This window comes from Pseudomonas sp. SWRI99 (genome assembly GCF_014270125.1).
Taxonomy (GTDB): domain Bacteria; phylum Pseudomonadota; class Gammaproteobacteria; order Pseudomonadales; family Pseudomonadaceae; genus Aquipseudomonas; species Aquipseudomonas hamedanensis.
On record NZ_JABWQR010000003.1, the window covers coordinates 1 to 54,540 of the forward strand.

General features: G+C 60.5%; 63 protein-coding genes and 1 pseudogene. 12 read left to right on the plus strand and 52 right to left on the minus strand.

Translation table 11 applies throughout. The features are described 5' to 3' along the window. The first annotated feature begins 316 nt into the window (after positions 1-316). Positions 317-2,956 (plus strand): bifunctional lysylphosphatidylglycerol flippase/synthetase MprF, encoded by a 2,640-nt coding sequence (gene mprF / locus HU743_RS02960; RefSeq protein ID WP_186646829.1) that lies wholly within the window; start codon positions 317-319, stop codon positions 2,954-2,956. Further along, on the plus strand, positions 2,956-4,251 hold the full coding sequence (locus tag HU743_RS02965) for a virulence factor family protein (RefSeq protein ID WP_186646831.1): 1,296 nt from the start codon (positions 2,956-2,958) through the stop codon (positions 4,249-4,251). The genes mprF and HU743_RS02965 overlap by 1 nt, the downstream gene beginning before the upstream one ends. A gap of 168 nt (positions 4,252-4,419) precedes the next feature. Here the strand turns inward: HU743_RS02965 and HU743_RS02970 are convergent. Both HU743_RS02970 and HU743_RS02975 read right to left on the minus strand, forming a co-directional pair. Next, positions 4,420-4,605, minus strand: a pseudogene (locus HU743_RS02970) (hypothetical protein); the annotation flags it as partial. Position 4,606: 1 nt separating this feature from the next. Further along, positions 4,607-5,374 (minus strand): MarR family transcriptional regulator, encoded by a 768-nt coding sequence (locus HU743_RS02975; protein ID WP_186646833.1) that lies wholly within the window; start codon positions 5,372-5,374, stop codon positions 4,607-4,609. Positions 5,375-5,496: 122 nt separating this feature from the next. Between HU743_RS02975 and HU743_RS02980 the strand changes: the two genes are divergently transcribed. After that, positions 5,497-5,832 carry a DUF3077 domain-containing protein gene (locus HU743_RS02980; protein ID WP_186646835.1) on the plus strand — a complete coding sequence of 112 codons (336 nt, stop codon included), beginning with the start codon at positions 5,497-5,499 and terminating at the stop codon, positions 5,830-5,832. Positions 5,833-5,953: 121 nt separating this feature from the next. On the opposite strand, the gene HU743_RS02985 is transcribed toward HU743_RS02980, so the two are convergent. After that, the gene (locus HU743_RS02985; protein ID WP_186646837.1) at positions 5,954-7,855 is read right to left on the minus strand and encodes a potassium transporter Kup; all 1,902 of its coding nucleotides are present in this window, start codon (positions 7,853-7,855) and stop codon (positions 5,954-5,956) included. A 289-nt stretch (positions 7,856-8,144) separates the two neighbouring features. On the opposite strand from HU743_RS02985, the gene rimO reads away from it, so the two are divergent. From rimO to tsaA, 6 genes are all read left to right on the plus strand, one after another. Further along, positions 8,145-9,482, plus strand: a complete 1,338-nt coding sequence (rimO, locus tag HU743_RS02990; protein ID WP_186635397.1) for a 30S ribosomal protein S12 methylthiotransferase RimO — start codon at positions 8,145-8,147, stop codon at positions 9,480-9,482. 218 nt (positions 9,483-9,700) lie between these two features. Beyond that, the gene (locus HU743_RS02995; RefSeq protein WP_186646839.1) at positions 9,701-10,174 is read left to right on the plus strand and encodes a GNAT family N-acetyltransferase; all 474 of its coding nucleotides are present in this window, start codon (positions 9,701-9,703) and stop codon (positions 10,172-10,174) included. A gap of 191 nt (positions 10,175-10,365) precedes the next feature. Beyond that, the gene (locus HU743_RS03000; RefSeq protein WP_186646841.1) at positions 10,366-11,076 is read left to right on the plus strand and encodes an rRNA pseudouridine synthase; all 711 of its coding nucleotides are present in this window, start codon (positions 10,366-10,368) and stop codon (positions 11,074-11,076) included. Positions 11,077-11,147: 71 nt separating this feature from the next. Beyond that, entirely contained in the window at positions 11,148-11,615 is a 468-nt protein-coding gene (locus HU743_RS03005) for a DUF1456 family protein (RefSeq protein ID WP_186646843.1), read from the plus strand. 136 nt (positions 11,616-11,751) lie between these two features. Beyond that, positions 11,752-12,522 (plus strand): SDR family oxidoreductase, encoded by a 771-nt coding sequence (locus HU743_RS03010; protein ID WP_186646845.1) that lies wholly within the window; start codon positions 11,752-11,754, stop codon positions 12,520-12,522. 182 nt (positions 12,523-12,704) lie between these two features. Then, the gene (gene tsaA / locus HU743_RS03015; RefSeq protein WP_186646849.1) at positions 12,705-13,403 is read left to right on the plus strand and encodes a tRNA (N6-threonylcarbamoyladenosine(37)-N6)-methyltransferase TrmO; all 699 of its coding nucleotides are present in this window, start codon (positions 12,705-12,707) and stop codon (positions 13,401-13,403) included. Positions 13,404-13,504: 101 nt separating this feature from the next. On the opposite strand, the gene fpr is transcribed toward tsaA, so the two are convergent. After that, positions 13,505-14,284, minus strand: coding sequence for a ferredoxin-NADP reductase (gene fpr, locus HU743_RS03020; protein ID WP_007908723.1), 780 nt, complete (start codon positions 14,282-14,284; stop codon positions 13,505-13,507). A 132-nt stretch (positions 14,285-14,416) separates the two neighbouring features. Here fpr and HU743_RS03025 point away from each other — a divergent pair, with 132 nt between their 5' ends. Further along, on the plus strand, positions 14,417-15,343 hold the full coding sequence (locus HU743_RS03025) for a LysR family transcriptional regulator (protein ID WP_186646850.1): 927 nt from the start codon (positions 14,417-14,419) through the stop codon (positions 15,341-15,343). Here the strand turns inward: HU743_RS03025 and HU743_RS03030 are convergent. The 3 genes from HU743_RS03030 to HU743_RS03040 form a co-directional block, all read right to left on the minus strand. Next, positions 15,340-15,702, minus strand: coding sequence for a diacylglycerol kinase (locus HU743_RS03030; protein ID WP_003222276.1), 363 nt, complete (start codon positions 15,700-15,702; stop codon positions 15,340-15,342). The genes HU743_RS03025 and HU743_RS03030 overlap by 4 nt on opposite strands. A 74-nt stretch (positions 15,703-15,776) precedes the next feature. Then, the gene (erdR, locus tag HU743_RS03035) at positions 15,777-16,427 is read right to left on the minus strand and encodes a response regulator transcription factor ErdR (protein ID WP_186646861.1); all 651 of its coding nucleotides are present in this window, start codon (positions 16,425-16,427) and stop codon (positions 15,777-15,779) included. Between the two features lie 223 nt (positions 16,428-16,650). Then, positions 16,651-17,397 (minus strand): tRNA-uridine aminocarboxypropyltransferase, encoded by a 747-nt coding sequence (locus HU743_RS03040; protein WP_186646863.1) that lies wholly within the window; start codon positions 17,395-17,397, stop codon positions 16,651-16,653. 190 nt (positions 17,398-17,587) lie between these two features. On the opposite strand from HU743_RS03040, the gene HU743_RS03045 reads away from it, so the two are divergent. Beyond that, positions 17,588-18,016 carry a PA3611 family quorum-sensing-regulated virulence factor gene (locus HU743_RS03045; protein WP_186646865.1) on the plus strand — a complete coding sequence of 143 codons (429 nt, stop codon included), beginning with the start codon at positions 17,588-17,590 and terminating at the stop codon, positions 18,014-18,016. Here HU743_RS03045 and HU743_RS03050 read toward each other — a convergent pair whose 3' ends face one another. Then, positions 18,017-18,211 carry a hypothetical protein gene (locus HU743_RS03050; protein ID WP_186550304.1) on the minus strand — a complete coding sequence of 65 codons (195 nt, stop codon included), beginning with the start codon at positions 18,209-18,211 and terminating at the stop codon, positions 18,017-18,019. A 317-nt stretch (positions 18,212-18,528) separates the two neighbouring features. Between HU743_RS03050 and HU743_RS03055 the strand changes: the two genes are divergently transcribed. Then, on the plus strand, positions 18,529-19,647 hold the full coding sequence (locus tag HU743_RS03055) for a TIGR00730 family Rossman fold protein (protein ID WP_186646866.1): 1,119 nt from the start codon (positions 18,529-18,531) through the stop codon (positions 19,645-19,647). 57 nt (positions 19,648-19,704) lie between these two features. On the opposite strand, the gene recX is transcribed toward HU743_RS03055, so the two are convergent. The 44 genes from recX to HU743_RS03275 form a co-directional block, all read right to left on the minus strand. After that, positions 19,705-20,172, minus strand: coding sequence for a recombination regulator RecX (gene recX, locus HU743_RS03060; protein ID WP_186646867.1), 468 nt, complete (start codon positions 20,170-20,172; stop codon positions 19,705-19,707). A gap of 8 nt (positions 20,173-20,180) precedes the next feature. Beyond that, positions 20,181-21,239, minus strand: coding sequence for a recombinase RecA (gene recA, locus HU743_RS03065; RefSeq protein WP_186550298.1), 1,059 nt, complete (start codon positions 21,237-21,239; stop codon positions 20,181-20,183). Positions 21,240-21,322: 83 nt separating this feature from the next. Then, complete coding sequence (locus HU743_RS03070; RefSeq protein ID WP_186646868.1) at positions 21,323-21,823, minus strand: nicotinamide-nucleotide amidohydrolase family protein; 501 nt, start codon at positions 21,821-21,823, stop codon at positions 21,323-21,325. Positions 21,824-21,891: 68 nt separating this feature from the next. After that, positions 21,892-22,410, minus strand: coding sequence for a lysis system i-spanin subunit Rz (locus HU743_RS03075; protein WP_186646870.1), 519 nt, complete (start codon positions 22,408-22,410; stop codon positions 21,892-21,894). Beyond that, positions 22,389-22,955: a glycoside hydrolase family 19 protein gene (locus tag HU743_RS03080; protein ID WP_186550292.1), complete on the minus strand. Its 567-nt coding sequence runs from the start codon at positions 22,953-22,955 to the stop codon at positions 22,389-22,391. The genes HU743_RS03075 and HU743_RS03080 overlap by 22 nt, the downstream gene beginning before the upstream one ends. Before the next feature lie 36 nt (positions 22,956-22,991). Next, a complete protein-coding gene (locus HU743_RS03085) occupies positions 22,992-23,246 on the minus strand; it encodes a hypothetical protein (protein ID WP_186620856.1) in 255 nt (84 codons plus the stop codon). Next, complete coding sequence (locus tag HU743_RS03090; protein ID WP_186646873.1) at positions 23,246-24,406, minus strand: hypothetical protein; 1,161 nt, start codon at positions 24,404-24,406, stop codon at positions 23,246-23,248. The genes HU743_RS03085 and HU743_RS03090 overlap by 1 nt, the downstream gene beginning before the upstream one ends. A gap of 10 nt (positions 24,407-24,416) precedes the next feature. Further along, on the minus strand, positions 24,417-24,848 hold the full coding sequence (locus tag HU743_RS03095) for a phage tail assembly chaperone (protein ID WP_186646875.1): 432 nt from the start codon (positions 24,846-24,848) through the stop codon (positions 24,417-24,419). A gap of 2 nt (positions 24,849-24,850) precedes the next feature. Further along, positions 24,851-25,777 (minus strand): phage tail protein, encoded by a 927-nt coding sequence (locus HU743_RS03100; protein ID WP_186646877.1) that lies wholly within the window; start codon positions 25,775-25,777, stop codon positions 24,851-24,853. A 41-nt stretch (positions 25,778-25,818) separates the two neighbouring features. Next, positions 25,819-26,286: a phage tail assembly chaperone gene (locus HU743_RS03105; protein WP_186646878.1), complete on the minus strand. Its 468-nt coding sequence runs from the start codon at positions 26,284-26,286 to the stop codon at positions 25,819-25,821. Then, positions 26,286-27,209 (minus strand): hypothetical protein, encoded by a 924-nt coding sequence (locus HU743_RS03110; RefSeq protein WP_186646880.1) that lies wholly within the window; start codon positions 27,207-27,209, stop codon positions 26,286-26,288. The genes HU743_RS03105 and HU743_RS03110 overlap by 1 nt, the downstream gene beginning before the upstream one ends. A gap of 23 nt (positions 27,210-27,232) precedes the next feature. Next, positions 27,233-27,799, minus strand: a complete 567-nt coding sequence (locus HU743_RS03115) for a tail fiber assembly protein (protein ID WP_186646881.1) — start codon at positions 27,797-27,799, stop codon at positions 27,233-27,235. A 7-nt stretch (positions 27,800-27,806) separates the two neighbouring features. Continuing rightward, on the minus strand, positions 27,807-28,886 hold the full coding sequence (locus tag HU743_RS03120; RefSeq protein ID WP_186646883.1) for a tail fiber protein: 1,080 nt from the start codon (positions 28,884-28,886) through the stop codon (positions 27,807-27,809). 123 nt (positions 28,887-29,009) lie between these two features. Next, positions 29,010-29,525 (minus strand): phage tail protein, encoded by a 516-nt coding sequence (locus tag HU743_RS03125; protein ID WP_186646885.1) that lies wholly within the window; start codon positions 29,523-29,525, stop codon positions 29,010-29,012. Continuing rightward, on the minus strand, positions 29,522-30,679 hold the full coding sequence (locus tag HU743_RS03130; RefSeq protein ID WP_186646887.1) for a phage tail protein: 1,158 nt from the start codon (positions 30,677-30,679) through the stop codon (positions 29,522-29,524). The genes HU743_RS03125 and HU743_RS03130 overlap by 4 nt, the downstream gene beginning before the upstream one ends. A gap of 14 nt (positions 30,680-30,693) precedes the next feature. Beyond that, the gene (locus HU743_RS03135) at positions 30,694-31,293 is read right to left on the minus strand and encodes a putative phage tail protein (protein ID WP_186550269.1); all 600 of its coding nucleotides are present in this window, start codon (positions 31,291-31,293) and stop codon (positions 30,694-30,696) included. Continuing rightward, on the minus strand, positions 31,281-32,327 hold the full coding sequence (locus HU743_RS03140) for a baseplate J/gp47 family protein (protein ID WP_186635339.1): 1,047 nt from the start codon (positions 32,325-32,327) through the stop codon (positions 31,281-31,283). The genes HU743_RS03135 and HU743_RS03140 overlap by 13 nt, the downstream gene beginning before the upstream one ends. After that, on the minus strand, positions 32,317-32,715 hold the full coding sequence (locus HU743_RS03145; protein ID WP_102355692.1) for a phage GP46 family protein: 399 nt from the start codon (positions 32,713-32,715) through the stop codon (positions 32,317-32,319). Before HU743_RS03145 ends, HU743_RS03140 begins: the two co-directional genes overlap by 11 nt. Further along, positions 32,715-33,224, minus strand: coding sequence for a phage baseplate assembly protein (locus HU743_RS03150; protein ID WP_041478093.1), 510 nt, complete (start codon positions 33,222-33,224; stop codon positions 32,715-32,717). Before HU743_RS03150 ends, HU743_RS03145 begins: the two co-directional genes overlap by 1 nt. 142 nt (positions 33,225-33,366) lie before the next feature. Beyond that, positions 33,367-34,410, minus strand: a complete 1,044-nt coding sequence (locus tag HU743_RS03155; RefSeq protein ID WP_186646889.1) for a phage baseplate assembly protein — start codon at positions 34,408-34,410, stop codon at positions 33,367-33,369. A 3-nt stretch (positions 34,411-34,413) separates the two neighbouring features. Next, a complete protein-coding gene (locus HU743_RS03160) occupies positions 34,414-35,652 on the minus strand; it encodes a DNA circularization N-terminal domain-containing protein (RefSeq protein ID WP_186646891.1) in 1,239 nt (412 codons plus the stop codon). Next, entirely contained in the window at positions 35,639-37,414 is a 1,776-nt protein-coding gene (locus HU743_RS03165) for a phage tail protein (protein WP_186646893.1), read from the minus strand. Before HU743_RS03165 ends, HU743_RS03160 begins: the two co-directional genes overlap by 14 nt. A 130-nt stretch (positions 37,415-37,544) precedes the next feature. Beyond that, entirely contained in the window at positions 37,545-37,841 is a 297-nt protein-coding gene (locus HU743_RS03170) for a phage tail assembly protein (protein ID WP_007908778.1), read from the minus strand. Beyond that, positions 37,838-38,185 (minus strand): phage tail tube protein, encoded by a 348-nt coding sequence (locus tag HU743_RS03175; protein WP_007908779.1) that lies wholly within the window; start codon positions 38,183-38,185, stop codon positions 37,838-37,840. The genes HU743_RS03170 and HU743_RS03175 overlap by 4 nt, the downstream gene beginning before the upstream one ends. 68 nt (positions 38,186-38,253) lie before the next feature. Continuing rightward, entirely contained in the window at positions 38,254-39,750 is a 1,497-nt protein-coding gene (locus HU743_RS03180) for a phage tail sheath subtilisin-like domain-containing protein (RefSeq protein WP_186646895.1), read from the minus strand. Then, positions 39,750-39,932, minus strand: a complete 183-nt coding sequence (locus HU743_RS03185; RefSeq protein ID WP_186646897.1) for a DUF2635 domain-containing protein — start codon at positions 39,930-39,932, stop codon at positions 39,750-39,752. The genes HU743_RS03180 and HU743_RS03185 overlap by 1 nt, the downstream gene beginning before the upstream one ends. Continuing rightward, complete coding sequence (locus HU743_RS03190) at positions 39,929-40,513, minus strand: hypothetical protein (RefSeq protein ID WP_186646899.1); 585 nt, start codon at positions 40,511-40,513, stop codon at positions 39,929-39,931. Before HU743_RS03190 ends, HU743_RS03185 begins: the two co-directional genes overlap by 4 nt. A 166-nt stretch (positions 40,514-40,679) precedes the next feature. Further along, positions 40,680-41,708 (minus strand): phage late control D family protein, encoded by a 1,029-nt coding sequence (locus HU743_RS03195; protein ID WP_186646901.1) that lies wholly within the window; start codon positions 41,706-41,708, stop codon positions 40,680-40,682. A 9-nt stretch (positions 41,709-41,717) separates the two neighbouring features. Beyond that, positions 41,718-41,930 (minus strand): tail protein X, encoded by a 213-nt coding sequence (locus HU743_RS03200; RefSeq protein ID WP_186646903.1) that lies wholly within the window; start codon positions 41,928-41,930, stop codon positions 41,718-41,720. Continuing rightward, a complete protein-coding gene (locus HU743_RS03205; protein WP_186646905.1) occupies positions 41,923-42,306 on the minus strand; it encodes a phage tail protein in 384 nt (127 codons plus the stop codon). The genes HU743_RS03200 and HU743_RS03205 overlap by 8 nt, the downstream gene beginning before the upstream one ends. Continuing rightward, positions 42,303-44,576: a phage tail tape measure protein gene (locus HU743_RS03210; protein WP_238351681.1), complete on the minus strand. Its 2,274-nt coding sequence runs from the start codon at positions 44,574-44,576 to the stop codon at positions 42,303-42,305. Before HU743_RS03210 ends, HU743_RS03205 begins: the two co-directional genes overlap by 4 nt. A gap of 248 nt (positions 44,577-44,824) precedes the next feature. Continuing rightward, entirely contained in the window at positions 44,825-45,406 is a 582-nt protein-coding gene (locus HU743_RS03215; RefSeq protein ID WP_186646909.1) for a phage tail assembly protein, read from the minus strand. A 151-nt stretch (positions 45,407-45,557) separates the two neighbouring features. Further along, positions 45,558-46,064, minus strand: a complete 507-nt coding sequence (locus HU743_RS03220) for a phage major tail tube protein (protein WP_186550242.1) — start codon at positions 46,062-46,064, stop codon at positions 45,558-45,560. Next, positions 46,064-47,230: a phage tail protein gene (locus HU743_RS03225; protein ID WP_090282035.1), complete on the minus strand. Its 1,167-nt coding sequence runs from the start codon at positions 47,228-47,230 to the stop codon at positions 46,064-46,066. The genes HU743_RS03220 and HU743_RS03225 overlap by 1 nt, the downstream gene beginning before the upstream one ends. Positions 47,231-47,232: 2 nt before the next feature. Beyond that, positions 47,233-47,418, minus strand: coding sequence for a hypothetical protein (locus HU743_RS03230; RefSeq protein WP_186646911.1), 186 nt, complete (start codon positions 47,416-47,418; stop codon positions 47,233-47,235). Positions 47,419-47,512: 94 nt separating this feature from the next. Continuing rightward, positions 47,513-47,935, minus strand: coding sequence for a phage tail protein (locus HU743_RS03235; protein ID WP_186620900.1), 423 nt, complete (start codon positions 47,933-47,935; stop codon positions 47,513-47,515). A 131-nt stretch (positions 47,936-48,066) separates the two neighbouring features. Continuing rightward, positions 48,067-48,612 (minus strand): DUF4376 domain-containing protein, encoded by a 546-nt coding sequence (locus HU743_RS03240; protein WP_238351682.1) that lies wholly within the window; start codon positions 48,610-48,612, stop codon positions 48,067-48,069. Positions 48,613-48,623: 11 nt separating this feature from the next. Further along, on the minus strand, positions 48,624-51,008 hold the full coding sequence (locus HU743_RS03245; RefSeq protein ID WP_186646913.1) for a phage tail protein: 2,385 nt from the start codon (positions 51,006-51,008) through the stop codon (positions 48,624-48,626). Beyond that, on the minus strand, positions 51,009-51,644 hold the full coding sequence (locus tag HU743_RS03250) for a phage tail protein I (RefSeq protein ID WP_186646915.1): 636 nt from the start codon (positions 51,642-51,644) through the stop codon (positions 51,009-51,011). Next, positions 51,641-52,636: a baseplate J/gp47 family protein gene (locus HU743_RS03255; protein ID WP_186646917.1), complete on the minus strand. Its 996-nt coding sequence runs from the start codon at positions 52,634-52,636 to the stop codon at positions 51,641-51,643. Before HU743_RS03255 ends, HU743_RS03250 begins: the two co-directional genes overlap by 4 nt. Further along, positions 52,633-52,965 carry a phage baseplate protein gene (locus tag HU743_RS03260; RefSeq protein WP_186620908.1) on the minus strand — a complete coding sequence of 111 codons (333 nt, stop codon included), beginning with the start codon at positions 52,963-52,965 and terminating at the stop codon, positions 52,633-52,635. The genes HU743_RS03255 and HU743_RS03260 overlap by 4 nt, the downstream gene beginning before the upstream one ends. A 14-nt stretch (positions 52,966-52,979) precedes the next feature. Next, entirely contained in the window at positions 52,980-53,588 is a 609-nt protein-coding gene (locus tag HU743_RS03265; protein WP_186635294.1) for a phage baseplate assembly protein V, read from the minus strand. A gap of 3 nt (positions 53,589-53,591) precedes the next feature. After that, the gene (locus HU743_RS03270) at positions 53,592-54,113 is read right to left on the minus strand and encodes a hypothetical protein (RefSeq protein WP_186646919.1); all 522 of its coding nucleotides are present in this window, start codon (positions 54,111-54,113) and stop codon (positions 53,592-53,594) included. A gap of 74 nt (positions 54,114-54,187) precedes the next feature. Further along, complete coding sequence (locus tag HU743_RS03275) at positions 54,188-54,526, minus strand: phage holin family protein (protein ID WP_186646921.1); 339 nt, start codon at positions 54,524-54,526, stop codon at positions 54,188-54,190. Positions 54,527-54,540: the final 14 nt, after the last annotated feature.

Here is a 54,540-nt window from a genome sequence, read left to right on the forward strand (position 1 = left end):
CCGAAGGTCGTCGGTTCAAATCCGGCTCCCGCAACCAAACATCAAAAAAGGCTACTCGAAAGAGTGGCCTTTTTTGTATCTGTCGAAAAAGTCCTTTCGCAACAATGATCTGTCACTGTGCAGTGAAACCGCTGGGGATCATCGGAGCCGCCATCTGCGACCTGACTCAAGACGCAGAAAGGCCCTTCGCAATCCGGGAACTGCCCTCGCCGATGCCCGACGAGAGGCGTAGTATTTTGTGATTATTTTTTTCTACAGGGATTGGTAACTTGGCTGGATACCTCCATCCTGTCGCGCACAATCCAAGAGGTGATTGATGCGCGCCAACTCGTCTGATCCACAAGACACCGTCACAGCAGAGCAACCGATCAAACCCCAGCGTTTGCGCTGGCTGGATCGGTTAAGCAAATACCGTCAACCGATCGGCCTGGCCGTCACGTTGCTGCTGTTTGCCGTTGCCCTGATTGCCTGCCGCCATCTGCTCGCCGAACTCGATCTCGACGCGCTGCATGACTCGATTCTCGACGTCCCGAAACCGGCCCTGCTCGGTGCTCTCGGGGCGACCGTGGTCGGCTTCGTCATCCTGCTCGGCTATGAATGGTCGGCCAGCCGCTACGCCGGTGTAACGTTGCCACCGCGCATGCTCGCCCTCGGCGGCTTTACCGCATTTGCGATTGGCAATGCGATTGGCCTGTCGCTGCTCTCCGGCGGCTCGGTTCGCTATCGTTTATATGCGCGATTGGGCGTCGGTGCGTCGGAAGTCGCACACATGACCCTGTTCGCCAGCCTCTCGCTGGGCTGCGCCTTGCCGCCGCTGGCTGCGCTGGCCACCTTGAGCAACCTGCCGGCCGCCTCGCAAGCGCTGGGTTTGTCCCAGGTTTTGTTGGGCTCCGTCGCCGCCGCTGTGCTGATCCTTGGTGCGGTGCTGGCGATCGGCATCTATCGCCGTCGCCTGCCGGAACAACCCTACCCCGACAATCTGCTGGTCAAGGCCGGGCGCCGCACGCTGCGCCTGCCGGGCCGGCGCCTGACCCTCCTGCAACTGGTGATCACCGCCCTCGACGTCGCGGCTGCCGCCACGGTGCTCTACCTGTTGCTGCCGGAAGCGCCGCCCTTTGCACCGTTCCTGCTGGTGTACCTGTTGGCTTTGGCCGCCGGTGTACTCAGTCACGTGCCGGGCGGCGTTGGTGTGTTCGAAGCGATTCTGCTCGCCGCATTTGCCGACAAGCTCGGTGCCGCACCACTGGCCGCCGCCCTGCTGCTGTATCGCCTGATTTATGTGGTGCTGCCGCTGCTGGTCGCCTGCGTATTGCTGCTGATCAACGAAGGCCAGCGTCTGTTTCAGAGCCAGACCCTGCGTGCGGCGTCCGGACTGGCCGCGCCGATTCTGGCGGTGCTGGTGTTCCTGTCGGGCGTGGTGCTGCTGTTTTCCGGCGCCACCCCGGAGATCGACACGCGTCTGGAGCACATCGGCTTTCTGATCCCGCATCGTCTGGTTGACGCGTCGCACTTCGGCGCCAGCCTGATTGGCGTGCTCTGTCTGTTGCTCGCCCAGGGTCTGCGTCGTCGTCTATCGGCGGCGTGGATGTTGACCACCATTTTGCTGCTGGTCGGCGCCCTGCTCTCGCTACTCAAAGGCTTTGACTGGGAAGAAGCCACGCTGATGACCCTGACGGCCGCCCTGCTCGGTGTGTTCCGCCGCTCCTTCTATCGCCCGAGCCGTCTGACCGAACTGCCGTTTTCGCCGCTGTATCTGGTCGCTAGCCTGTGTGTGCTGGGTGCTTCGGCGTGGTTGCTGCTGTTTGCCTATCAGGACGTACCTTACAGCCACCAGCTCTGGTGGCAGTTCACTCTGGATGCTGACGCCCCGCGTGGTCTGCGCTCGCTGCTCGGCGCTGCGGTGCTGCTGGTGGTGATTTCTCTGACCTGGCTGCTGCGCACCGCACGCCCAGTGATTCATCTGCCGACACCCGAAGAACTCGAGCGCGCGGCGAAGATCCTCATGGCGTCGGCGCAACCCGACGGCGGCCTCGCCCTGACCGGTGACAAGGCGTTGCTGTTCCACCCCAACGATGAGGCGTTTCTGATGTATGCCCGCCGTGGCCGCAGCCTGGTGGCGCTGTACGACCCGATCGGGCCGAGCCAGCAACGCGCGGAAATGATCTGGCAGTTCCGTGACCTGTGCGACATCCATCACGCCCGCCCGGTGTTCTATCAGGTGCGCGCCGAGAACCTGCCCTACTACATGGACATCGGCCTGACCGCAATCAAGCTCGGCGAAGAAGCGCGGGTCGATCTGCAGCGTTTCGACCTGGAAGCCAAGGGCAAGGAGATGAAGGACCTGCGCTACACCTGGAACCGTGGCACCCGCGACGGCCTGTCGCTGGAAATCCATGAGCCGGGTCAGGCGCCGATGGCTGAACTCAAGGTGATTTCCGATGCCTGGCTGACCGGCAAGAACGTGCGCGAGAAAGGCTTCTCCCTCGGCCGCTTCAGTGACGAATACCTGAAGCATTTCCGCATCGCCGTGATTCGCTTCGAAGGCCGCCCGGTAGCGTTCGCCAACCTGCTCGAGACCTACAGCCACGATCTGGCCAGTCTCGACCTAATGCGCGCGCACCCGGAGGCGCCGAAGCTGACCATGGAATTCATGATGGTCGGCCTGATTCAACACTATAAGAGTCACGGATACGCGCGCTTCAGCCTGGGCATGGTGCCGTTGTCGGGGTTGCAACCCCGGCGTGGTGCGCCGCTGACCCAACGACTGGGCTCGATGGTCTTCCGCCGTGGTGAGCAGTTGTACAACTTCCAAGGCTTGCGCCGCTTCAAAGACAAGTTCCAGCCTGACTGGGAACCCCGTTATATGGCCGTGCCCGCCGGACTCGATCCGCTCGTGGCGCTGGCCGACACTGCTGCCCTGATCGCGGGCGGCTTGACTGGATTGGTGAAACGCTGATGATTCAACGCTCCCTGAAGTACATCCTGGCCGCCCTGCTGGTGCTGGCCGTGATTGCCGGCGGTTGTTTCTGGTACCTCAAACGCCCGGCACCGGAACCGACCGTCGAACAGCTCAAACCCGCCGATGGCGCGGCCATGACCCGGGTGATCCCGGGCACCAAAGCCAAGGCCCAGGTGCTGGTGGCGGTCACCGACGAGCAGAAGCTCTCCGAGAAACAACTGACTACCCTCAGCCGCAGCGCTTCGGCGCAGATCGTTCAGGTGATCCTGCCCAAGGACTGCCTGCTGCAAAGCCGCGCCCTGCAAGCGGGCCTGCGCGAACTGAACGGCCCGGCGACACTGGTCAGCGGCATCGGCCCGGGCGCCGTGCTGGCGTGGCGCTGGCTGGCGGAACAGAAAGACGACAAGGCGCAGGCCATCTCCGTCGATCTGGCCCTGGAAAAACCCGGCTGCACCCACCTGCTGCCGAAATCCGCCGCCCACGGCCACTGGCTGGTCGCGTGGAACGACAACCCGGACGACACCAGCGCCGGTTTCGTGCGTGATCAACCGAACGCCGAGACCAGCATCAGCGACTACGACATCAACCTGCCGCAAGTGCTGAACAACGAACTGCGCAAAATCCTCGTCGGCGGCGACAAGGCCAACGGCGGCCTGGCGATCCCGGTGGTGGAAGTGCCGGCCGGCCAGGCCAACGACACCGTGACCCTGTTCCTCTCCGGCGACGGCGGCTGGCGCGACCTCGACCGCGATGTGGCGGGGGAAATGGCCAAGATCGGCTACCCGGTGGTCGGCATCGACACCCTGCGCTACTACTGGCAGCACAAGAGCCCGGAACAAAGCGCCCTCGACCTCACCGAATTGATGCAGCACTACCGGCAGAAATGGGGCACCAAGCGCTTCATCCTCACCGGTTACTCGTTCGGCGCCGACGTCCTCCCGGCGATCTACAACCGCCTGCCAGAGAACGAACAGCAGCGCGTCGACGCCATCATCCTGCTCGCCTTCGCCCGCACCGGCAGCTTCGAAATCGAAGTCGAAGGCTGGCTCGGCAACGCCGGCAAAGAAGCCGCCACCGGCCCGGAAATGGCCAAGCTGCCAGCGGCGAAGGTTGTGTGCATCTATGGCGAGGAAGAGACCGACGAGAGTGGCTGCACCGACAAGACTGCCGTTGGCGAAGCGGTGAAACTACCCGGCGGTCATCACTTCGACGAGAACTACCCGGCGCTGGCCAAGCGTCTGGTGGATCTGATTCAGAAGCGCCAGAGCAAGGATTCGGTGGCGCAAGAGTGATCTGAAGCACCGACCACAAAAAGCCCCTGCAACTTCACGGTTGCGGGGCTTTTTACATTCCAGCCGCGACCAAAATCTCCTGGTGGGAGCGGGCTGGATTCAGACAGCTCATCAGCCTTGCGGGCCAAGCTGAACATCTATCCACGTGACATCATCGTCGCCAACGCTACCGGCCAGCTCGATCACTAGATCAACGTCATCAGTGAAACGAATGTCGTCCAGCACGGCTGTATCTGTAACCAGCATGGCGGTTGTGCAACCGCCAACAAAGGCAACTTCGGCGAGAAACGCCTCGCCCAAGCCTTCAGCCACGAACTCAATGAGTTCGTAGTTGTGATCCGCGTTTGACGACATGTTATTTCAGCCCCATTCCTGCCTTCAGAATACTGATTGCCACACCACACTCACGCGGACCGCCCAGACGGATTGCATCAGCGAGCGCCAGATAGTGGTAAAGGATCCGGTCTTTTTTCAACGCTTCCGGCACTGTTTTGTAAAGCGGCTCTATCGCTTGGCCTCGCTCGGTTCCATGCGCATCCGGCCAGACCGGAATCAAACCACCCGCACTCTTGATGCTTTTGGACAGCGCAGGCGCCGCAAAGCCTGTGGGTATGCCACGAACGATCGCGCCAGGCTTGACTGGGAAGAAGTACTTCAGCGCGTGCTCGGTAATTTTCAGCAGTTCCCGGCGGTGCACTCTGGCAAGCCCGGTGTCGTAGTCATGAATGAGCAATCCGGATTCCCGGCATCGTGCGAGAGCATTTGAGACTTCGCTTTTGCTCAGTCCAAGAGAGGCAGACAGTGCACGCAGAGAGTACCGATCGCTCCAACTTGTCAGCGGTGGATCAGATGCTGGTTCCGCCCATCCCTCCCAGCCTGGCCCATCAGCAAAAGGTGAATCGAATTCGCGGCGGTGAAAGATTGTGTCTTCTCCATCAGTGGAATAGGTGACCAATGGCTTCCCCACACTCTCCCCTGCGGTCATTCGGCTGACGACATAAGGCCTGAGCAGCTCTTCGACCCTGTCCGAATTCGATTCGGCCTCCATCTCCCCCAAAAGGTTCTCTTCCTGAGCGTGGAGACTGGCCATTTTGAACAAAAGTAAAATGTCTTGACTCTTCATTTAGCTCAAAACCTCAAGTGTCCACATTCCATAAAACGTGGACACTTGTCTCACTGACGAGGCCGAGTCGTCAAGCCCTTGGGTTGATCACTAACCGCTACATACCTTGCCCGCATATCGTCATGGCTGATTACGTGGGCCAAATCAAAGATGAGCAATCGTTCACTGGCCTTCTTTTCGATCCGAAGGGCCCTTGGTTCATCTTGTACTTGTTGTTCAAATCCTTCGCAGAAGACGCAGCCTTCAACAGATACACCGACCGTCATTCCAGGGCTGCGCATTACCTGACGGCGATGGGCAAAGCCTTGATTGATGACATGATTCAGGCGCTGATTTCGAGACCTGCACGCGCCAAGAGCGAATCTGAAGCGGATCCATCTGTACGCACCTCAGACCTGTGGGAGCGGGCTTGCTCGCGAAGGCGGTGGATCAGCCACTGGGGATGTCGACTGACATGACGCATTCGCGGGCAAGCCCGCTCCCACAAGGGGATTGGTGCAGGATTCAATCGAAGTGCACAGGCACAAAAAAGCCCCCGCCAACCACAAGGCTGATGGGGGCTTTTCATTTGAGAGAGGCCTACATCTCCACCTGCGTCCCCAACTCAATCACCCGGTTCAGCGGCAGATTGAAGAAGCGCAAATTGCCATTGGCATTCTTCAACATGAACGCAAACAACGCTTCCCGCCAACGCGCCATGCCCTCGAGTTTCGAGGCGATCACCGTTTCCCGACTGAGGAAGTAAGTCGTACGCATCGGGCTGAAGTCGAGGTCTTCGAGGTGGCACAGCTTCAACGCCTGCGGCACGTCCGGCTCGTCGGTGAAGCCAAAGTGCAGGATCACCCGGAAGAAGCCCTCCCCGTGCGCTTCGACTTCAAAGCGTCGCGATGGCGGCACACGCGGAATATCTTCATAGACCACGGTCAACAGCACCACCTGCTCATGCAGCACCTGGTTATGCAGCAGGTTGTGCAGCAGCGCATGCGGCACAGCGTCGGAGCGCGCGGTGAGGAAAACAGCGGTGCCCTGCACGCGATGCGGTGGTTGCACGCGGATACTGCTGATGAAGATCGGCAGCGGCAGCGCGCCTTCGTCGAGGCGGTCGACCAATAGTTGTTTGCCGCGCTTCCAGGTGGTCATCAGCACGAACAGGGCAATACCGGCGATCACCGGGAATGCGCCGCCCTGAACGATCTTCGGCACGTTGGCGGCGAAGTACAGGCCATCGACCAACAGGAAACCGAGCAGCACCGGGACCGCGAGGATCGGTGGCCATTTCCACAGCAGCAGCATCACCGCCGACACCAGAATGGTGGTCATCAGCATGGTCCCGGTCACCGCCACGCCGTAGGCCGAAGCCAGTGCGCCGGAGGACTCGAAGCCGATCACCAGCAGGACCACGCCGACCATCAGCGCCCAGTTCACCGCGCCGATGTAGATCTGGCCCTGCTCGTCGCTGGAGGTGTGCTGGATGTACATGCGCGGAATGTAGCCGAGCTGGATCGCCTGACGGGTCAGGGAGAACGCACCGGAAATCACCGCTTGCGAGGCGATCACCGTGGCCAGGGTCGACAGGCCAACCAGCGGAATCAATGCCCAGCTCGGTGCCAGCAGATAAAACGGGTTACGCGCCGCGTCAGGATTTTCCAGCAGTAACGCGCCCTGGCCGAAGTAGTTCAGCACCAGCGCCGGCAGCACCAGCAGGAACCACGCACGAGCAATCGGCTTGCGGCCGAAGTGGCCCATGTCGGCGTACAGCGCTTCGGCGCCGGTCAGCGCCAGCACCACGGCGCCAAGGATCGCCACGCCCATGCCTGGGTGAACCGTGAAGAAGCGCACGGCCCAGACCGGGTTCATCGCGTGCAGCACTTCTGGCGCGTGGCTGATGCCATACACGCCGAGGGCGCCGAGGACGAGGAACCAAGTGACCATGATCGGCCCGAACAGAATGCCGATTCGCGCTGTGCCGTGCTTCTGGATCAGAAACAGCGCCACCAGCACCACCAGCGACAATGGCACCACCCAGTGATCGATGCCGTCAAACGCCAAGCCCAGACCTTCAATCGCTGAAAGCACTGAAATGGCCGGGGTGATCATGCTGTCGCCGTAAAACAGCGCCGCGCCGATCAGTCCGCAGACCACCAACAGCGTGCGCAGGCGCTTGCGCCCCGCCGCTGCTCGCCGCGCCAGTGCGGTGAGGGCCATGATGCCGCCCTCGCCCTGGTTGTCGGCGCGCAGGACAAACATCATGTATTTGATCGAGACCACCCAGATCAGCGACCAGAAGATCAACGACAGGATGCCGAGCACGCCGTCGTGATTGACCGGCACACCGTATCCGCCGGAAAACACCTCCTTGAGGGTGTACAACGGACTGGTGCCGATGTCGCCGTAAACCACCCCGACCGCCGCGACCAGCATGCTCAGCGGCCTGCTTGCCGAACCTTCGGCGCCTGCCGCATGATTACTTGCCTGACCCATCCATCACTCCTGATCTCAATACCGGCTTCTTTGAAGGAAGCACTATGCTTTGTGCTGCAGCATGCGCTGTTTTACCTGTTGTTACAGACGTTTTGTTGACTGTAAAAAATTGGTAAAGCTCAACGGCGCGAAGCATAGCGCAGCACTCGTCGTATTTCCCCGTATAAAGCTGGTCAAGTGCGTTGCCCGCCGCTAGAATTGCGCACTTTTTGATCAGAGGCGCGCCTTAAGCGCCCATCCGTCGGCTTCCGTACCCCGAAGGCGACGTCACAAAACACCGAGGTTAGACATGTCCACCACTCCTGCGCCGGCCAATCCAAAGGTTGGCTTTGTATCTCTGGGTTGCCCGAAAGCACTGGTCGACTCCGAGCGCATCCTGACCCAGCTGCGCATGGAAGGCTATGACGTGGTGTCCACCTATCAGGACGCCGACGTCGTGGTGGTCAATACCTGCGGTTTCATCGATTCGGCCAAGGCTGAGTCTTTGGAAGTGATCGGCGAAGCGATCAAGGAAAACGGCAAGGTGATCGTCACCGGCTGCATGGGCGTGGAAGAAGGCAACATTCGCAACGTGCACCCGAGCGTACTGGCTGTGACCGGTCCTCAGCAGTACGAGCAAGTGGTCAACGCCGTGCACGAAGTCGTGCCGCCGCGTAAGGATCACAACCCGCTGATCGACCTGGTGCCGCCGCAAGGCATCAAGCTGACCCCGCGTCACTACGCCTACCTGAAGATTTCCGAAGGCTGCAACCACAGCTGCTCGTTCTGCATCATCCCGTCGATGCGCGGCAAACTGGTCAGCCGTCCGGTGGGCGATGTGCTCGACGAAGCTCAGCGTCTGGTCAAGTCCGGCGTGAAAGAGCTGCTGGTGATTTCCCAGGACACCAGCGCTTACGGCGTCGACGTGAAATACCGCACCGGTTTCTGGAACGGCGCACCGGTGAAAACCCGCATGACCGAGCTGTGCGAAGCCCTGAGCACCTTGGGCGTCTGGGTCCGCTTGCACTACGTTTATCCGTACCCGCACGTCGACGAGCTGATCCCGCTGATGGCCGCCGGCAAGATCCTGCCGTACCTGGACATCCCGTTCCAGCACGCCAGCCCGAAAGTCCTGAAGTCGATGAAACGCCCGGCGTTCGAAGACAAGACCCTGGCACGGATCAAGAACTGGCGCGAAATCTGCCCGGATCTGATCATCCGCTCGACCTTCATCGTCGGTTTCCCGGGCGAGACAGAAGAAGACTTCCAATACCTGCTCAACTGGCTGACCGAAGCCCAGCTCGATCGCGTCGGCTGCTTCCAGTATTCGCCGGTTGAAGGCGCGCCAGCCAACGATCTGGACCTGGACGTGGTGCCGGACGACGTCAAACAGGACCGTTGGGACCGCTTCATGGCGCACCAGCAGGCAATCAGCTCGGCACGCCTGCAAATGCGCATCGGCCGTGAGATCGAAGTGCTGGTGGATGAGGTTGACGAGCAAGGCGCGGTTGGCCGTTGCTTCTTCGATGCCCCGGAAATCGATGGCAACGTGTTTATCGACAACGGCAGCAATCTGAAGCCGGGCGACAAAGTCTGGTGCAAGGTGACTGACGCTGACGAATACGATTTGTGGGCTGAGCAGATCTAAGCACCACGCAAAACCTGTGGGAGCAGGCTTGCTCGCGAAAGCGGTGAATCAGTCAGTGAAGATGCCGGCTGATGTGACGCATTCGCGAGCAAGCCCGCTCCCACCAGGGACAGTGCAGAATTCGAAAGCCCCGCTCTTTTTCAGGATGCGGGGCTTTTTTGCGGCTATCGTTTAGCGGGGGACGGACTCCCTTGAACACGCACGAGAGGCACACGCACATGCGTCAGCATTCGGTCATCCACACACCGAAAATCAGCGATTACGAAGAACTGACCCGGGTCTGGGAGGCCTCGGTCCGCGCCACCCATGACTTTCTGCCAGACAGCTACATCGAGCTGCTGCGCAATCTGGTGCTCACCCGCTATCTCGATGCGGTGATGCTGATCTGCACCCGGGACGGCCAGCAACGCATCACCGGGTTTGCCGGTGTTGCGGCGGGCAAGATTGAAATGCTGTTTATCGACCCCGATCATCGCGGTCAGGGTCTGGGCAAGCAGTTGCTCAGATACGCGATCGAACGGTTGAATGCCGACGAACTGGACGTCAACGAACAGAATCCGCAAGCCTTGGGCTTTTATCAGAAACAGGGCTTCGAGGTCATCGGCCGTTCCGAAGTCGATGGCATGGGCCAGCCGTATCCGTTGCTGCACATGCGGTTGCGGCAGTCCCAGCAACGCTCGAACCATGCCTGACATCACATAGAACAAACTGTGGGAGCGAGCCTGCTCGCGAAAGGGGCGGGCCGGTCACTGCTGATGTGACTGAAAAAACCTCTTCGCGAGCAGGCTCGCTCCCACATTGAATACAGCGCCTGCAAATGGAACCGGGCTTAACCGCTTCCACACAGGTACAATGCCCACCCCTTTTTTGTTACGGCCCTGTCATGACTGACCCGATTCGCCTCTCCAAACGCCTCATCGAACTGGTTGGTTGCTCCCGCCGGGAGGCCGAGCTGTTCATCGAGGGCGGCTGGGTCACCGTGGACGGCGAAGTCATTGACGAGCCGCAATTCAAGGTCGGCGACCAGAAAGTCGAACTCGACAAAGATGCCAAGGCCACCGCGCCGGAGCCGGTGACCATCCTGCTCAACGCGCCTGCCGGCATGGATGTCGAGAGCGCCATGCAATCGCTCAGCGCCGAAACCCTCAGCGAAGAGCATCGCTACAGCAAGCGCCCGTTGCGCGGGCACTTCCTGCGCCTGACCGCCAGCGCCGACCTGCAGCCCAACGCCAGCGGCCTGCTGGTGTTCACCCAGGACTGGAAAATCCTGCGCAAGCTCACCGCCGACGCGGCGAAGATCGAGCAGGAATACATCGTCGAAGTCGAAGGCGAGATGGCCGCCCACGGCCTCAACCGCTTGCAGCACGGCCTGACACACAAGGGCAAGGAACTGCCGCCGGTCAAGGCCAGCTGGCAAAATGAAAACCGCCTGCGCTTCGCCATGAAAAACCCGCAGCCGGGGATCATCGCGCAGTTCTGCGCAGCGGTGGGCCTGAAGGTCATCGGCATCCGCCGCATCCGCATCGGCGGCGTCTCGATCGGCAAAGTCCCGGTTGGCCAATGGCGCTACCTGTCCGGCAAAGAGAAGTTCTAGGGTTTGCACTGCCGCCACACATTTCGGCAGCGCCCCCCGAGCGCTGCCCACCACGCATCAGGAATACCGACATGGTTCATAACGACGTACTGCGCAGCGTGCGCTACATGCTCGACATCAGCGACAAGAAAGTCGTCGAGATCATCAAACTTGGCGGCATGGACGTAGCGCTCGCTGACGTCCTGACCTGGCTCGACAAGAAGGAAGAAGACGAAGAAGGCTTCGTACGCTGCCCGGACGAAGTCATCGCGCACTTTCTCGACGGCCTGGTGGTCTTCAAGCGCGGCAAGGACGAAAGCCGTCCGCCGCAGCCGATCGAAGTACCGGTGACCAACAACATCATCCTGAAAAAGCTGCGCGTCGCCTTCGAACTGAAAGAAGACGACATGCATGCGATTCTCAAAGCCGCCGAGTTCCCAGTGTCCAAACCTGAACTGAGCGCGCTGTTCCGCAAGGTCGGCCACACCAACTATCGTCCGTGTGGCGACCAGTTGCTGCGCAACTTCCTCAAGGGCCTCACGCTCCGCGTGAGAGCGTAAAGCAGCGACAAGCTGCAAGCTAGAAGCTAGAAGCGGCAAGGCGGGGCATTGTTTTTTGACTTGCCGCTTGTAGCTTGCAGCTCGAAGCTGGCCGCATGGCCTAGAGTGTACTGATCCCTAGCCCTCAGGAGTCGCCATGCACCCCTACTTTTCCCTGCAAGGCCGCACCGCGCTGGTGACCGGCGGCACCCGTGGTATTGGCAAAATGATCGCCAAGGCCTTCGTCGAGGCCGGCGCCCATGTCTATGTCTGCTCGCGCGACGTAGAAGCCTGCCACCAAACTGCTGAAGAACTTGCCGCGCTGGGCATTTGCCATGGCGTGGCGGCGAATCTGGCCACCGAAGAAGGCGTGCGGGAATTGGCTGCGCGCCTGGGCGAGCAGATCACTCATCTGGATATTCTGGTGAACAACGCTGGCACCACCTGGGGCGCACCGCTGGAGAGCTACCCCGTCAAAGGCTGGGAAAAGGTCATGCAGCTCAACGTGACCTCGGTGTTCAGCTGCATTCAGCAGTTCCTGCCGCTGCTGCGCAAGGCCGGTTCGGCGGCGAATCCGGCGCGGATCATCAATATCGGTTCGGTAGCGGGGATTTCTTCGTTCGGCGAGCAGGCGTATGCCTACGGCCCGAGTAAAGCGGCCCTGCATCAGCTGTCGCGCATTCTCGCGCGCGAGCTGGTGAGCCAGCACATCAACGTCAACGTGATTGCGCCGGGGCGGTTTCCGAGCAAGATGACCCGGCATATTGGTAATGATGAACAGGCGTTGGCTGAGGATACTGCGCTGATTCCGATGAAGCGCTGGGGGCGTGAGGAGGAGATGGCGGCGCTGGCGATCAGCCTGGCGAGTACGGCCGGGGCCTATATGACCGGGAATATTATTCCGCTGGATGGGGGGTTCAGCCTCTGAGATCGGCGGTGAAGCTATCGCGAGCAGGCTCACTCCTACAGGGATTTTCAGCGAGCACAGATTTTGTGTACACCCATGACCCTGTAGGAGTGAGCCTGCTCGCGATAGCGTCAGCCAGTCACCACCAGATCTAAGGGCTGCCGGGTTATCATCCCCCCCCCACCCCGCGTCGATTCAAAACCATGACTTACAGCGTTTCCCCCATCGGCTTCGTGCGCTCCTGCTTCAAGGAGAAGTTCGCCATCCCCCGTCAGCCACAACTGGCCCCGGCTGCCCGTGGTGTGCTGGAACTGGTCGCACCGTTCGACCAGGGTGATGCCGTACAGGGCCTGGAGCAGGTCAGTCATGTGTGGCTGTTGTTCCTGTTCCATCAGGCGCTGGAGGAAAAGCCACGCCTGAAAGTTCGCCCGCCGCGCCTGGGCGGCAACAAGTCGATGGGCGTGTTCGCTACTCGCGCCACCCATCGCCCTAACGGCATCGGCCAATCGGTGGTGAAACTGGACAAGGTCGAAGCCCATCGCCTGTTCATCTCCGGGATTGATCTGCTCGACGGCACGCCGATTCTCGACATCAAACCCTACGTGCCATATGCCGATATCATCCCGGGGGCGAGAAACGATATCGCCAGCGCCGCGCCGCAACTGATTGACGTGCAGTGGGCGGAGTCGGCGCTGCAACAGGCGCATACACATGCCCAGCGCCTCGATGAGCCGTTGGTTGAGCTGATTGAACAGTGCCTGGCTCAGGATCCTCGTCCGGCCTATCAGACACCGGCACCGGAACGTGAATACGGTGCGCAATTCTGGGATCTCGACGTGCGCTGGCATTATCCGACGCCGGAGCAGATCCGCGTGCTGGAAGTTATCCCCACCGGGGATTGATGCTCGCGGTCGATGTAGGATCGTGGCAAGCATGAAGAAAATGTGTCGGGCATAAAAAAGCCCCCATTGCCTGCCAAGGCAATGGGGGCTGTCTGTGGTGCTTACTTCTCGACGAACGCACGCTCGATCAGGTAATCACCCGGCTCGCGCATCCGCGCCGAAATCTTCAGGCCGAAGCTGTCGAGCACTTCGCTGGTCTCGTCGAGCATGCTCGGGCTGCCGCAGATCATCGCGCGGTCGTCCTGCGGGTTGATCGGAGGCAGGCCGATGTCGCTGAACAGCTTGCCGCTGCGCATCAGGTCGGTCAGACGGCCCTGATTCTCGAACGGCTCGCGGGTCACGGTCGGGTAGTAGATCAGCTTGTCACGCAGCGCTTCGCCGAAGAACTCGTTCTGCGGCAGGTGCTCGGTGATGAATTCGCGGTAGGCGACTTCGTTGACGTAACGCACACCGTGAACCAGGATCACTTTTTCAAAGCGCTCGTAGGTTTCCGGATCCTGAATGACGCTCATGAACGGCGCCAGACCGGTGCCAGTACTCAGCAGGTACAAATGCTTGCCCGGGTTCAGGTCATCCAGCACCAGAGTGCCGGTAGGCTTTTTCGAGATGATGATCTCGTCGCCTTCCTTCAAGTGCTGCAGTTGCGAGGTCAGCGGACCGTCCTGCACCTTGATGCTGAAGAATTCCAGATGCTCTTCCCAATTCGGGCTGGCGATCGAGTAAGCGCGCATAAGCGGGCGGCCGTTGGGCTGCTGCAGGCCGATCATCACGAACTGACCGTTCTCGAAGCGCAGGCCCGGATCGCGGGTGCACTTGAAGCTGAACAGAGTGTCGTTCCAGTGATGAACACTGAGGACACGCTCGTGGTTCATGTTGCTCATGTACGTTTGACTCCTGGAGATTGGTCTGCGCGGCTCAATGAGGCTTAACGTGCGCAATTGCATCGCATTCTAATAGCGACGACAATATCTGTTAACTGGATTATTAAGATAAGGGTTATCGGTTATATCGATATGCGATTTACTCTCCGTCAACTGCAAGTCTTCGTCGCCGTCGCCCAGCAGGAAAGCGTATCCCGTGCTGCGGGTCTGCTCAACCTCTCGCAGTCGGCTGCCAGCACCTCGATCACCGAACTTGAGCGCCAGTCCAGCTGCCAGCTGTTCGACCGCGCCGGTAAACGGCTGAGTCTCAACGCCCTCGGCAAACAGCTGTTGCCGCAAGCGGTGGCTCTGCTTGATCAGGCCAAGGAGATCGAAGACCTGCTTAATGGCAAATCCGGTTTCGGCTCACTGTCGGTAGGCGCGACGCTGACCATCGGCAATTATCTGGCGACCCTGCTGATTGGCGGCTTCATGCAGCGCCACCCGGAAAGTCAGGTGAAACTGCATGTGCAGAACACAGCCAATATCGTGCAACAAGTCGCCCACTACGAAATTGACCTGGGTCTGATTGAAGGCGATTGCAGCCATCCCGACATTGAAGTGCAGAGCTGGGTCGAAGATGAGCTGGTGGTGTTCTGCGCGCCGCAGCATCCACTGGCCAAGCGCGGCAGCGCGAGCATGGAAGAGCTGACTCATGAGGCGTGGATTCTGCGCGAACAGGGTTCCGGCACGCGCCTGACCTTTGATCAGGCCATGCGCCACCATCGCAGCGCGTTAAACATCCGTCTGGAGCTGGAACACACCGAAGCGATCAAGCGCGCAGTGGAATCAGGCCTGGGGATCGGCTGCATTTCGCGCCTGGCGCTGCGCGATGCGTTTCGCCGCGGCAGCCTGGTGGCGGTGGAAACGCCGGACCTGGACCTGGCCCGGCAGTTTTACTTCATCTGGCATAAACAGAAATACCAGACCTCGGCCATGCGCGAGTTTCTCGATCTGTGCCGCGCGTTTACCGCCGGGGTGCAGCGCAGCGACGAGATTGTCCTGCCCAACATCGCTTAAAGCAGAATCACCGCCCACACCAGCGCGATCATGCTCAGCGCCACAAATTGCGCGGCGCTGCCCATGTCCTTGGCGTTTTTCGACAGTGGATGCAGCTCCAGCGAAATTCGGTCAATGGCCGCTTCAACGGCCGAGTTCAGCAATTCGACGATCAGCGCCAGCAGACATACTGCGATCAACAACGCCTGTTCCACACGGCTGACGTTCAGGAAAAACGTCAGCGGAATCAGCACGACATTGAGCAGTACCAATTGACGGAACGCGGCTTCGCCGGTGAACGCTGCGCGCAGGCCGTCGAGCGAATAGCCAGACGCGTTGAGGATACGTTTCAGGCCGGTCTGGCCCTTGAAAGGTGACATAACGTTGAGACCAACCAAAAAGGAGTGGGGAAGCTAGATCAACAAGAGTCAAAAAAGCGTGAAACCCGCGGCCATCACTGGCTCGGAATTGACTCAAGTTGTTGCAGCAGTAAAGCCGCTTGCGTACGGGTGCGTACATTCAGTTTGCGAAAGATCGCCGTGACGTGGGCCTTGATGGTCGCTTCCGACACACTCAACTCATAGGCAATCTGCTTGTTCAGCAGGCCCTCGCAGACCATGGTCAACACGCGGAACTGCTGAGGTGTCAGGCTGGCGAGGCCATCGCTGGCGGCTTTGGCCTCATCGGAGACGCTGACCGCTTCAAATGCCTGCGGCGGCCAGAACACATCGCCGTCGAGCACCTTGCGCACGGCTTCCTGAATCACGCTCAGGTCGCTGGACTTGGGAATGAAGCCACTGGCACCGAACTCGCGGGATTTGACCATCACCGACGCTTCTTCCTGGGCCGAGACCATCACCACCGGTATCTGCGGGTACTGACCGCGCAGCAGCACCAGCCCGGAAAACCCGTAGGCGCCAGGCATGTTCAGGTCCAGCAGGACCAGATCCCAGTCGGCCTTTTCTGTCAGGCGGGTTTCCAGTTCGGCGATGCTCGCGACTTCCACCAGACGAACTTCCGGGCCAAGGCCCAGCGTCAGTGCTTGATGCAGCGCGCTACGAAAAAGCGGGTGATCGTCGGCAATCAGGATGTCGTATGTGGCCATTTTTCAAATGATCCTGTTTTTTGATGGCAGACCCGGTGCATTCCGGTCTGGCCAAAGCAACTCGAGATGCCGCTTCAAGCGAGATCCACAGGGGCACGTTCAACGCCAATCCACAGCAAACACGGCGTTTCAAACCTTGGCCGCACCCTAATCGGCGCCAAGCATGCCCAGCGAAGCCGGGGTGGTCAAGCAGCAGGGCCGCTGCGGCGGACAGTATGGGCCACTATTGGGCCAACTCCGGCTGCGGCTTTCGTATATAGGGCAGCAACTCAGCGTGGGCCGGCGTCGATTCATTCATTTCCAGCTGCTGCTTGGCGCCGAGGTAATGCTGGCTGAACACGTCGAAATAGGCGTCCAGCGCTGAAGCGGCATCACGGTCGCCCGCCAGCTCCAGGCACAGCGCCGCGACTTCGGCGGTGCACAGATGTTCGCTGCGGGTCGAGCGGCGCAAGCGGTAACGTGACAGTTTGTCGGGCAGCAGGCTCAGAATCGGCAAGCGATCGAAATACGGACTCTTGCGGAAAATCTTCCGGGCTTCGGTCCAGGTAGCATCGAGCAGGATGAACAGCGGGCGCTTGCTGCTATTTAGGGCGACGCTGTTGGTCACGCGCGACGGCTCGACGTATTCGCCGGGAAACACCAGATAGGGCTGCCATTGCGGATCGTTGAGCAACGCCAGCATCTGCCGGTCAGGCTCGGTGCGAGACCAGATGAACGCGTGGTTATCGCGCACCACGTCGGCAATCAGCCAACCGGTATTACTCGGTTTGAACACTTCCTTGCCGGTCATGATCAGGCACACGCCGGAACGGGTCTCGACGCTGGGACGCCAGGCGCACAGGCAATGACTGATGATCACCCGGCAATCACGGCAACGCTCGGAGCGAAAGCCGCGCGCCTGAATCGGCTTGATGCCTTCATCCTCGCGCTGGTCGCGCAAACGGGCGACGGCGTTGGGGGCGTGATTCATTGCGGGCAACGCCGGCAGACAGGAAAACTCGACACGAACAACACTCGGCAGGGGCAGTAAAGCGCGGCAGTTTACCAGAGCAACAGGCACAAGCCTGTACCGTCCAGACCGGCTCCCCTATAATTCGCCCCCACTGAACGCACAGCCCCGTGGTTGGTCGAACCACCAGTCACCGAATCAGGAGAGTTTCATGCTGCGCCTTATCGTTCCCACCGCTGCCATTCTGCTGGCGTCGTCCTTCACCGCTCAGGCTGCATCCCTGAGTGAGCAGAATCTGAACAGAGAGCTGCGCAACGTCGCCGCCCAAAGCAGCGTCGGCACGCCTCGGGCAATCAATGAAGACATTCTTGACCAGGGCTACACCGTCGAAGGCACTCAGTTGATCAACCACCTGAGCGTACAAAAGAGCCACGCCGACAAAATGCGTGCCGACCCGAAAGCGGTGTACTTCCAGCTCGGTGCCTCGGTCTGCAACAACCCTTCGTACCGCAAGCTGATGGCCAAGGGCGCGATCATGCGTTACGACTTCACCGAAGTGAAAACCAACAAAGCCATCGGCTCCGCCAGTTATCAGGAATCGGACTGCCCGAAAGCGGCCCCGGCGAAGAAGAAGAAGTAATCAGCGCGAATTGGCGCGCCGCTGTTCATCCTCGGCGCGCAACTCGGCCAGCAAGGCCTGTAGATAGTGCGAGCGACGCTCGCCACCGGCCAACCGTCGGCAGCACTCTTCTTCGAGACTGACCTGATTGGCCTCGGCTGATGCCTTCAACATTCGATACAGCTGTGTATCGATCTCCAGAATCACTTTGGCCATTTGGCCTGCCTCCGTGCCACCCGCAAATCCTTGAAGCAATCCTCGCTACCTGTCTGTCAGTAAATCAGAGGGTTGGTCGCGCGGTTTATGTTCGGACGAACGGTGGCGGCACTGGCCTTCATTCAAATGGCAGTTGCCAGCCAGGACGTTGCGGCGCAATGATCAACTCAGCGCAAATGCTCGCGAGGGTCTAGATTCAGAGTATTCCCGAACACTTGCAAACGGCAGAAAAGGAACTGCCGCCGATGCGTGTTTTTGCAGTGCGGCACTGACGCCGCTCGTCAGGGCCACCCGCTCTGTGCAGAAGGAGACGTTGAATGCCTTACCAACCGAATGACCTCTTGAGCCGTCATTTTCAGGAAAACGGCCCCGACCTCGTCAGCCAGGTCGAAGAACAACTCAAGCGTGTTTCACCCGACAGCCCCAACCTGCCCATTTACCGCGACATGATCCTGACCGTGTTGCGCATGGCCCAGGAAGATCACAACCGCTGGAACGCCAAAATCACCTTGCAAGCCCTGCGCGAACTGGAACAAGCGTTTCGGGTACTGGAACAATTCAAGGGGCGACGCAAAGTCACCGTATTCGGCTCGGCACGCACGCCGGTGGAGCATCCGCTGTACGCCATGGCGCGCGAACTCGGCGCAGCCTTGACGCGCGCCGACATGATGGTCATCACCGGTGCCGGGGGCGGCATCATGGCTGCCGCGCACGAAGGAGCCGGACGTGATCACAGCCTGGGGTTCAACATCACCCTGCCCTTCGAGCAACATGCCAACCCCACCGTGGACGGCACCGATTACCTGCTGCCTTTCCACTTCTTCTTCACGCGCAAGCTGTTCTTCGTCAAGGAGGCTGATGCCCTGGTGCTGTGCCCGGGCGGTTTTGGCACGCTGGATGAAGCGCTGGAAGTGCTGACCCTGATCCAGACCGGGAAAAGTCCGCTGGTGCCGGTGGTCCTGCTGGATGCGCCGGGCGGCACGTTTTGGCAAGGCGCGATGGATTTCATCCGGAGCCAGCTGGAGAACAACCGCTACATACTGCCGACCGACATGAAGCTGATGCGCCTGGTCTACACCGTTGAGGAAGCGGTCGAACAGATCAATCAGTTCTACAGCAACTTCCACTCCAGCCGCTGGCTCAAACGGCAGTTCGTGATCCGCATGAACCATAAGCTCAGCGATCAGGCACTGGCGCAGATGCAGGACGAATTCGCGGATCTGTGTCTGAGCGATCAGTTTCATCAACACGCCTACAGCGGTGAAGAACACGACGAAGCGCAATTCAGCCACCTGGCGCGCCTGGCGTTTGCCTTCAATGGCCGCACGCACGGGCGTCTGCGTGAACTGGTCGATTATATCAACCTGCCGGAAAACTGGGCCGATTCCAAACCGTCCACTGCACAACGTTCGCGCGAACCTTCCAGCGTGATTTGAAAGCAAAAAAAAACGGCCCGCTATTTTTCAATAGCGGGCCGTTTTCATTGAATCGGGTTAATCGTCCATCCCTCGACCGCTGAACAAGCGGTTGATCATCTCCATCGAGAACCCCCGATACGCAAGAAAACGGCCTTGTTTGGCTCGTTCCTTCGCATCAATGGGCAAATGCCCGGAGAACTTGCGCTGCCACGTATCCTGAAGCTGCGCCTGCCAGTCGATACCGCTTTCGCGCAGAGCAAGTTCGATATCGGCGCGTTGCAAACCGCGCTGACTCAGTTCCTCGCGAATTCGCAGAGGGCCATAGCCAGAGCGGGCACGATAGGAGACAAAACTTTCAAGGTATCGGGCTTCGCTAAGCAGTCCCTCTTCCGTCAAACGGTCGAGGGCTGCTTCGATCAACTCTGCCTCAGCGCCACGCTGACGCAGCTTGCGCGTCAGCTCGACTCGACCGTGCTCGCGACGTGCGAGCAGGTCCATGGCGGTTCGCCGCACCGCGACGAGGGTATCGAGTACAAGTGTCATTCAACGACTCAAACGTCGACATCGGCCTCGGCCATGTTATCGACCTTGTCCCGGGAGGCCAAAGCCTTGACGTCTGCCACTGGTGCCAGCAGCTTGTCACGCAGTTGCTTCTCGAGCTTGGCGGCGACTTCCGGATTGTCAGCCAGGAACTTGGCCGAGTTGGCCTTGCCCTGACCGATCTTGGTGCCTTCGTAGGCATACCAGGCGCCGGACTTCTCGACGAAACCGTGCAGCACGCCCAAGTCGATCATCTCGCCATTGAGGTAGATGCCCTTGCCGTAAAGAATCTGGAACTCGGCCTGACGGAACGGCGAAGCGACCTTGTTCTTCACAACCTTGACGCGGGTTTCGCTGCCGACCACTTCGTCGCCTTCTTTCACCGCGCCGGTACGGCGGATATCGAGACGAACCGAGGCGTAGAACTTCAGCGCGTTACCACCGGTGGTGGTTTCCGGGCTGCCGAACATCACGCCGATCTTCATGCGGATCTGGTTGATGAAGATCACCAGGCAGTTGGCGTTCTTGATGTTACCGGTGATTTTACGCAGCGCCTGAGACATCAGACGGGCTTGCAGGCCGACGTGCATGTCGCCCATTTCACCTTCGATTTCAGCCTTCGGCACCAGTGCTGCCACGGAGTCGACGATGATCACGTCAACGGCGTTGGAGCGCACCAGCATGTCGGTGATTTCCAGTGCCTGCTCGCCAGTGTCCGGCTGGGACACCAGCAGGTCGTCGACGTTGACGCCCAGTTTGCCGGCGTACTCAGGATCGAGGGCGTGTTCGGCGTCGACAAATGCGCAGGTCGCGCCGGCTTTTTGCGCCTGGGCGATCACCGACAGCGTCAGCGTGGTTTTACCGGAAGATTCAGGACCGTAGATTTCAACAATACGGCCTTTTGGCAGGCCGCCGATGCCGAGTGCAATGTCCAGACCCAGAGAGCCAGTGGAGATGGATGGGATCGCCTGACGGTCCTGATCGCCCATACGCATTACGGCACCCTTGCCGAATTGACGTTCGATCTGACCCAGGGCCGCAGCCAAGGCTTTCTTCTTGTTGTCGTCCATTAAAGTCCTCACGTAATCAATAAGGCCTGACGGCCAACACCTGTATAAGTAGCCAGTATTATTCCACAGCGTTCGCGGATCGCCTACCCCTGATTTTCGATTTCTCGTGCCGCTAGTCGCACAAGCCCCTCTAGCGCGGCCTTCACCGTTTGTCGGCGGACTTCATCGCGATTGCCTGCAAAGTGTCGCACCTCACTGCAAATCGCCTCGCCGACGCCCCAGGCCAGCCACACCGTACCGACCGGCTTGTTCGGTGTGCCGCCGTCAGGGCCGGCGATACCGCTGACCGCCACGGCAAACCGCGCCAGGCTTTTATCCTGAGCACCGCGCACCATGGCTTCGACCACCTCGCGGCTGACCGCCCCCACCGTTTCGAACAACTCGCCGGGCACATTCAGTTGCTGGGTTTTCTGCCGGTTCGAATAGGTGACATACCCTGCCTCGAACCACGCCGAACTGCCCGCAACCCGAGTGATCGCTTCGGCGATGCCGCCGCCGGTACACGACTCGGCGGTGGTCACGTGGGCATTGAGCACTTGCAGGTGTCGGCCAAGCTCGGCGGCCAGTTGGGTGATCTCTTTCACGGCGCACTCCGGATCGTGTGGAATGCGTATCACCGTACACGAGCCGCTCGCGCTTTCAATACACAAGATCATTCAAGATGTTCGGGCTGCAACGCTCTGACATAGGCCTGACAGGCCTGCAAGGCAATCAATGCGCGGTCACCGGTGTCGGTGATGGCGATAATTCGTTGAGCATGCGCCGGGTCAAGTCGGGCGCGTACGGTTGCATGATCCACGCCGCCGGCGCCGGTGGCGGCAGGCACGTTGCAGCCTTGGGCAACGTCGCCGGCGTCGAGAAGGACTGACAGCCGGACATCAGCAGTGGCAAGGCGATCGCGCAGGCGATCCTGATCACGTTGGGCATCGCTCAGCGCTCGGTAATGGGTTTGTTCACTGGCCGCGAGCCGTTGCTCCAGGGCCAGCCGTTTAGCCTGCTCGGCCTGTTGTGCGTTCGCAGCGGCCTGCGTCAGTTGATTGAGCGTTTCGGCGTTTAGCCGGGCCTGCTCGGCCAACTGGCGGCCGTAGCGCCAGTCCTGAAACTGCCACGCGGCTGCGAACGCCCCGGCAGCCAGCAGCAACAGGCCAATCACCCGCCAGGAGCCGGACATAGCACCGCCCTCGCCCGCGCCCAGATATCCAGACGATCCTGCAAGCCGTTCAACCCGCCGTTGATCCGGCGCGTAATGGTGTTGAACTGATCGGCGTCGGCCAGTTCATTCAAACCTTTCTGTGCCCAGAACCATGCCGCCGATTCAGCGGCCCATTGCGGCTGCTCGAGCAATTCAGGCAACGACAACAAGCGTTCATCGCCAAATAATCCGAGGCTGCACTGGCGATAATTGGCGCGACCGGTGATCTGAATCAGCCCGCGCCCTCGATACTTTTGCCCGTCGCCGTCCGCCTCGGGCGTATTGCCCAGACGCAGCGCCAGGGTGCCGGTGTCGTATTTGCTCAGGTACTGGTTATTGCCCAGTTCGCGCACGTAACGCAATTGGCCGGACTCGTGGCCGACCTGTGCCAGGAACGCAGCAACACGTTTCGGCGTGTCGATGCGATGCCGGGCCATGGCGGAGTTGAGAGCCGAAACAAAAACGCCCGCTTGGGAGCGGGCGTTGGGCATGATGTCGATCAGGTGTTTTTCTGTAATTTGCATAATGCTTGATCCTCCCTGGATAGTGCCCCGATTGAATCATGGCTGGCGGCTGATGCGTGCCAGCCATTTATTTGCCAGAGTTTTCAGGCCCTTTTCAACCTGCGTGCCTTCGGGAGCTGCGAACACCCAACCGAGCGTTCCGAAGTGGGCTGTCCACTCAAGTTGTGGTGCTGGTGTGACCTCGCTGATATCGACCCAGAGAAGATCCGGGTGAAACATCTCGGCCATATTGCCGTCGGTAGTGAACAACTCGACCACGGTGTCACTGGAGATGCGTGCGTAAGTCTTCATCAGGCGTACTCGTGGATGATGACGACGCCCGGGGCACCTGCGCCGCCGGGTCTGGCCGGTTGATTGAATGTGTTAGCGATTCCGCCCGCGCCTGAGCCAAACCCGGATCCCGGTGCAGCGAGACTCAACGCTACACTGTTGCCGTAACCGCCACTTCCAAGCGGTGAATTCGCACCATGGCCCGCCAGTGTCGAGCCGCTAAGGCAAATCCCGGGGCTACCTGCTGCTCCCGCAGTATTGATGATATTGCCGCCGCTTGAGATCAGGCTGGGAAAGCCGCCCACGTACAAGCCGAATCCAGGGAGAACAAGCGCTTCGTTCCATGGAGACCCGCCACCCCCGGTGGCTGAAACCAGTGAACCTATCGAACTGGTGCCGCCACTCCCTCCACCTGTACTGACCGAACCAGCCGCACCACGGGCCCCGACGGTAATGATCTGGCTTTGTCCGATCACACCAGCGGACAACCATGCTTGCGCATAACTACCAGAAGCGCCGCCGCCAGCCAAAGAGATCTGATTGGAATTCGTCGCGGCGATGCCCGAACTGCCGCCGCCTCCGCCGACGAGCGAGACCAACACATTCCTCATCCCCACTGTCGGCACATAAGTGCCCGACGCAGTAAACGTCTTCACCCCCAACAACCGACCGCTTGCCGCATTACCGCCGCTCGCATACACCAGCACCCAACCGTCCAGCGCTGCGCTGTACACCACCGAACAGACGCTGCCGCCGACGATTTCGGCCGGGCGCAATGCGCTCAGTGCGAGGCTCACCAACGGCTTGGGCAGCAATCCATTCGGGGCGAAAGTGCTCGCTCCGGTGTTGGCATTTGCCGCGGTGAAGCGCAGTGCCAAGCCATCCTTCAACACGCTGACCGCCGGGACGTAGTTGACCATGTAGAGGTTGGTCGCGCCGATGTCCGAGGCGTGCTTGTCTTCACCAGCCTGGCTGAGCTTTTTCACCGCCAGCAGCAGTTGGTTCACGTCCGTTTCGCTCGGTTCGAGCCCGGCGGAGTTGATGACATTCAACAACTCATCGGTAACGCCGTTGCCCCAGGCCGCAGGGATCAGCGAGCCAGGCAAACCTGCGATGGCGTCCTCATTGACAAATTTTCCATTGACTAGCCCTACGCTGGGAACGCTTTTTGGATAATCCACGTTTAATTCCTTAGAAAGTCAGAGCGCCCAACCAATCGGGTTCTACCGGCCGCGAGCGCGCATCTGGGAACTCCGGGTGATCAGGCCAGTCACGCAATGCCTGCCGATACGCCAGTAGCTGTTTGAATTCTTCAGCGCGCAGGGTAGTGCCCTCGCCGGTTTCCAATTCTTCGACGTCGCGAAACACCAGCCATTGGGTGTTGTGCAGTACTTGGTTGCGCCATGCACGCTCATGACTGGCCAGCACACTCGGGGATATGAGCGGGTCGCTCAATACAGGCTGGCCCGAGGGGCTGGCGCTGATGACTTTGCCGGCGGCCTGTCCGGCGAATAGTTCTGCGTATTGCGCCTGGGTGATTTCCACTGCGCCTTCAGGGTGTTCGGAAAGTGGATTTTCCACCCGATCAAAGCCCAGGCTCTGGGCATAAAAGTAAATCGTCATGGTCAGTACCCCCAAACCAGAATGCGGCCCGAAATGCCCGACGACGGTTTTATACCGCTGGGATCAATGTTCCTGACCCGTGCCACAGCCACTGTTGTTGTCGATGCGCCGAGATCGAGCGCCCATACCGTCGCATTGCTCGCCGACCAACCTGCCGGATTGGCCTCGTTGGCGATGCCCCCCAGGATCGCGACCGGAAACCTCAAGGGCAGCGACAGCGACATGTTGCCGGAGGCGTCGGACGCGCCTACCACCCATTGCAGGATCAAACCACTGGGCAGTTTTTGATACCCCGGTGAGTCGATCCGAGCGGCAAAAGAGGATGAGTGCTTCAGCGCAGCAGTGCCATAAACCACCCACACCCGACCCTCTTTGACGAGGTTCGCGCTTTCACCGCTGCCCATCACTATTGACGCCAGATAGGCACCCTGCGGACTGATCTGCGTACCGGTTTTACTCGCCACCGTGACCGGTGCGCTGTTGCGACAATGCAGGCTGATCGTTGCGCCGTTCGGCACCGCACCGTCATCGGCATCCGGAAGCGTCACGGTATAGGCCACATTGCCGCCCAGACCGATCGAGCAACCGATATCCGCCAAGGTCAACTGGGTGGCGCTCAAGATGCTTCGCGTATTGGCGTAATTACCCAGCGCTCTTTGCACAAACTCGGTGGTGGCAGCCGACCGGCCGCTATTGAACTGCGCAGCGGTCGTGAACAACTGCGAACCACGCAGCGCCGCCAGCAGCTGATTGTTCGAGGCTTCATTCGGCGCTATTCCCGCTGCCTGAACCACGCTGAGAATTTCTTGCGTAACACCGTTGCCCCATGCCGCCGGGATCAAAGATCCCGGTGTTCCGGCTACGGGGTCTTCATCGACGAACTGGCCATTGACCAGCCCGACACTGGGAACACTCTTGGGGTAGTCCAATGTTCATCTCCCTGAACGAAAAATACATTCTTGACGTAAGCTCAGCCCGTCACGCTGGTGAGCCAAAACGGTGCCGTCGGACGGGAATCTGCTGCGGGGAAAAGTGCCGAGTCAGGCCAGTCGCGCAACGCCTGTCGATGTTCGAGCAGTTCCAGGTATTGCGTGGGCTTGAGCGACGTACCGCGGCCCAGATCCTGTTCATCACGATGGCGGGTGACCAGCCATTCGGTCGCGGCGAGAGACGCTTCGCGCCAGGTACGCGCGGCCGTTGAAGGTCCTTCTTCTGAGTCAAATGGCGGCCGGGTAATCTCCCGGCTCTGCTGCGTTGGCGGTGGTTCGGCAACTGTCGCAAACGCGCTGATCGGCGCGCCGACCTCGACCTCTTGGCCATCCGGCACCCGCACCATCGCCTCGACGAAAGACGGAGCAAACAGCTGACCGATCTCGTACTCCCCAGTGTCGATCTGCTCGACGACCACGCCGTTCTCGACCCGTGCATAAATGGCCATTATTCGTACTCCCAGATTTCACAGAAGGCGTTGCCGCCAGCGCCGCTCACTACCGAGGCCGAGGCGTTGACCGAGCAAGCACCACTGCCTCCAGAACCGCGGATTCCTGCGCTGCCAACGGTGTTCGAGCCCGTGAACGGACCGCCTCCATCAAATGCACTGGCGGCTCCGCAGCCGGAGAGCAAGCCCCAATTGGCGTTGCTCATGCCGAATCCACCCGAGACTCCCCGAGCACTGCAAAGATTGCCGCCAGACACGGTTCCTCCAACGCCACCCTGGATGAAGCCGGAAGATGTGCCCGTGACTACGAGCGCAAGCCTTTGTCCACCACCGCCGCCAGAGACGCTCATGTAAGGGCCGAAAGACGCACCTCCGCCCGACAGGCCTGTGGTGTTGCTGACAGCACCACCCGCCCCTAGAGAGATCGGCACCCCCGCGGACATTTGCGCCGTCACGTCATACAGGCTTTGCGCATAGCCCCCTGAGCCACCACCGCCGCCCAGGATCTGACTACCCGCCGGCACCGGCGTACAGCCGCCGCCAGAACCACCCGCGCCGACCAATCGCACGTGAATGCGTTTGGCTCTGGGATTTGGCATGTACAGCGTTATCCCGACCGCTTCAAATTGCCTGACCGCCAGCAGCCGCCCCACCGCATCAGTGATGCCGTAGCCAGCCAACGTCGTCGGGGTGTTTTTCAGTTTGGTGAAATCGACCAAGGCACCGATCGCGTTGGCCAGTTGATCGGTTTTGCTTTCGTCAGGCGTCAACCCGGCTGCCTTGATCGCGTTGAGAATTTCTTGCGTGACGCTGTTGCCCCACGCAGCGGGAATCAACGAACCCGGCGTTCCGGCGACGGGGTTTTCATCGACGAAGCCGCCGTTGACCAGCCCCACACCGGGGATACTTTTCGGATAATCCATGTGCACCGCTCCTGGTTATGCAATCACGCGACAACAGTGGCACCAGGCACCACCGGCCAAGTGACTGTCTGGGGAAAACCGCTTTGCTTTTCGATGCGGTTCAGCTCGACGCTGTAGAGTTTCCACTCGATCAACAGAAGCTCTTCGTCATGGCTGGCGTCGCCGATGTCTTCGGCGTATTGCAGCGGCGCGATGCGCAGCACTGCCTCGCGAAGCAATGCGTCGCGTGCGTTCAGGGCACGGGTTTTGGCATCCGCTAACCGGGCCTGCTCATCAGGCTGCCAGGCGTTGTCGCGCCATAGGTGAAACTCACCGGGCCAAGGCTGTGCCGTCAGCGTGTCAGGCAGCTCGCCCAGCTCAGTCCAGACCTGTTGAGCTCCGCCATCCTTGCGATAGACCAGACCGCGACGGTCAACCACTTCGCGCGGGATGCCGTTGATCAGCGCCCAGCTGCGACCGGCTTCCGGTTCAGGCAATTCGTACGTCAGTTCAACCGCGTTGGCGGGGAGCTGAATGCCTATTCCGGGCGTGACGGGAAACTCGACCGGCCCGGACAGGGCACCCGAGCCATCGAATAGATAATTGAACATAAGGGCCTCAGATGAGTTTGATGCGACCGGGATAGGCGATGTTGCGTGGACGCGTGATACCGCCATGGTTTAGCAGGTCAGCGTCCGAGATTGGCGTGACCGGTGCTGCAGGTGTGATGTATTTGACGGTGGCACCCGCGTAATCGGTGTAACTCCCTATATCGAGCCCCAACTGGGCCTTCTGGGTACCGATGTGTGTCGCGAACAGAATATTGTCGCCAATGCCGTTGTCGCCCTGAACCAAAGAACCTTTTTGCCAAGACCCCGGTGCACGCCCGGTATCGACCAAACCGCCTTCGGCCAGTACGCGCAAAAATTCCCCACGGGCTTCTGGCAGGCGAAAAGTCGTGGCGCCGTCGCCGGGCGTCCACGCTCCGCCGCGATCGGCTTCAGAACGCAACATGCCCGACTGTTGCGCGTGATCCCAGAGCCATGGCCATTCCGAACGATTCAGTGTGGAACCATTGAGCGCGGCATAGCCACCAGGCAGTACAGCCAGCGTGGTCTCAAAGGTTATGTAGCCGAGTGAAGATCCGTCCAGACGCCCGACCGGCCACCAATTGCCAGCAGTATCGCTACGCAAATGCCACCAGTCACCAGCCCCCATCAACACAAGGAACGGATAGCCCGATCCATTTAGGTGGGTATGAAACTTGATGACATCGCCGCTTGCGCTTTTCACCACCAAACGATGACCGCTGTTATCGACACGTCGAACAATGACGTCACGTACCCCCAGGCTGATATTGGCTGGTGGAAGGGTGACGTTCAGTGCGCCGGCTCCGGCATCGATCAGAACCAGACCCAGTTCTTCAAAGGTCAGCGACCTGGACGTGCCAACCCGAGCAATGACCGAACGCATCGGACTGGCGTTGCCGACAATCGACTGAATCGCCTTGTACAACTGGCCGGTGTCCGCCTCGGAAGCCACCAGCCCGCCGCCGCTGATCACACTCAGGATCTCCTGAGTCACGCTGTTGCCCCACACTGCCGGAATCAACGAGCCCGGCGTACCCGCCACCGGGTTTTCATCGACGAAACGGCCGTCGACCAGACCGACGCTGGGGACGCTTTTTGGATAGTCCATCGGTTGTTCGTTCCTTTGAAATGACAAATGCGCCGTGCCTGTACCTGACTGACACGGGGCTGTTACGGAAAATAAAAAGCCCACATTGAGTGGGCTTGGGTGAGGCAGGACGAAGCGCTCTGATTAGCTGGAAAGACCGTTGTCCATGTCGCCCATGGCGATCAACGCTTCATCGGCCGCGTCGCGCGCCTGGTCGATCTTGCCCTTGGCGGCGTGTGCACGAATCTGCGCCTTGGCCTTCAAGCGCAAGGTCCGCAGGGTCAGCAAATGGTCGGTCAGTTGATCGGCCTTGCCGAGAATCTGCTCCGCCGCCTGTTTGGCCGTGCGGCCTTTGGCAACCCATGCTGCAACGGAAAGCGGCACTTCTTTTTTCGGATAACCGGCGTCCTTGAAGGCCTGAGCGTCAGCGGCAGCCTGTGCGTACTCCATCGCTTTGAGCGGGTCGCCCGCCAGCGCGTTGCGAGCGTTGTCGGCGGCAGCGTCGACTGTGGCGCAGAGGCGTTCGGCTTCTTGCAGATCCAGTGCAATCTGCATATCTGCATTGAAAACCCAGTTCTCGCCGTTCCACTCATGCGCGGCCGACGGTCGCGGCAGGCGCAACTCGCCGTCGAACTGATGAAGTTCCTGAATCACGATCATCGGATCAGCTCCCAAGACAGTTGCACGTTCACGGCGTCGGCAAAGTTGATTGCGATACCCACGCTGTAATCGGTGATTGGATGGCTTTTGATGCCCATGCTCAGCAATAGCTCATCGCTGTCGGCGTTTGATTGGCCAAGATTGTGTTCTGCCTGATAGCACTGCCACAGCGAGCGCAAGTTCGCATGGTCGAAACTGGCAGCCAGCGTGGAAACCGTAACGTCATTAACGATGTTATTGGTGAACAATACGCAAGGAGAAACAGTGGACGGGTTCCAGCCACCGGCGTTGTTCGAGCTGCCCGTGCTGACCGGCGACAAATAGCAATAATTGCCTCCGGCCCATCCGGTTGATGGAAACGCGACCGACGTCACTGCGGTCGACGACGGCGTCGGGTTACCCGCCACCAGTCGTGCCGCCCGCGCATGGGGATCGAGCGGTAAAAATATTGCGCCAGTGCCGTTCACCGTTTGCGTCCAGGTCAAACGTGCGCGGTTGTAAATGGTCCGCACAACCGGCACAGAACCAGGTGCTCCGGTTATTACCCACGCTAGGCACATGTCCAGCGGCGTGGACTGAAATCCGCCACCAGCAGCACCGTTGACCGTCCCTTTCAGCGAGTCAGGCACGACGTCATGAATGCCCCCACGTTGCATATAAAACGTCAGTGCCCCAGCGATGACCTGTACTCGCAGAAAGTAATGACTGCTGGGGAGCAAGTCTGCGCTGCTCCACGCCGTCGTCACGAAAGTGCGCGAACGTCCAAGTTGCCCGGCCACTACTTCCTGGCCGAGGCTGATGAAGGTTCCCGCAGCAATCGAAACCCGGCCACCGCTGGTTGACGCTGCAGCCGGACTGACCGGCAGACGTGCATCAGCGGTGGCAACCGTAGGCAGTGGCAGCGCCGCCAGCGGCAGCGCCAGATCCTGATTCCAGCCTTTGGCCGTCACCGATTGAATCGCTTGCAACAATTGATCGTATTTCTTCTCGTCCGGCGTCAGGTCTGCAGCCTTGATCACGTTGAGGATTTCCTGAGTAACCCCGTTGCCCCAGTCGGCCGGAATCAACGACCCCGGCGTCCCCATCAACGGGTTCTCGTCCACAAACTTGCCATTCACCAGCCCGGCGCTGGGCACACTCTTCGGATAATCCATCCTCTTACATCTCCCTAGTCATAGTTGATGTGCACCTTGGTATGCGCCGGTGCACTGCGATGGATCAGGCACTCGAGCGCCGAGCCGGGATTGACGCCGAAGCGCTCGCCCCAATAGCTCGCGCCGTAACGCCGGCCGAGCAGCAAGCGGCCGCCGGTGTTGAGCGTCCACATGAACTGCGCTTCCCAGGTGCCCCAGTGCGCCGAGCCAAACCGTGCGCGGCCCATGCGCGGGGCTTCGTGTTCGGTGATGCTGGCGTTGGGGTAGCCCTGGCTTTTGGCGATGTCGAGGTAGTAACCGACGGCCTGACTGCCGACTGCGAGCAAGCGTCGGCGCACGGCGAGGCGGCGATCATCGAACAGCGGCGTCGCACCGAGGCACGGGTCGGGCAGCTCCATGACGCGTTCCCAGTCCGGCACCAGTTCGCTGACGCCGGCCGGGTCCATTTCGTTGAGCAGGTCGGCGGCACGAGCGTCGAGACGCGCCAGTTCGACGGCGACGCCTTGCAGCACTTCTTCCAGCTCAGGGACACGTTCCGGGTCCCACGCCGGGCCGCTGGGCAGCAAGGCGCGCAACTGCGCCTGATATTGCGCGGCGGTTCTTATGCCCCCCATACGCAGCCTCCAAAGGTGAGCAACTCGCTTTTTCCGGCCGGCACGTCAGCGGCCGGTGCGGTGAGGCTGTGATCGTATTCGCCACCGGCGCTGCTGATCGCTTCGCGGATATGGCTGATCAGCAGCGGCACCCCGAGGTCGGCCTCGCGGTTGTGCAGGTCGCGCAGCTGCGCTTCGACGGCGGCGCGCACAGCGGTGGTGTCCGGGTTGACGCTTTTGAAGCGATAAACCACCGGCACCTGGATTGGCCGCTGCACATGCACCTCAGCGGTGACGGGGCGCAACGGTTCGAGGTAGTCCTGAACCTCGGCCAGTTGCTCATCGTTGGGTACCGGTTGCGGATCGTCGTCGCGCATGATGAATACGGTCACCGTACCCGGACCGAGCAAGCCGCCACGGCACCAGGCGCGGGTCACACCCGGCACTTCCAGCGCCCAGGTCTCGTAATCGCTGGCCGCGCCGCCATGAGGAATCACGCGGTAGGAACGGATGACCCGCGAGCGCAGCGACTCCAGGCTTTCGCGCGCCACGCCACCACTCAGACCCGGCGCCAGCACCACGAAACTGCTGCCGACGATGCCGGCAATCGGTTGCACCGGCGTCAGCGTCAGACCGGCATCGGCGTTGCCCAGGCTGCCAGCCTCCAGCGCAGCGATGGTGGTGCTGTTGCTGCCGTTGACCGTGGTGCGCGCGGTGGTCACCTTATAAGTGCGGCCATCGTTCGATTGCAGCAAGGTGTCGACGTCAAGCACCGCGCCGGGTGTGGCAGTGAAGCTGACGCTGCCGGTGGCCACTTGCGCGGGTTTGCGCGGCTGATTCAAGCGCAGCGCGGCGATGCGTTCCAAGGTCGACTCATCGGCCTTGTCCGGCAGAATCTGCTCGGCAATCCAGTCGAGATAACCGTACAGGCCATAAGCGGCGCCGCCGAGGGTACGGGCGAGCACTTGCGCATCGGACTGGCGCAGCGAATCGCCGGCCAGGTCGCTTTGGGTGCGCTTGATCAGCACCGGCAGCGAAGGGGTTTCAAACGGCATAGATCACCTGCCAACTGTTATCGGGGTTGATGTCCAGGCGTTCGCCATCGGCCAGGGTCAGGACCGTGCGCAGGTTCAGGCGCTGAGCGTCGAGGCGTTCGCTGATGATGTCGATGGCGCTGCAATGGCCGTCGTCGATCAGCCACTGCAAGGCTTCGCGGGCGTAAAACTCGGCGTCCATTTGCGTCTGTCGGGTCAGCTTGACCCGGCGCAACAGCCACAGCCGCGAGCCGATACGATCGTCGGCGACCGTGGGAAAGGTGTCGCCCCACCAGCCGAAACGTTCCTCGTCATCGAGGGCATCGTCATCGGCGGCGCGGCGCCAGGTGAACAGACTGATGAGTACGGCGCGGGTCAGCGCGGCGTGAAGGTTTTGGCTGATGAACATCACTGGCCTCCGGCCGGCGCGCCGGTCTGGCCGTTGCCAGCCTGTACGCCGACGTGCACGTGTTTGATCTGGCTGATACCGCCAGCGAGTTGGTCGCCCGTGGAAACTATCTTGCCGGTCTGGTTGATGACCGGCGTGTCGAAGTTCACCGCACTGCTGGCGCGGATGTTCAGCGTGGCGGTTTCGATGTCGATGATCCGCCCGCGCTTGAAGTGAATCTTGTCGCCCTCGTCTGTGTAGATCGCCACTTCACCTGCAGCGAGTGCTTGCAGGCGATAACGGCGGTCGGCGATGACCAGGGCGATGGCGTGGGAACGGTCGCCGCCGATGAAGGTGACGACCCCTTCGGCGCCTGCCAGCGGATGGCTGGTGAAACCGTAGGGTTCGAAGTGTTCGAGGTCGTCGTTCACTTCGCCAGCGGTGAGGCGCATTTGCAGCGATTGCAGTTTCGAAGCCGAGTTGGCGAGCACGACAGTGCCGCGCGCCAGCAGGCGTGTCAGTAGGCTCATGGGTTTTTCTCAAAAAGGTGGGCATAACGCGGTCAACTGTAGGAGTGAGCCTGCTCGCGATGGCGGCATGGCAGTCGACACTTCTGTGTCTGTTGAACCGCTATCGCGAGCAGGCTCACTCCTACAGGGGCCGGCGTAGGGCTCAGGTTTTTTTCGGGGGAGTCGGATCAGGATCAAAGGTATGCGGTGGGGCCACCTGCAACGTGGTCACCGAACCCTGCGCCGACAACGAATAGGTGACTTTGGAAATCAGCATGTCGCCATCGAAACCGAGCACCGGATCCTTTACCCGCACCAGGGTGTTGTGACGCCACAAGTCCCCGTTGCTCTGACGCCAGCCCTGCACCTGGTACGTGGTGGTCTGCGCCCGGCCCATCCGCGTGGCGCTTTCCCACTGGGCACGCTGCTGCGCCAACTCAAAGGTCAGTTGCGTGCCTTCATTGATCACCGTGGTGCGCCGGCGTTTGAAGCTCAGATCCGCCGCCGTCGATTCGACTTCACTGGCCGCCGCGCCGCTCTTGGCATCGGAGCCCTTCTGCTGGCCGATCACCCGGTACTCGGAAAACACCTGGCTGAAGTCCATCGGCGCATTGGCCGACAAAATGTTCTTGCCCAGCTCCAGCGCATCGCTGGTGCGTCCGCCACTGCCGGGTTTGGCCAGCACCAGCTGGCCTAGCGCGTCATCGGTGGAAAACACCCGCAACAGCGAGAGCAGGCGATCGATCGACTGGAACACCGTTTCACCGGGCACGATGGTGTGTTTGGTCAGCCGCGAGGTCTCGGAAATTTCATTGACCACCGTCAGTCCATATTCCCTGGCCAGGTCCTGGACGATGCTCAGCAACGGTTGCTGCTGCCATTGACTGGGCAGGTTGCGGGCTGCGCAATCAACCAGGTCCTGGGTCTTGGAACTGCCTTCGATGGTCAGGCTGATCTGCCGCCCGTCATAGCGGATCGGTGCCTTGAACACGTAGCCGGTGAGCAGCAGATCCTTGCCGATTTTCACTTCGCACGGGTCGCCGGGCCTGATCGGTTTGTCCACCGTCTGCCCCGGCCATTGCCAAGTAATGTCGAGCTTGAAGGTGCGGAACTGACGCTCCAGATCGGCGCTGATTTCGACGCTTTTCCAGCCGCCGTATTCCATGCCGTCGACCGTCAGCGTGACCTGATTATCGCTCTCGTTCATGGCTCACTCCCTGGACACCTTGACGTCGCTTTGCGGCAGGTACAACGGGTTGGTCGCGCCGTTGCGCTGAATGACTTCGGTCACTCGCGTGGCATCACCAAACTGTTTGTAGGCAATCACCAGCGCCGGAAGACTCTCCTGAAAGGATTTGCTGACCAGTCGCACGCCCGAAGACGCCACGGCCTTGAGGTGTGCAACCAGGGCATCCTGCACATCGCTGATGGCTTGATAGTGAGCGGGATCGGCCTTGTTTTTCGCCCGTTGCAGCGCCTCGACCAAATCCTTTTGCAGCGCCTGCAAATCGTCCGTGGCCGGGACTTCCTGGCGGCTGACTTGCTGATGAGCCTGCTGATTGACTGTGGGCGTCGACGGCAGTTTCAGCGGACGGGTGGCCACCGGCATCGATGCAACCCACTGCGCCACTTTTACAATCAGCGTGTCCTGCACCAGATCAGCCATGGCCTGCGCCGCAGCGTTGGTGTCCTTGCCTGTGGTGATCTTCGGTGCATCGGCCTTGCGAATCGCTTCGAGTTGTTGCGACACGTCGGCAATCACGCCACGGTAGCCTTCCCTGGCGAACGCTTTCAGCTCCTGGATATCGCCGAGCAAGCCCTTGAACTCCGCCGCCACTTCCTTGGGCAGCTCTTTCACGGCTTTGACCAGTTCGGTGATTTGCCGGTACTGCTCGATCAGCGGTTTGAGCTGTTCCTTGATCACCTCATAGACGCCGGAGAGACTGTTGCGCAGGTTGGTGATGCCGATCCGCGCCGCCTTGATCAACGTCATCGCCTGCTCGAAACGCGCCACCGCCGAACCCAACAGGGTGTCAGCCTTGATCAGCAAGACTTTCTGCGTGCTGACGGTCGCGGTCGGAAACGGCAGCGGCTGGTCGGGATAAAACTTCAAGGCAAACGTCACCAACCCGCCGTCCTCGCGGGTGTGGGTCATGTCGCATTCGCCGACCTTGACTTGCAGACGGCCAAGCCACGGATGCACCAGTTCACCACTGCCCGCCTCCAGCGCCTTGAGCAACTTGTCGCGTTGCTCCAGGCAATCAGGGCCGATGATGAACGCCGTCAGATCGTGGGTCCTGGCCTGCTGGCCGAGGTCCTCGAAAAACGGCAGGTCGCGTTGCGGGTATTCATGCAACTGACCTTTGCGACCGACCGGGGTTTTCGCCTGATCGATCCAGAAACCGACACCGCGAAAGGATGCCGGCAACAAACGGTCACGCCAGTTCATTGGAACCTCCTGCCGACAGCGAGCGATAACCGATGCGCGACGACAGCGCCAGGCCCGGTTGATTGGTTTGTGGAGGATCGGTGCGCAACCCGGCCGGCGCATTTTCGAAGCGTACGGTCAGGCCGCCTTCGAGCTGCGTGCGGTTGTTGATTGCGCTTTGTTGAATGAGGGCACTGGACGTTTTCGGTAACGAGCTGCTTTGCAAAGTGCCGTTGCCGGCAGACGTCGGGCTGGCGCCGAAGAACGCCGGCGCGAGTTCTCCCTTGCCTTCGGCGTTGGTCTGGCGTTGCGCTTGGGTCAGCGTTTCAACCTTGCCGGTGACCTTGGCGATCAAGCCGGCAAAGCCGCCGTCGAACAACTCCTTGATCGGCGCAATCACGGTTTGCAGCTTTTGCCACAACTCGCCGAACCACTCGGTGATCGGTCCCCAGTTCTTGACGATCTGCCCCAACGGCGTCCATTCGAACATGGTGTGCAGAAACTCCAGAACCGGCGCGGCCAAGGCTTGCACCACGCCCCACAGTGCCGAAAACACCTCACCGATCGGTTGCCAGTACAGCGCGATCTGTTCCAGCGGCGACCATTCGAACAGGCCTTGAAAGAAGCTTTTCATCTGCTGTGCCGAAGCTTGCAGCGCAGCCCAGAGCGGTTCGAAAAAGCTAACGATGCTGCCCCAGTTGTTGACGATCATCCCCAACGGGGAGAAGTCGAACAACGTGCGGAAAAAGTCTTTGATGACCTGCGCGGCCGGTTGCAACGCGGCCCAGATCGACGCGAAGAATCCGCTGATTGAGCCCCAGTTGCTGATGATCATGCCCAGCGGCGTCCAGTCGAACAAACCTTTGAGGAACGCCATTACCGGCACACTCAAGGCCTTGAGCAGCTCCCAGATTGCCGAAAACAGGCCGGTCAGCGGCGCCCAGTTTTCCATGATCATGCCAGCAGGCGACCACGAGAAAACCGACTTGAAGAAGTCGATCACCGGCGCCGTCACGGCCTTGACCTTGTCCCAGATCCCCGAGAAAAACCCCGTGACCGGTTCCCACAGCGCCGCCAGTGCCGCCAGCGGTCGCCAATCGAGTATCGATCGCAACGTCGCCATCGCGCTCGCACCGGCGTTTTTCACGCCCTCCCACAGCCCGGTGAAGAACGCGCTGATCGGCGTCCAGTTGGCCACGATCAAACCGGCGGCCACGGCAATGCCCATGGCGATCAGCATGATCGGGTTGGTCTTGAGCACCATGCTCATCACGTCAAACACTTGCGTGGCGCCCGTCACCGCGGTTTGCATCGCTGAAAAGGCAATGGCCCCGGCCGCCAGGCCTTCAACCAGCTTCGGGTTGTCGGCGAGCAAGCTGCCGACCTGCGTCAGCATCGGCTCAAGCCCGACCACCAAAGCCCCCACCGCCGGCACCAGCGCAGCGTCCACCGACGCCGAAACCTTCTGCATCGACGCGCTGAACACGTTCATGTTCTGTGTCGCTGCTGTCGGCGCGGCGGGCAGGTCGACGGTTTTCGCCGTGTCGCTGACTTCGCTCAATTTGCCCTGGAACGCTGCGGCCGATTTGATGCCGTCTACAAACGGCGTGATCACGCTGCCGCCCTTGAACAGACCACTGATGTCCAGTTTGCCGAGGCCGGTCTGCTCGAGGTTTTTCTTGAAGCGCTCGACGTTTGCCCGCAGGGCGCCGAGTTTGGGCGACAGTTCGTCGATGCCCGTGATCAGCACCGGGGTTTTCACTTTGCTTTCTTCGTCTGCCATCACTGCACCTGCTGCATCGCATTGATCCGTTGCGCGTGCTCCAGCGATTCGCGGAGCACATCCAGTGGCCTGGCCATCATCTGTTCGGGGTCAACCTTCCAGAACCAGGCCAGGTCATAGGCGACTGCGATCAGGTCGGTGATGGCGCCGACGCCGCACTCATGAAAAAACTCGCAACGGCCCAGCTCAGCGCGTTGAGGTCAGCCAGGTCCAGCTGGTTGACCGACGACGGCGGAATGCCGGCGCACACGGCGATGTATTTGGCCGCCACGTCCATGTCGAGGCTGACTTCTTCGCTCTTGTCGATCTTGTACGGCAGCGCCTTGATCGCTCGCACTTCCTGCACCGTCGGACGGCGCAGGACGAGTTCGGTCAAGGGCTCGCCGTGAGCTTCGATCGCAACCTGAAGCTTCACGGCGCCGCTCATTGCCAGGTCCCCTTGATGCCTTCGAATTTCAGCTCAATGGTGGCGTCATCGCCTTTGGAGACTGGCTCTTCGACCAGGTACGCACCGGCCAGCACGTAGACCTTGCCGTTGCTGAATTCGCAGGTGACGGTGATGTCGGTGCCTTCGATCAGCTTCTTCAGCGGGAAGTCGGCGGTGTGCAGCGCAGTCACTTTGAACGACGGCGCAATGTCGGTTTCCTTGTAGAAGCCGGGCACGACGGTTTCGCGTTTGACCGCCATCAGCGGGGCTTCGCAGCCGCCATTGATGGTCAGTTGCGCGCCGTCGACCTTGACGTAGCAGGTGCCTGCAATCAGTTGACCCATGGTGTTTCTCCCTTCAAATAAAAAGCCCACGCGAGGTGGGCTGAATGCTTAACGCCAGAGGCGCCTTATCAGGCGGCGTCGTCGTACTGCAGACGGAATTGGTTGAGCAGTGCGAACACGCGCAGACCGTTGATGTAATCCGGCGGGAACAGCACGTTCACGCGGCTCGGGTCCTGCACGTCGCGCTCGACGATCAGGTGTTCGGCGAACAGCTCGGCGTTCTCGACGTGCCCCTCCAGCTCAAGCTTGGCGTACTGCGCGATCAGCTCACCGCGAATGGTCGCCGGCGTGACGATCGGTTGACCGGCGCCGAAACGGGTGCCGTCAGAGGCCAGTTTGTGCCGGCCGTATTTGCTGGTAATCACGCTTTGCAGACGACGCACGATGAACGCCGACTGGTGCATGGTTTCGCTGTCCAGATACGAGTTGTCGGCCTGGCCGTAAGCGTTCTTCTGGTAGGTGGTGATCGAACGCTGAATGCGCACGTAACCGCCTTCGTAGTACGCGGTGGCAATGCCGTAATTGAGCAGCGACTGACGCTCGGTCAGGGTGAAGCGCTCACTGGCCGGTGCCGGATCGACGCCCGGCAGGCTGCCGCTTTGGGTCGGACGGCTGGCATCGGCGGAGATGAACACCGCAGTGCGCGCCGCCAGTGCGGCAGCCTGGACCCAGAACGGTTGCGGCACGCCCGGTTCCAGTGCCTGAATGGTCATGTGTTGATCGTTGCGTGCTTGCCCGGCGGCAACCAGCGTGCCGACGGTGCCGCGCTTGGCACTGTAGACGTGACCGAACAATTGCTTGGCCCACGACCAGCGACCAGTGCTGTCGTCCATGACCGCTTGCCAGGTGTTCAGGCTTGCCAGATCGGACCATGGCAGTGCGATGAATTCGAACGGCTCATCGCCCAGTGCCGCAACGGCGGCCATCTGATCCGGCACGCCGGCGCCGCCGGTCATGGCGGTGATCGCGGTGATCAGGCCAGCCGGGGTGTCTTCGCCGTTGCTCTTGCCCAGGCGATTGAATTGCAGGCTGATGTCGTTGCCGCTGTCGCCAGTCCATTTGGCAGTCAGCGTGACCACACCTTCAGCAGCGGCAGCGCTGACCGGCAGGTCGGCGGTGGCGTTGATTTTCTGCGCCAGTGCGGTGGCCGCTTGTGCAGCGGTGGCACCGTTAACCACGGTGGCCTGCACACGCACGCCGCCAACATACAGATTGAGCACGCCGGCCTGAGTCGCAGTGCCGGTCAGGGTCAACACGCCCTTGGCGATCGCGCCTTCGCTGTTATGCAGCGGCAGGCACCAGATTTCGCCGATCGGGTCGGCCTTGCGGAAGGTCTCGTACATCGATGCGAGCATCGAGCCTTGGCCGCCGATGCTTTTCGCCAGCGCCACGCTGGACACCAGCACCAGTTTGCCGACTTCGCTCGGGGCGATGTTGTCGTTGACCTGGGCGACGATCAGACGGCGCATGGCCGAGGTCGCGCTATTGGCGGCCGAGTTGTCCATCTCGGCATAGAACAGCGGTACACGAATGTCCGCGGGGATGTTGCTGAATCCGATCGCCATTATTTGGCTCCCTGTGGTTTAGCCGCTTTCGCGGTTTTAATGGTGATATCGCCGTCGGCCAGACGCCGGCGCCACCAGGCGCTGTCCAGCACTTCACGGCCTGCGGCGGGCAGCAGATCGCCCGCCTCCGGGTCAGGCACAACACGGCCGGCGGCCGGCAGTACGGTGATGCGGTTGCTCATGGGGTTACGTCTCCAGAGAAAGTCATTTCCACCCGTCCGTCAGGGCCCGGGCGTTTCAGGTTGGGGTCGGCCGGATCGATCGCATCGACCCGCACCGTGGCCCCGGTAAAGGACGACAAACCGTCCAGTTCGCGTTCATGCCAACTCTCCGCAGGCTGGCTCGGCAGATTGCGGCCGAGCTGGAACTCGGCATAAAAGCGCAGCCGGTAGAAGACGCGGCTGCTGTTGATCGAGACCAGCTCACCGCCGTCATAAACGATGGCGCTGTAGTCGGAATCCACTTTGAACCCCACCAATGCGCACCACAGCTCGGCGCGCAGGTCGTGCAACAGATCCAGTGCTGTTGTCGCGTCGGTTGCGTCAAGCACGAGGACGATTTCAAAGCGCTCGCGGATCGGTTGGGTGATGAGGTTTTGAGCGGCACTGCCACTGGCCAGGTCGGCCAGTGGCAGCACATGGGCCGAGGGTGTCGGCAGATCCGGGTTGCCTTGCAGCAACGCCAGATCGACACCCACCGAAATATGATTGGCAAGCCCAGGGCATTGCCCACGCAATTGCGTGAGGATCGGGGTGATCTTCATGGGGTGTTCCAGAAAGAAACAGGATTCGCAGAACACTGCAAACCCTTGTGGGAGCGGGCTTGCCCGCGAAGGGGCCAGCACATTCGGAAGAGAGGTGACTGATACGCCGCCATCGCGGGCAAGCCCGCTCCCACAGGGATCTTCGTCGCAGTGAGGTCGTGGTAAATCAGTCCTTGGTGTCAGCCTTCGAATCCAGGCCCGAAGCATCAATCAAACAGCGATAGCTGTTTTCGCGATTGCCACTGGCGGTGACCTTGTCGATCGACCAACGTCCGCGCATAAAATCCGGCCAGGTGTCATCGAGCAATATCAGGCCTTCGGCTGCCAGTCGCGGATCGCCCGGACAGGTGATTTTCACCTTGTACTTCTGGCGCAGCATCTTGCGCACTTCGCCCTCACCGACCGCGATGGCATCGGCTTCGCTGGGTTGCTTCTGGCGCAAGATCTTGAACGGTGCAATTCCCGTTTCGACCCAGCGCAACAACCCGGCCGCCGCATCCCAGAAACACGTCTTGCAGCCCTTGGCCTGCTCACGGGCAGACTCTTCCAGGGTGGCGCTGATGAACGCCGCGTCGCCGGGCCGATTGTTGTGGGTGACCGACAAACGCACGTCGGGCAGCACTTGCCCCGACAGCGATTTGGTCTGGCCCGGACGCGCCAGCACGTAGACGTCGCCGTAGGGTTTGGCGACCACGTTGTACTTCTTTGCCAGGCGCGTCAGAAAACCCATGTCGGTCTCGTTGGACTGGTCGACGTGGGCGATCCTGATCAACGAAACTTCCGGTGCGACACGCGGCGAAAAGCCGTGCCGCTCGACCAGTCCACGAAACAGTCCACCCAGTGTGGTCGGCCCATGACTGGCCGTGCGCCGTTCTTTGAAGCCGGTCTCGTCTGCGGCGCTGAACGGCGCCGCAGTGGCGACCAGGGTCAGGCGAAACGGAAACAGTGTCGGCGTCAGGCGCGTCACTTTGAACAGGCCCTTATCGACCATTCCGGTTTCTCGATAACCGACTTCCAGGCCGATTTTCCCGCCCAGACTCGGCAGCCCTTCAAGCCCTTCCAGATCAATGGTCAGCGTCAGTTGATCGGACTCGAAACCGGCGGCGTCGATGTGCTCCCAACTGATCAGACGCTGATTGATCAACGCTGAGTTGTCCCCGTAAATGTTGACCGCCGGTGTAAATCCCAGTGCCATGCCACCTCCTTAATCCCAGGCCGATGCCGCTTTGATCACGGCGGGTTTCACATCCAGTTCCGGCAGCATGACCCAGACACCCGCAGGCAGAATCGGTCCGTATTCGGCAAGGGTCGGGTTGAGCTTCCACAGTGCGTCTTCGGCGGCATCATCGCTGCGCCCGGTTTCCCGGTAGAGCAACAGATTCACCGAATCACCGGCCACGCTTCGTACCTTACGCATTGTTGAACTCCGCCAGTTCGACGACCCAATCGACCACCATCGCCGTGCCGTCATCGATGATCTGGCTCTGGGTTTCCGAAATATTGCTGATTCGCCACAAGCCCCAGTTGCGCCCGATACCATCGATCAGCGGCAACGGCACGCGCAGTGCCTGCAAGGCGCGCAATTCATCGAGCCGGTCCATGGCCACGGCGTACATCGATTTGCCGGTGATGGTCAGGGTTTGCGGTTTTTGTCCGGTCTGACTGGACTTGGGTTTGCTGGTGAGGATCTGGATTTCGGTCCAACCGCCGTCCGATTTGCGCGCAAACGAGTGATACGCAAAGTCGCGCGACAGGCCGAAGATGAAACTGCCCAGTGCCATTTGTTGTTTCATGTGGCGGCTCCATCGGTGAGGGCTGCGTCGCGGCGGGTGGCAAGGAGGTTGGACGGCATGATCTGGCCCAATTGCCCCATCGTTGTTTGCACCACCAGATTGGCGAGTGCCTGGGCGCTGGCCAGATCCTGGCCACTGATATTGATGGTGGAATTGAAGGTGACAGCCTGATTGGCGGTTTCGCTGGCAGGTGACAACGGATTCCCCGTCAGCTCTTTACTGACCTGTTCGGGAGAGCCCAGCCGGTCGACTTGCGTTCCCAGCTTGTCGCCCAGTGATTCGCCTATCGCACCACCTGCCATGCTTCCCAGCCAGCCACCAATTGCTGTCCCCACGCCTGGCAGGATCAAAGTGCCCAGCGCTGCACCGACGGCGGCGCCAGCCGACGATCCGGCCAACGATGCACCCGAGGAAACCACTGCGCGGGTATCGCCCTGCATGACGCCGTTCACTAACTCATAACCAGCACTGAGCAAGCGCAGAGGTGGCGCTCTTTTGGCGAGCAATGAACCAGCCTTGGCATACGACCCGGACAACGGAGCCGCAACTGGCGGACGCAAACCCGATGAGCCGCTGAATGACATCAGGCCGCCGGGCATCGATCCACTGCCAGGCAGCAAGGGAGACGCGACTTCAGGCGCACGGGTGAGGTCATTGCCGCGCGTGGCAGCGGCTCGGCCACGGCCCTTGCGTCCAGTCCGCGGCTTTGTGCCTGCTACACGAGCCCCTTGGCCTGCAGACTTTTCCTTGGTTGGAGAGCCCTTTTGCGACTCATCATTCGATCTGTCAGCCGGTTCGGCCTTGGGCAAATCGGCAATCCATTTGCCAAGGCCTGCGGGTAGCCTGGCCGCCGCACTCTTGAGCACCATGCCACTGAAGTTATCGGCAGCTTTTGCCAGCAAGAGCGCAACAATTGCGCTAAGCCCGGCCGCTGCCGCCGCCAGAACCGAAGCCGTTTTGGGGTTGGCTTCGGCCACCTCGGCCACACCATTAATCTTATCGGTGATGAAGTCCATGCTCGCGCCGGCATTCGGCGCCACGGCTATCGCCAAACGATTGAGACTGGCGTTCAAGGCGTTCCCACTCGATTGAGTGGTGTCCTGCGCCTCACTCGCCGAGCGTTGCACCGAACCTTTATATTGCGGCTCGAGGCTGTGGGTCGGCCCTTGAAGAGGCAACGGTGAAGGTACCGCCTGCGTGTCGCCCGACACGTTCATCAGCGACCGCACGCCTTCCCTGCCATAGGACAGCGACTTCAGCAATGCTGACTGGCTATCGACAGGTTTTGTGGCGGTGATCATCGAAAATGACTTTTCGACCTCCTCCGGTTTTTCCAGCAGTTTGCGCACGCCCTCATCACCGTTGAACAAGGTTTTGAGCAACGCTGATTGCTGACTGGCCGGTTTTTTCTTCAGCGCTTGCAGCGCCGTGGCCAGGGTCTGCGGCACGTCGTCAGTGAGGGTGTCTGGCTGCAATCCGAGTGACTTCCAGGCAGCACGCTCGGCGGCGGATCCCTTGGCGCCTTTGGCCAGCGCTGCACTGAGGGTGTCGACCGAGTTGCCGGCGGCGTTCTTATCCGCATCGGCATTGAGCAACGCTGCCGCAAGGGCCGCCAGTTGCTCGGGAGCAATGCCTGCCGTGATGCCCGCCTCACCGGAGTTTTGCAGCACCGAGCCGATATCGGCCGCCGTGGCTTTGAGGGAGTTTTTGCCCAGATGACTGGTCGCATCAGCCAGATTGCGGCTTCGCTCACGGTCCAGTTTCAGCGAGGTGCGCCAGGCCGCCAGCATCTCTCCTGCGTCTTTGAGCCCAATCCCTAAGGCCGTCGCGTTGACTGCCGCGTCACGACCGAAGTCCAGCAGTGCCTGTTGTTTCGCATCACCGGTGAGATTGGCCGCCACACCGGATCTTGCTGCGGCATATTCGACGTTTGCCAGATCGACAACAGTGGCGCCACTGGCCGCTACCGATTTTTCAGCGGCCAACTCGAGATTGGACTGCTCCATGCCCTTGAGGTCGCTACCAATACCCGGGATTTGCCGCAGCTGCGCCATGGCCGATTGCAGCGCTGCGGAAGACTGGAGAAAACCGGGAAGCGGCCGTTGCTCCATCTCAGCCTTTGGCTTGGAAGTCGGTTCGCTCGCGGCCGCGGGTGCCGGTGCACTGCCCTTTGAAAACGACTGCTGTGCTGCCAGCACCTCCCGAAACTTGATCTGCTCCTTGATCAGCAGCCGGATGTCTTGACTCACATTCACGATTGCCAGTTTCAACTCTGCCAGCGGTTTGGCGAGCGTTTCGCTTGCCGGTTGCCCACTGTCCAGGCCCGTGTCGATGAACCCGGTGCTGCCATTGATATGGGTCAGCCTGAGCGCATATTGACTCTCTGCCATGCCGCTCTACTCCTGTTTCACGCCAAGGCGAGTGATCGCTATGTCGTAGCGGCGCAACGCCTTTTCGGCGTCCCATTCCAGAATTTCCGCCTCACTTACCGGGTAAATGAGCGGGACGATATCGAGGATTACTTCGATGTCGCGTTCCGAAAGTAGGCCGCCGGCTGGTTTAAAAAATCGTCGATGCGCACCTGCAACTGCGTCCAGTCGGGGACGGTCAACTGGGCCAGATCAGGGATCATCAGGCCGGTGCAATGGGCGGTGATGAACTCGGCGCGTTCCTTGGCCGTTTTCAGTTTCTTCATCACTTTGGTGGCGCGCAGTGCGGGCATTTCCAGGCTCAGCGAGGTCACGGTACGCCCCGTCACGGCGAGCGGTTGCAGCAGTTGGACCTGGTCGGGATCGGTAGATTTTTCCGCGTCTTCGATCTGCTCGAGAAAGTACGAACTCGGCCGGGTCGACATCTCGTGAACGTACTGCGCAATGCTTACGTAGTCAGGGCGCTTGAGCTGGTCGAGTTCCTTGACCGACAGGCCGGTGGCGAGCAGCGCCAGTTCGAAAAACTGATCTTCTTCATCGTCGCCGGCGCGTTCCAGTGCGTCCTTCTGTGCAGCGTAGAACAGCGGTTTGAGCTGGATCGTTTCGATCTGCGAACCGTCGTCGCCGGTGATCGGCGACAGCAGTTCGTGTTTGGGTGGCATCCACGACATGAATGAATTCCTTGGTGATTCGTTTAGATCCACTGTGGGAGCGAGCCTGCTCGCGAAGGCTTTGGCACATTCGATAGTGATGTGACTGAACGACCGCTTTCGCGAGCAGGCTCGCTCCCACAGGGTTATGTGATTGCCTGTAAACCGATGACTACGGCATCAACACCGCACGCCGTGCATCACCGAGGATGTCGACGCCGTTGAGCACGAACTTCTGCGTGCGCACGTCGATGTCAATCACCGGCACGCCGTTTTCCAGACGGTTGTAGGTGCGGCAGGACAGCTCAAGCGTGGTGATGGCTTTGCCGCCCATTTTCACGGCGTCTTCAGCCAGCGATTTCAGCTTGCCGCCAACGGTGTGGTAGGTGAACCAGGTGTTGCCGTCCTGATCCTGACCGGCTTCACGCACGTTCAGCAGGATGTCGTCGCCCAGCTTCACACCCAGCGCGAGCATGACTTCAGCGCCCATGCCTTGCAGCTTGAGTGTGGCGCCCAAAGCTTTGGCGCTCTTGGCCATTTCTTCGATGATGAAACGGCCACCCGTCATGTTCTCCATCTCGAATTCGATTTTCGGCGGAGTGAATTCTTCAACGGTCGCCGACAACGGCAGGCCTTGCAGGGTGGCCGCGATGGCCTGTCTTACGCGGTTGGTAAACATTAGAGAACGTCCTCCAGGAACTGCTCGATGATTTCATCGCGGGCGTTGAGTTGATAAACCATGTGTTCGTTCGGCGCGTAGCGGCCGTAGTCGATGACCACGTACCAGGTGCCGTTCTTGTATTTCTCGACGCTGTTGAGTTCCGGGTGCAGATACACGCTGCCGCCGGGGATGGTTTCGTCGGCGACCAGGGTTTGCAGCCAGTCGTTGATGCGCTTGACCTCCTGATCCATGAACGACTTGGTCAGGTTCTTGGCCATGGCTTTCTGGCCGGCCTTGACCAGCTTGCGGCTGATCGCATCTTCCAGACCGACATAGCTGATGAACTTGCCGGTGATCGAGCGATTACCCAGCAGCGAGAAGCCACCGAGCACGGTGCGGGCGTAGTAGCTGACGCCGTAGCGGTTGAGCAGATCGCCTTCGGTAGAGGTGTCGAGGATGTTGTATTCGACCACCCGCGAAACATCTTCGGCGAAGGTCACCTGGTTGCCCGGGCTTTCCCATTGCTTGACCTTGGCCAGCGCGGCAATCGCCAGACTGGACGGTGCAAGGAAGACGTTTTTCTTCGCCGCTTTCGAGTACACCGCTGGCATGTTGTGCACCACCAGGCAACGGTCGAAACCAAGCTCGGCGCCGCCGAGTTCCTGGCTGTACAGTACCTGATCGGCCACCGACACATCCTTGCCGTCCAGCACCACACGGGCCTTGATGCGCTTGCCGAACGAGGCGAATTCACCGGCCACCGCTTTGCTGCCGGTAAAGCCCGGCGCGCCGATGATGGTCAAGTCTTCCGGGACACTGCCCAGTGCGGCCAGACCGAGCTTGCGACCGGTCGCCGGCTCGACGCCGCCAATCACCGCATTGACGGTGTCAGCCGGAGTCGCGCCCGCTTCGACGATGACCACGTACACCGGCACCTTGACCACTTTGAGAATCTGGTAAACCGCGTGGTACAGCGTGCCCTCCTCCGCCCCGCTCGGATCGAGCAGCGCGTGGGTGGTAAAGCTGTTGATGCGAAACGGCGCGTTGCGCGGAATCAGCGGATCGGCGTTCGGCGCGGTGCCGACCAGACCGATGACGTTGTCACCCAGGCCACCCATGGCCTCGGGGGATTCGGTGGCATTGACGGTAATGCCGTTGTGCTCGAAGTTAAGAACCTCAGCCATGTTCAGTCAGCCTTCTTGGCAGCGGCCTTTTTGGCCTGGGTGATGGGGGTTTTCAGTGCGAGTCGACCAGCGCTGTGCAAGGCGCTGGCCTCGACGTCGAGCAGATCAAGTTCTTGACCGACGCTCGACCAGTGCCCACGGCCTGTGGGGAACGGGACGAGGACGGTGTAGGTTTGGCGTTTTGCCATTTGGGTTTCTCCAGAAACGAAAAAGCCCCTTCATGGAAGGGGCCAGGTAGCTGATACGCCGATAACAAAACGCCCCGACGATGCGGGGCGCTTCTTATTGCGGCAGACCGGCGAGCCATGCCGGCGCGACCGGCCGGTGTTCGCTCAAAGGCAATTCGCCGCCGACCGGCCAGATACGCAGGTCGTGACGGTATGTTTGCAGCTCGATGTACTGCGCTGGGGTCAAAAGGGTCGGCCAACGCTCGACTTCGTCACGGTAGCGAGTGACAACACTGTCGGTGGCTGCAATCTGCATGTTGCGCCAGGAACGCTCATAGCCCTCCAGTTCCTCAGGCGTTGGTCCCGGACGATCGGCCAGCACCGGAAAGCCGTCTTCGTTCATGACGATCATTTTGCCAAGAGACAGACCGTCCAATAGCTCACGCCAATATTCGCGAGAAATCTCAACGGCATCGCTTGGTATTTCCATATGAATGGAAGGATCGTAGAAACCTTGCATCGATGGTGAATAAAACATGGGTTTCTTCCTTGTTTGATGTTTGAAAATCCAATCCGCCGGTTTGGGCGGCCAGGTATGAAAACGCCCCACGGTGTGGGGCGTTTAGTAATGCACCGCAATCGGTTGGCGCGACATCGACGCCGGCCGACTTAAGTTCTGAGCAGCAACTCAGCCGGCAGCGACGCTGGCCAACCCTCTTCAAGCATCGTGGAGGCGAAGTTCCCCGCCTCAACGGCATGAAGCAGTGTCAGTTCCCGGTCAAAACATGCCTGAACATGTGCGCGGACCCCCTTCGCAATGGCGAGAATCTGCGCCGCGTCGATATCGACGAAACCATCGAGAGTCTTGAAGTTGCAGCGATACTGCGTCTCGATGATCGCCGAGAGGCCCGCGCTGGCAATCAGGGCCTGGCTATCGCGTGTCGTCTCGATGTACAAACCGTCAACCTCGACGCCTGCGGTTTCCCGGCGAAAACGTTCTGCAGCAATTAAGTGTGCAAAGTCCACCTTGAGCTCAAAAGGCACTTTGGCAAGAGTCCCGTCGATCAGACGCCATTGCCCCGTCAAGTCCGTCGCGGATTGAAGCCAGAGTTCTTCACTGATGCCTATCGCCCCTTCAGGAATGTCGCAAATTCCCAGAATCAGGCGCTCTTTGATATGACCCGACTCGTCGAATGTCATGTATTTGTTAGTCATTTGTTTTCCTCTTAGCAACCGATTGCGAGCCATCGTGTTGAAGTTCCGGAAGAAGATCGAACCGTAAAGCCCGCCTTGTTCAGCGCGCCCATCGCAACGAAGCCGACGGAACCGGAACCGGGGGTATAGTCACTGAGCGCCACGGCTGACAACGCAGCAGTAGGAAACGTGAGAGGAAAAGCAATGGTTTGGTCAGCTGTATTAGAAACAATGCTGTACACCCCCCACTGAATAGTGAAGCCACCCAGCCAGGAAGGGAAAACGCAGTAACCGATGCCGCTTTTCTGAAAGTGAAAGCCCCACGTCAGTTTTTTCGGCGTGACGATAACGCTGTCATCGGCACCAGCATTGGTCTGTGTCAAGGTGGCAACTTTTGCTGTGCCTTGATTCGATTCGGATGCTTGCTGTGCCAGAGCGGTCAGTCCTGCTACGTCAAGGCTTCCGCCATTGACCGGCGCGTTCCAGGCTTTGATGCACCACATGACGGCCAGGTTGCGCGGGCGGGTTTCCGCGGAGGTGCGCGCCACCCTGGAAGCATCAAAGGAAACGGCATGATAGGCGTCCCTCTGACTAGCCGGGTTCGGTGCCGTGTTCAGGTTCGCTCTGGAAAAGGCACCACTGGCTGAGGTGATGTCCAGATAGCCGTCAAAGATACCGGTAATATTCTGCAGGCTGTCTAATTGACTGCTACCGATTGCCCGGCCGGCATCTACCCCGCGTCCATGATCCCAGCCCCGGAGAAACTCACCACGCGACTCTGGCAAGCGGAAGTTACCCGCACCTTCGTTTCCCTTGTTGTAAGTGGTGCCAAGAAAAGCAGCCAGATCCGGGTAAGTCGCAATGCTCTGCACACTGCCATCCAGTTCCAGATAGCCAGGCGCCACGATCCCCGTCGGGAATGCCAAAACAGCGCCGACGGGAACCGCGGACTTGAGACGTTCTACTTCTTTAGCCAGTGCGGCGACATCGATGGTTCCCTGATTGACCGGAGCGTTCCAGGCTTTGATGCACCACATGACGGCGATGTTGCGCGGGCGTGACTCAGCTCCTCCCGCTGCGTTTGTTTGCACATTGTTCTGGGCGCCGAACTCTTGAACGAAATTCCGCAACACCGTGCCAGCTGCAAACGTATCCGTTACCAGTTCATAACTGGTCGCGTGAGCGTGGGCTTTATTTTCGTCGGTTTGATAAGTGCCAAGAGTGCGGCCTGCATCCACCCCACGCCCATGATCCCAACCCCGCAAAAACTCCCCGCGCGCTTCAGGCAGCCGGAAGTTTCCAACCCCCTCATCACCCTTGTTGAACTTGCCGCCCAGATAGGCGCTCAAGTCCGGGTAAGTCGCGCTGCTCTTGACGCTGTTATCCAGCTCCAGAAATCCCGGTGGTGGTGCATCAACCGGGAACGCCACGATCGACCCCACCGGCAATGCCGAGGCCTTGGCGATCAGTGCTTCAACTTCGGCTTTGGTATACGAATCCTTGATACCAAATCCGGCCAAAGTTTCTGGATTGGCTCCGGCAGTCGCCCGGCCATATTCGTCAACGGTCAGGCTCTTGTAAGTCCCGGCAGCAACGCCTGTGCGTCCTGCGAGCATCTTGAACGTCAGCGCGGTCGTGCCAAGGGTGATCGGCGCATTCGTGGTCAGGTGCCACAACGAATCACCGTTCGCTGTGCCCTCCTCGACCATGACCGTCAGGCCCGGTGTGACCTTGGCGCTGGTGTTGGCATCGGTCGCCCGCAGCCAGTCACCATTGGCGACGATCCACAGACCGTTGTCTTTCGCTAACGTCTGACCCGGCAGCAACACGCGGTCACCGGCCACCACCGCGACGCCATCAATCTGCTGTGCTCCCTTCAACGGGACGTTGCCGGTTGCCGCAACACGCACCGATTGCTTGCCATCAAGTTTGCCGAGTTCTTCGGCCAGATAACTCATGACCCAGGCGCGCGTGGCTTTGACCACGGTGTCATCAATCAACAACGTCACCAAGGACGCATTGCTGGTCTCGAAGATCGAGCGAATGTAGAACTCTTTCCCCGAACCCGACGTGGCCAGAACCGGTTTGAACGACTCCGGGTATTTGACGATGGCGTAAAGAATCCCGGTATCAGTCCAAAGCCCCCCCTCTCGCACATACCAGCCACCGACATCCGGTGGAATGGTCACTTCAGCGAGCAGCCAGCTCGGGTTCTTCTCGTCTTGGAACAGCGCATTGAGCGGCCCGCGCCAGACTTCGCGTTTCAGCGCGGTGGCGGTTGCGGCCGGGTTGTAGACCCCGCCCTCGCCGCCGTCTCCGACGGAAATCTGTGTCAGCTTGATCGGCACGCCCGCGGCCTTGCATGCCGTTTCGTAGGCAATCCCTGCGTTGGTGAGCAGGGTGTAGTAGTCAGCCATTCAGGCCCCCTGAGGATAGATAGTGAATGTTTCGACGGTGTACAGCGCCGCCGCCATGAACGCTTCACCTGAGGCTTCAAGCCCTTCGATGAACACCGGATAAACCGTGGTCAGTTCGCCGCAGAACGTCGCGGCAGCGATGACGTGATTGCCGAACGCGCTAAGGCCGACCGAGACCGACAGCACGTCCCGTTCGCTTTTCGCATCGGCCAGGCGTCGGTCGAGACGGGCGTCGATGGCTTCGCTGTAGGGTTGTTCAGTGAAGGCGCGCACCGAAAAGCTGTAGGGCGCGCCGGGCGTTGTCTGTTCGTACCAGGCGCGGATTTCCGGGCGCAGTTGCAAACCCTTAGCGGCGTTTTCCAGTGCCTTACGAGTACCCGCCTGGCGCGCGGTGGGCCAGGCCAGTTCGACGGTCAGGCGTTTTTCCGCTTCCGGCGCATCGCTGCTCCATTCGGCGACACCACGATCGGCGGCCAGATACGGCAGAAAAGCGACCGGCGTTTCACTGGGGTTCATCAGTTCGGGGAATGGCGGTGCGATGCGGTCAAGCAAGGCGCCGAATCCCAGATCCAGAGCGCGCTCGAGTGGCGAGCTGTTGGCCGGCAACAAGGTTGGCCGCTGAGTTTTTTCACTCATAGCGTCAGCACCTCGACTTCAACCGCCGTACAGTACGGTGCCTGAAAGGCACTGGTGATGATCGGCGCCAACGGTTCGATAATCTGCAGTTGCACGGCGCCGGCGCTGTGCAGCGTGTAGTCGATCCAGCTCGGATCGACCCGGCCTTCGAGGCGATGGCAACTGTCGGCGTAGGCCTGCAATTGCGCTTGCGCAGCGACTTGCGTCAGGCCCGAATCGGGACCCGAATTGATCTTCGCGACGACGCGGATTTTGTAGCGCTGAATGTCAGCGGCCTTGACGGTGACGAGGTCGGTCTCAGGGCGCACGTCGGGTCGAGCGAAGTGTTGGCGCACGCCCTCCAGCAGTGCTTCGGAAGGTGTGCCATCGCCTTCGCGGGCAAGCACCGTGACCTGCACTTCGCCCGGCGCCGTGCGGCGCCCGTTGCCATCCTTGACCTGCGCAGCGAGACCGTCCGGGTTGAAGGTGTAGGTGACATTCACCACACCGGCATCGCTGGACTCAACCTTCACCGTTGGCCGCTCACCGAGGGTGAACACCTCGCGGCGATATTGCATGCGCGAGCCGGCGGCCGGTGCATGGGGCGCCAGGTAATAACGCAGACGGGCATCGTCGTCGCTTTCATAAATGGCGGGCACTGGCGGGAAGGCTGCCGGGTCGCCGGGATCGAGTAATTGTCGCTCCAGGCCCATGTCCGCCAGCCGTGCATCCAGATTGCTGCCGGTCGCCCACCACGCCAGCATCTGCTTGATGCGCGCGTTGTATTTGCGTTCGTGGGTTTGCAGGCGCACACAGAATGCTTCCAGCGCCAGGGTCAGCAGCTCGCTCTCGTTTTCCAGGCTGGCCTTGAGTTTCGCAGCGCTGGCCGGCGAGCGTGCACCGACGTATTCAACGACGAAAGCCTTGAACTCGGCAAGCAAGTCCTCGAACGCATCAACCGTGATCAGCGCGGGTTCGGCCAGTTGGTTCTGACCGGGGATCAACATGCTCATGTCACGACCTCGAAGGTTTGTTGACGGTTTTTCCAAGTGCCGGCGAAACGCAGCAGCAGGCCGGCGCCCTGACGAGTGGCGACAATCACTTGCGGCTGAAAATCATCGATACCGTTTTGCGGGTTGTAGAACGCTTGCGCGGCATGGCTCTGCGCCAGAAGCAGAACGTCGTCACCGAGGTTCTGCCCCAGCAGCGTGGGGATCAGCGAGCCATACAAAGGCCGTTTTTGCCGGGTACCCAGCGGTGTGGTCAGGGCTCGGGTCGCGCGCTGTACAAATTGCAGCCAGTCGTCGACCGTGGCCCCGCTGTCTCTATCGATTCCAATCATGAGAGGCTCACAAATCAGGGGCTGATGACGCGGCCCTGGTGATCGACCAGCGGGCCGCTGAAGTGCACGCCCGAGGCGTCGATGGTCAGGCCGACGGCGCCCAGTTGCAGGCTGATCAACTGCGGCGTCAGGGCCAGTCGCGCCGGGCCGAGGCTCAGCTCCAGCGCTTGGCGCGAACCACTGAACGCGGCCGGGCCGTTGAGCCAGTGCAGGGTGTGCGCGGCGTCGTCGTAACCGCTTTCGCTGCCGTCCTGGTGCACTCGACGGGTCAGCGTCGGCACTGTGGCGGCGGGTGGAAAGCGGTCACTGTTCAAGCCAAACAACGCCACGCTCTGCGCACCGCTTTCGCCGCTGCCGTAGTTGAACAGCAGGCATTGCTCGCCCACCGACGGAATCCGCGATTCGCTTTGTGCACCAGCGCTGGGGTTGAAAAACTTGATCGCCGGAGTGAGCAAACCGCTGTGGCTGACCTGGCAGGTGTTGCTGGCCGCGTCGACGGTCTGACAGATACCGATGCGGCAGAAGCTCTCGGCGCGGCGGTGCAGGTCTTCGATTTCCGCTTCCATTTCCGCCAGGCGCTCGATGATCGGACCGAGCTGCATGCGCAGTAATGCGTCGAACATGGCTCAGGCCTCCAGCGCGGTGTATTGGTCGGGGTCATCAATGTCGCTGACTTCCCAGGTGCGGGCGAATTTCGCGATCCCGAGCGGGTCATCGAGCAAGGTCGCGCCGAGGTAGAGCGTTTGGGTAAACGTCAGGGTCCAGGCTTTCCAGGATTGATCGCTGCGCATAAGAAGCGATGGCAGACCATCGAGAGCCACCGGCACATCGCATTGGTCACCGGGCAAGCCCCAGCGGTTGTCGGTGATCAGATTTTTCAGCACGGCGATCAGATCGCAGGCGGCAAAAGCGCTGGCGGCGGTCGCCGGAATGACCTGCACTGAGACCGTCATGACGTGGGCGATACGCCCGTCAGCGGCACGTGCTCCCGGTGCGTTGCGGTCGAAATCAATCAATGCCCAGGCTTGCGCGCCGGCCCCCATGAAATCTTCGGGATGACCGACCTGAACAGAGAGGCCAGCCGTGTTACGCAAGGTTGTCGCCATCGCGTTGTACAGCTGCGAAGGCTGCTGGATCGGTGCGGCCATGCAGGACCTCCTTTTTTAAAGGTGCACACGAGATCCCGCCGCGTTTAATGCAGCGAGACGTGAAGGTGAGAGCGTTACTTGGGATCGCGCGGTGGAACGTCGCAGACGCCGATGCGCTTGGCGGCCCAGCGCTCGTACAGGCCGATGGCAACATCGGCACCGGCCATTGCCGTCAGGCAGCCGAACGCGCCGGCGGCCCAGATCGACAAGCCGGCGGCATACAGCAGCATGATCGCCGAGACGCCGCAAATCATGCAGGCGCCGGAGCGCAGGGCCAGACGCCGCAGCAGTGACCAGCCGCGGGCGCCCTCCTTGTCGGCGCGCCACATTTCGCCGGACACCCCGCCGATCACGGCAAGGAGGATGACCAGCCAGATCGGCATGTCTGCCAACGCTTGTTGCTCGTTTGTCATGTCACGCCTCCTGG

Bases quoted from the DNA above. Each gene is read 5' to 3' on its own strand.
- mprF (WP_186646829.1), top strand. From the start codon at position 317: ATGCGCGCCAACTCGTCTGATCCACAAGACACCGTCACAGCAGAGCAA.
- HU743_RS02965 (WP_186646831.1), top strand. From the start codon at position 2,956: ATGATTCAACGCTCCCTGAAGTACATCCTGGCCGCCCTGCTGGTGCTG.
- HU743_RS02975 (WP_186646833.1), bottom strand. From the start codon at position 5,374: ATGAAGAGTCAAGACATTTTACTTTTGTTCAAAATGGCCAGTCTCCAC.
- HU743_RS02980 (WP_186646835.1), top strand. From the start codon at position 5,497: ATGGCTGATTACGTGGGCCAAATCAAAGATGAGCAATCGTTCACTGGC.
- HU743_RS02985 (WP_186646837.1), bottom strand. From the start codon at position 7,855: ATGGGTCAGGCAAGTAATCATGCGGCAGGCGCCGAAGGTTCGGCAAGC.
- rimO (WP_186635397.1), top strand. From the start codon at position 8,145: ATGTCCACCACTCCTGCGCCGGCCAATCCAAAGGTTGGCTTTGTATCT.
- HU743_RS02995 (WP_186646839.1), top strand. From the start codon at position 9,701: ATGCGTCAGCATTCGGTCATCCACACACCGAAAATCAGCGATTACGAA.
- HU743_RS03000 (WP_186646841.1), top strand. From the start codon at position 10,366: ATGACTGACCCGATTCGCCTCTCCAAACGCCTCATCGAACTGGTTGGT.
- HU743_RS03005 (WP_186646843.1), top strand. From the start codon at position 11,148: ATGGTTCATAACGACGTACTGCGCAGCGTGCGCTACATGCTCGACATC.
- HU743_RS03010 (WP_186646845.1), top strand. From the start codon at position 11,752: ATGCACCCCTACTTTTCCCTGCAAGGCCGCACCGCGCTGGTGACCGGC.
- tsaA (WP_186646849.1), top strand. From the start codon at position 12,705: ATGACTTACAGCGTTTCCCCCATCGGCTTCGTGCGCTCCTGCTTCAAG.
- fpr (WP_007908723.1), bottom strand. From the start codon at position 14,284: ATGAGCAACATGAACCACGAGCGTGTCCTCAGTGTTCATCACTGGAAC.
- HU743_RS03025 (WP_186646850.1), top strand. From the start codon at position 14,417: ATGCGATTTACTCTCCGTCAACTGCAAGTCTTCGTCGCCGTCGCCCAG.
- HU743_RS03030 (WP_003222276.1), bottom strand. From the start codon at position 15,702: ATGTCACCTTTCAAGGGCCAGACCGGCCTGAAACGTATCCTCAACGCG.
- erdR (WP_186646861.1), bottom strand. From the start codon at position 16,427: ATGGCCACATACGACATCCTGATTGCCGACGATCACCCGCTTTTTCGT.
- HU743_RS03040 (WP_186646863.1), bottom strand. From the start codon at position 17,397: ATGAATCACGCCCCCAACGCCGTCGCCCGTTTGCGCGACCAGCGCGAG.
- HU743_RS03045 (WP_186646865.1), top strand. From the start codon at position 17,588: ATGCTGCGCCTTATCGTTCCCACCGCTGCCATTCTGCTGGCGTCGTCC.
- HU743_RS03050 (WP_186550304.1), bottom strand. From the start codon at position 18,211: ATGGCCAAAGTGATTCTGGAGATCGATACACAGCTGTATCGAATGTTG.
- HU743_RS03055 (WP_186646866.1), top strand. From the start codon at position 18,529: ATGCCTTACCAACCGAATGACCTCTTGAGCCGTCATTTTCAGGAAAAC.
- recX (WP_186646867.1), bottom strand. From the start codon at position 20,172: ATGACACTTGTACTCGATACCCTCGTCGCGGTGCGGCGAACCGCCATG.
- recA (WP_186550298.1), bottom strand. From the start codon at position 21,239: ATGGACGACAACAAGAAGAAAGCCTTGGCTGCGGCCCTGGGTCAGATC.
- HU743_RS03075 (WP_186646870.1), bottom strand. From the start codon at position 22,410: ATGTCCGGCTCCTGGCGGGTGATTGGCCTGTTGCTGCTGGCTGCCGGG.
- HU743_RS03080 (WP_186550292.1), bottom strand. From the start codon at position 22,955: ATGCAAATTACAGAAAAACACCTGATCGACATCATGCCCAACGCCCGC.
- HU743_RS03085 (WP_186620856.1), bottom strand. From the start codon at position 23,246: ATGAAGACTTACGCACGCATCTCCAGTGACACCGTGGTCGAGTTGTTC.
- HU743_RS03095 (WP_186646875.1), bottom strand. From the start codon at position 24,848: ATGACGATTTACTTTTATGCCCAGAGCCTGGGCTTTGATCGGGTGGAA.
- HU743_RS03105 (WP_186646878.1), bottom strand. From the start codon at position 26,286: ATGGCCATTTATGCACGGGTCGAGAACGGCGTGGTCGTCGAGCAGATC.
- HU743_RS03110 (WP_186646880.1), bottom strand. From the start codon at position 27,209: ATGGATTATCCGAAAAGTATCCCCGGTGTGGGGCTGGTCAACGGCGGC.
- HU743_RS03115 (WP_186646881.1), bottom strand. From the start codon at position 27,799: ATGTTCAATTATCTATTCGATGGCTCGGGTGCCCTGTCCGGGCCGGTC.
- HU743_RS03120 (WP_186646883.1), bottom strand. From the start codon at position 28,886: ATGGACTATCCAAAAAGCGTCCCCAGCGTCGGTCTGGTCGACGGCCGT.
- HU743_RS03125 (WP_186646885.1), bottom strand. From the start codon at position 29,525: ATGATCGTGATTCAGGAACTTCATCAGTTCGACGGCGAGTTGCGCCTG.
- HU743_RS03130 (WP_186646887.1), bottom strand. From the start codon at position 30,679: ATGGATTATCCGAAGAGTGTGCCCAGCGCCGGGCTGGTGAATGGCAAG.
- HU743_RS03135 (WP_186550269.1), bottom strand. From the start codon at position 31,293: ATGGGGGGCATAAGAACCGCCGCGCAATATCAGGCGCAGTTGCGCGCC.
- HU743_RS03140 (WP_186635339.1), bottom strand. From the start codon at position 32,327: ATGCCGTTTGAAACCCCTTCGCTGCCGGTGCTGATCAAGCGCACCCAA.
- HU743_RS03145 (WP_102355692.1), bottom strand. From the start codon at position 32,715: ATGTTCATCAGCCAAAACCTTCACGCCGCGCTGACCCGCGCCGTACTC.
- HU743_RS03150 (WP_041478093.1), bottom strand. From the start codon at position 33,224: ATGAGCCTACTGACACGCCTGCTGGCGCGCGGCACTGTCGTGCTCGCC.
- HU743_RS03155 (WP_186646889.1), bottom strand. From the start codon at position 34,410: ATGAACGAGAGCGATAATCAGGTCACGCTGACGGTCGACGGCATGGAA.
- HU743_RS03160 (WP_186646891.1), bottom strand. From the start codon at position 35,652: ATGAACTGGCGTGACCGTTTGTTGCCGGCATCCTTTCGCGGTGTCGGT.
- HU743_RS03165 (WP_186646893.1), bottom strand. From the start codon at position 37,414: ATGGCAGACGAAGAAAGCAAAGTGAAAACCCCGGTGCTGATCACGGGC.
- HU743_RS03170 (WP_007908778.1), bottom strand. From the start codon at position 37,841: ATGAGCGGCGCCGTGAAGCTTCAGGTTGCGATCGAAGCTCACGGCGAG.
- HU743_RS03175 (WP_007908779.1), bottom strand. From the start codon at position 38,185: ATGGGTCAACTGATTGCAGGCACCTGCTACGTCAAGGTCGACGGCGCG.
- HU743_RS03180 (WP_186646895.1), bottom strand. From the start codon at position 39,750: ATGGCGATCGGATTCAGCAACATCCCCGCGGACATTCGTGTACCGCTG.
- HU743_RS03185 (WP_186646897.1), bottom strand. From the start codon at position 39,932: ATGAGCAACCGCATCACCGTACTGCCGGCCGCCGGCCGTGTTGTGCCT.
- HU743_RS03190 (WP_186646899.1), bottom strand. From the start codon at position 40,513: ATGAAGATCACCCCGATCCTCACGCAATTGCGTGGGCAATGCCCTGGG.
- HU743_RS03195 (WP_186646901.1), bottom strand. From the start codon at position 41,708: ATGGCACTGGGATTTACACCGGCGGTCAACATTTACGGGGACAACTCA.
- HU743_RS03200 (WP_186646903.1), bottom strand. From the start codon at position 41,930: ATGCGTAAGGTACGAAGCGTGGCCGGTGATTCGGTGAATCTGTTGCTC.
- HU743_RS03205 (WP_186646905.1), bottom strand. From the start codon at position 42,306: ATGAAACAACAAATGGCACTGGGCAGTTTCATCTTCGGCCTGTCGCGC.
- HU743_RS03215 (WP_186646909.1), bottom strand. From the start codon at position 45,406: ATGTCGTGGATGCCACCCAAACACGAACTGCTGTCGCCGATCACCGGC.
- HU743_RS03220 (WP_186550242.1), bottom strand. From the start codon at position 46,064: ATGTTTACCAACCGCGTAAGACAGGCCATCGCGGCCACCCTGCAAGGC.
- HU743_RS03225 (WP_090282035.1), bottom strand. From the start codon at position 47,230: ATGGCTGAGGTTCTTAACTTCGAGCACAACGGCATTACCGTCAATGCC.
- HU743_RS03230 (WP_186646911.1), bottom strand. From the start codon at position 47,418: ATGGCAAAACGCCAAACCTACACCGTCCTCGTCCCGTTCCCCACAGGC.
- HU743_RS03235 (WP_186620900.1), bottom strand. From the start codon at position 47,935: ATGTTTTATTCACCATCGATGCAAGGTTTCTACGATCCTTCCATTCAT.
- HU743_RS03240 (WP_238351682.1), bottom strand. From the start codon at position 48,612: ATGACTAACAAATACATGACATTCGACGAGTCGGGTCATATCAAAGAG.
- HU743_RS03245 (WP_186646913.1), bottom strand. From the start codon at position 51,008: ATGGCTGACTACTACACCCTGCTCACCAACGCAGGGATTGCCTACGAA.
- HU743_RS03250 (WP_186646915.1), bottom strand. From the start codon at position 51,644: ATGAGTGAAAAAACTCAGCGGCCAACCTTGTTGCCGGCCAACAGCTCG.
- HU743_RS03255 (WP_186646917.1), bottom strand. From the start codon at position 52,636: ATGAGCATGTTGATCCCCGGTCAGAACCAACTGGCCGAACCCGCGCTG.
- HU743_RS03260 (WP_186620908.1), bottom strand. From the start codon at position 52,965: ATGATTGGAATCGATAGAGACAGCGGGGCCACGGTCGACGACTGGCTG.
- HU743_RS03265 (WP_186635294.1), bottom strand. From the start codon at position 53,588: ATGTTCGACGCATTACTGCGCATGCAGCTCGGTCCGATCATCGAGCGC.
- HU743_RS03270 (WP_186646919.1), bottom strand. From the start codon at position 54,113: ATGGCCGCACCGATCCAGCAGCCTTCGCAGCTGTACAACGCGATGGCG.
- HU743_RS03275 (WP_186646921.1), bottom strand. From the start codon at position 54,526: ATGACAAACGAGCAACAAGCGTTGGCAGACATGCCGATCTGGCTGGTC.